This is a genomic window from Tannerella sp. (genome assembly GCF_052170195.1).
Classification (GTDB): Bacteria; Bacteroidota; Bacteroidia; order Bacteroidales; family Tannerellaceae; genus Tannerella.
In genome coordinates this window covers 1-57671 of the sequence record NZ_JBQNAZ010000012.1, presented here as the reverse complement: position 1 = coordinate 57671, position 57671 = coordinate 1, and the positions used below count along the sequence as shown (strand labels likewise).

General features: G+C 46.6%; 49 protein-coding genes and 2 tRNA genes (1 of these 51 running past the window's edge). 17 read left to right on the top strand and 34 right to left on the bottom strand.

The window, feature by feature from the left end:
- From ACTTKA_RS05210 to ACTTKA_RS05195, 4 genes are all read right to left on the bottom strand, one after another.
- Positions 1–60 carry the 5' portion of a SusD/RagB family nutrient-binding outer membrane lipoprotein gene (locus ACTTKA_RS05210; protein ID WP_442724233.1) on the bottom strand. 1902 nt of this gene lie to the left of the window's left edge, so only the first 60 of its 1962 coding nucleotides appear in the window; the start codon lies at positions 58–60; the stop codon falls past the left edge of the window.
- An 11-nt stretch (positions 61–71) separates the two neighbouring features.
- Positions 72–3206 carry a SusC/RagA family TonB-linked outer membrane protein gene (locus tag ACTTKA_RS05205; RefSeq protein ID WP_442724232.1) on the bottom strand — a complete coding sequence of 1045 codons (3135 nt, stop codon included), beginning with the start codon at positions 3204–3206 and terminating at the stop codon, positions 72–74.
- Between the two features lie 441 nt (positions 3207–3647).
- A complete protein-coding gene (locus ACTTKA_RS05200) occupies positions 3648–11804 on the bottom strand; it encodes an InlB B-repeat-containing protein (RefSeq protein ID WP_442724231.1) in 8157 nt (2718 codons plus the stop codon).
- A 41-nt stretch (positions 11805–11845) separates the two neighbouring features.
- The gene (locus tag ACTTKA_RS05195) at positions 11846–12364 is read right to left on the bottom strand and encodes a hypothetical protein (protein WP_442724230.1); all 519 of its coding nucleotides are present in this window, start codon (positions 12362–12364) and stop codon (positions 11846–11848) included.
- A gap of 268 nt (positions 12365–12632) precedes the next feature.
- Here ACTTKA_RS05195 and ACTTKA_RS05190 point away from each other — a divergent pair, with 268 nt between their 5' ends.
- Positions 12633–13748 (top strand): acyltransferase family protein, encoded by a 1116-nt coding sequence (locus tag ACTTKA_RS05190; RefSeq protein ID WP_442713906.1) that lies wholly within the window; start codon positions 12633–12635, stop codon positions 13746–13748.
- Between the two features lie 59 nt (positions 13749–13807).
- Here ACTTKA_RS05190 and ACTTKA_RS05185 read toward each other — a convergent pair.
- Positions 13808–13878, bottom strand: a tRNA-Gln gene (locus tag ACTTKA_RS05185).
- Between the two features lie 110 nt (positions 13879–13988).
- On the opposite strand from ACTTKA_RS05185, the gene rsfS reads away from it, so the two are divergent.
- From rsfS to ACTTKA_RS05170, 3 genes are read left to right on the top strand one after another with little or no spacing between them, the layout of a single operon-like run.
- Complete coding sequence (rsfS, locus tag ACTTKA_RS05180; RefSeq protein ID WP_442713907.1) at positions 13989–14348, top strand: ribosome silencing factor; 360 nt, start codon at positions 13989–13991, stop codon at positions 14346–14348.
- A gap of 26 nt (positions 14349–14374) precedes the next feature.
- A complete protein-coding gene (ftsH, locus tag ACTTKA_RS05175; RefSeq protein ID WP_442724229.1) occupies positions 14375–16375 on the top strand; it encodes an ATP-dependent zinc metalloprotease FtsH in 2001 nt (666 codons plus the stop codon).
- A 12-nt stretch (positions 16376–16387) separates the two neighbouring features.
- Positions 16388–17239, top strand: a complete 852-nt coding sequence (locus ACTTKA_RS05170) for a phosphatidate cytidylyltransferase (protein WP_442724228.1) — start codon at positions 16388–16390, stop codon at positions 17237–17239.
- Here the strand turns inward: ACTTKA_RS05170 and porT are convergent.
- Entirely contained in the window at positions 17226–17942 is a 717-nt protein-coding gene (gene porT, locus ACTTKA_RS05165) for a type IX secretion/gliding motility protein PorT/SprT (protein WP_442724227.1), read from the bottom strand. The two genes, ACTTKA_RS05170 and porT, sit on opposite strands and share 14 nt — an antisense overlap.
- Positions 17943–18081: 139 nt before the next feature.
- Between porT and ACTTKA_RS05160 the strand changes: the two genes are divergently transcribed.
- The 3 genes from ACTTKA_RS05160 (at position 18082) to ACTTKA_RS05150 (ending at position 23918) form a co-directional block, all read left to right on the top strand.
- On the top strand, positions 18082–18252 hold the full coding sequence (locus ACTTKA_RS05160) for a DUF362 domain-containing protein (RefSeq protein ID WP_014225652.1): 171 nt from the start codon (positions 18082–18084) through the stop codon (positions 18250–18252).
- Positions 18253–18675: 423 nt separating this feature from the next.
- A complete protein-coding gene (locus tag ACTTKA_RS05155) occupies positions 18676–21213 on the top strand; it encodes an adenosylcobalamin-dependent ribonucleoside-diphosphate reductase (RefSeq protein ID WP_442724226.1) in 2538 nt (845 codons plus the stop codon).
- Positions 21214–21224: 11 nt separating this feature from the next.
- Positions 21225–23918, top strand: a complete 2694-nt coding sequence (locus ACTTKA_RS05150; RefSeq protein WP_442724225.1) for a 4-alpha-glucanotransferase — start codon at positions 21225–21227, stop codon at positions 23916–23918.
- On the opposite strand, the gene ACTTKA_RS05145 is transcribed toward ACTTKA_RS05150, so the two are convergent.
- On the bottom strand, positions 23911–24330 hold the full coding sequence (locus tag ACTTKA_RS05145; protein WP_442724224.1) for a bactofilin family protein: 420 nt from the start codon (positions 24328–24330) through the stop codon (positions 23911–23913). The two genes, ACTTKA_RS05150 and ACTTKA_RS05145, sit on opposite strands and share 8 nt — an antisense overlap.
- A gap of 90 nt (positions 24331–24420) precedes the next feature.
- On the opposite strand from ACTTKA_RS05145, the gene folB reads away from it, so the two are divergent.
- Positions 24421–24774 carry a dihydroneopterin aldolase gene (gene folB / locus ACTTKA_RS05140; RefSeq protein ID WP_442713915.1) on the top strand — a complete coding sequence of 118 codons (354 nt, stop codon included), beginning with the start codon at positions 24421–24423 and terminating at the stop codon, positions 24772–24774.
- Between the two features lie 155 nt (positions 24775–24929).
- Here folB and ACTTKA_RS05135 read toward each other — a convergent pair whose 3' ends face one another.
- Positions 24930–25205, bottom strand: a complete 276-nt coding sequence (locus tag ACTTKA_RS05135; protein WP_442713923.1) for an HU family DNA-binding protein — start codon at positions 25203–25205, stop codon at positions 24930–24932.
- Positions 25206–25408: 203 nt separating this feature from the next.
- Between ACTTKA_RS05135 and ACTTKA_RS05130 the strand changes: the two genes are divergently transcribed.
- The 3 genes from ACTTKA_RS05130 to ACTTKA_RS05120 are packed head-to-tail and all read left to right on the top strand — an operon-like array spanning position 25409 to position 28084.
- Entirely contained in the window at positions 25409–26119 is a 711-nt protein-coding gene (locus ACTTKA_RS05130) for a rhomboid family intramembrane serine protease (RefSeq protein WP_442713916.1), read from the top strand.
- Positions 26100–26987 carry a rhomboid family intramembrane serine protease gene (locus tag ACTTKA_RS05125; RefSeq protein WP_442713917.1) on the top strand — a complete coding sequence of 296 codons (888 nt, stop codon included), beginning with the start codon at positions 26100–26102 and terminating at the stop codon, positions 26985–26987. Before ACTTKA_RS05130 ends, ACTTKA_RS05125 begins: the two co-directional genes overlap by 20 nt.
- A 2-nt stretch (positions 26988–26989) precedes the next feature.
- The gene (locus ACTTKA_RS05120; RefSeq protein ID WP_442724223.1) at positions 26990–28084 is read left to right on the top strand and encodes an endonuclease/exonuclease/phosphatase family protein; all 1095 of its coding nucleotides are present in this window, start codon (positions 26990–26992) and stop codon (positions 28082–28084) included.
- 17 nt (positions 28085–28101) lie between these two features.
- Here the strand turns inward: ACTTKA_RS05120 and ACTTKA_RS05115 are convergent, their stop codons facing one another.
- From ACTTKA_RS05115 to ACTTKA_RS05100, 4 genes are read right to left on the bottom strand one after another with little or no spacing between them, the layout of a single operon-like run.
- Positions 28102–29391: an NCS2 family permease gene (locus tag ACTTKA_RS05115; protein ID WP_442724222.1), complete on the bottom strand. Its 1290-nt coding sequence runs from the start codon at positions 29389–29391 to the stop codon at positions 28102–28104.
- Between the two features lie 26 nt (positions 29392–29417).
- A complete protein-coding gene (locus tag ACTTKA_RS05110; protein ID WP_442713920.1) occupies positions 29418–30110 on the bottom strand; it encodes a nucleoside-specific channel-forming Tsx family protein in 693 nt (230 codons plus the stop codon).
- Between the two features lie 3 nt (positions 30111–30113).
- Positions 30114–30911, bottom strand: a complete 798-nt coding sequence (locus ACTTKA_RS05105; RefSeq protein WP_442724221.1) for a glycoside hydrolase family 16 protein — start codon at positions 30909–30911, stop codon at positions 30114–30116.
- A 12-nt stretch (positions 30912–30923) separates the two neighbouring features.
- Positions 30924–31151 (bottom strand): hypothetical protein, encoded by a 228-nt coding sequence (locus ACTTKA_RS05100; protein WP_442724220.1) that lies wholly within the window; start codon positions 31149–31151, stop codon positions 30924–30926.
- Between the two features lie 175 nt (positions 31152–31326).
- Here ACTTKA_RS05100 and ACTTKA_RS05095 point away from each other — a divergent pair, with 175 nt between their 5' ends.
- Together ACTTKA_RS05095 and ACTTKA_RS05090 are read left to right on the top strand one after the other, a co-directional pair.
- On the top strand, positions 31327–31572 hold the full coding sequence (locus ACTTKA_RS05095; RefSeq protein WP_442724219.1) for a hypothetical protein: 246 nt from the start codon (positions 31327–31329) through the stop codon (positions 31570–31572).
- 42 nt (positions 31573–31614) lie between these two features.
- Positions 31615–32436, top strand: coding sequence for a DUF6261 family protein (locus ACTTKA_RS05090; protein ID WP_442724218.1), 822 nt, complete (start codon positions 31615–31617; stop codon positions 32434–32436).
- A gap of 340 nt (positions 32437–32776) precedes the next feature.
- Here the strand turns inward: ACTTKA_RS05090 and rlmB are convergent, their stop codons facing one another.
- From rlmB to dnaN, 6 genes are read right to left on the bottom strand one after another with little or no spacing between them, the layout of a single operon-like run.
- Complete coding sequence (gene rlmB / locus ACTTKA_RS05085; RefSeq protein ID WP_442724217.1) at positions 32777–33520, bottom strand: 23S rRNA (guanosine(2251)-2'-O)-methyltransferase RlmB; 744 nt, start codon at positions 33518–33520, stop codon at positions 32777–32779.
- A gap of 12 nt (positions 33521–33532) precedes the next feature.
- Positions 33533–35197: a DNA repair protein RecN gene (gene recN / locus ACTTKA_RS05080; protein WP_442724216.1), complete on the bottom strand. Its 1665-nt coding sequence runs from the start codon at positions 35195–35197 to the stop codon at positions 33533–33535.
- 3 nt (positions 35198–35200) lie between these two features.
- Positions 35201–36106, bottom strand: coding sequence for a DUF4835 family protein (locus ACTTKA_RS05075; protein ID WP_385977624.1), 906 nt, complete (start codon positions 36104–36106; stop codon positions 35201–35203).
- Entirely contained in the window at positions 36103–37308 is a 1206-nt protein-coding gene (coaBC, locus tag ACTTKA_RS05070) for a bifunctional phosphopantothenoylcysteine decarboxylase/phosphopantothenate--cysteine ligase CoaBC (RefSeq protein ID WP_442724215.1), read from the bottom strand. Before coaBC ends, ACTTKA_RS05075 begins: the two co-directional genes overlap by 4 nt.
- Positions 37309–37360: 52 nt before the next feature.
- Positions 37361–38122, bottom strand: coding sequence for a 3'-5' exonuclease (locus ACTTKA_RS05065; RefSeq protein ID WP_075588901.1), 762 nt, complete (start codon positions 38120–38122; stop codon positions 37361–37363).
- 11 nt (positions 38123–38133) lie between these two features.
- On the bottom strand, positions 38134–39258 hold the full coding sequence (gene dnaN / locus ACTTKA_RS05060) for a DNA polymerase III subunit beta (RefSeq protein ID WP_314790659.1): 1125 nt from the start codon (positions 39256–39258) through the stop codon (positions 38134–38136).
- 249 nt (positions 39259–39507) lie between these two features.
- Here dnaN and ACTTKA_RS05055 point away from each other — a divergent pair.
- Positions 39508–39594 (top strand) — tRNA-Ser (locus ACTTKA_RS05055).
- Positions 39595–39744: 150 nt separating this feature from the next.
- Here ACTTKA_RS05055 and ACTTKA_RS05050 read toward each other — a convergent pair.
- From ACTTKA_RS05050 to ACTTKA_RS05015, 8 genes are read right to left on the bottom strand one after another with little or no spacing between them, the layout of a single operon-like run.
- The gene (locus ACTTKA_RS05050; protein ID WP_442724214.1) at positions 39745–41358 is read right to left on the bottom strand and encodes a carboxylesterase/lipase family protein; all 1614 of its coding nucleotides are present in this window, start codon (positions 41356–41358) and stop codon (positions 39745–39747) included.
- A gap of 17 nt (positions 41359–41375) precedes the next feature.
- The gene (locus ACTTKA_RS05045) at positions 41376–41942 is read right to left on the bottom strand and encodes a flavodoxin (RefSeq protein WP_442724213.1); all 567 of its coding nucleotides are present in this window, start codon (positions 41940–41942) and stop codon (positions 41376–41378) included.
- Positions 41943–41983: 41 nt separating this feature from the next.
- On the bottom strand, positions 41984–43120 hold the full coding sequence (locus ACTTKA_RS05040) for an aldo/keto reductase (RefSeq protein ID WP_442724212.1): 1137 nt from the start codon (positions 43118–43120) through the stop codon (positions 41984–41986).
- 21 nt (positions 43121–43141) lie between these two features.
- Entirely contained in the window at positions 43142–44170 is a 1029-nt protein-coding gene (locus ACTTKA_RS05035) for an alpha/beta hydrolase (RefSeq protein WP_442724211.1), read from the bottom strand.
- 32 nt (positions 44171–44202) lie between these two features.
- Positions 44203–45216 (bottom strand): alpha/beta hydrolase, encoded by a 1014-nt coding sequence (locus ACTTKA_RS05030; RefSeq protein ID WP_442724210.1) that lies wholly within the window; start codon positions 45214–45216, stop codon positions 44203–44205.
- 36 nt (positions 45217–45252) lie between these two features.
- On the bottom strand, positions 45253–46320 hold the full coding sequence (locus ACTTKA_RS05025) for an alpha/beta hydrolase (RefSeq protein ID WP_442724244.1): 1068 nt from the start codon (positions 46318–46320) through the stop codon (positions 45253–45255).
- A gap of 42 nt (positions 46321–46362) precedes the next feature.
- Positions 46363–47424 (bottom strand): carboxymuconolactone decarboxylase family protein, encoded by a 1062-nt coding sequence (locus ACTTKA_RS05020; protein WP_442724209.1) that lies wholly within the window; start codon positions 47422–47424, stop codon positions 46363–46365.
- A gap of 27 nt (positions 47425–47451) precedes the next feature.
- Positions 47452–47925, bottom strand: a complete 474-nt coding sequence (locus ACTTKA_RS05015) for a nuclear transport factor 2 family protein (protein ID WP_442724208.1) — start codon at positions 47923–47925, stop codon at positions 47452–47454.
- 179 nt (positions 47926–48104) lie between these two features.
- Here ACTTKA_RS05015 and ACTTKA_RS05010 point away from each other — a divergent pair, with 179 nt between their 5' ends.
- From ACTTKA_RS05010 to ACTTKA_RS05000, 3 genes are all read left to right on the top strand, one after another.
- Positions 48105–49004 carry a helix-turn-helix domain-containing protein gene (locus tag ACTTKA_RS05010; RefSeq protein ID WP_442724207.1) on the top strand — a complete coding sequence of 300 codons (900 nt, stop codon included), beginning with the start codon at positions 48105–48107 and terminating at the stop codon, positions 49002–49004.
- Between the two features lie 255 nt (positions 49005–49259).
- On the top strand, positions 49260–49574 hold the full coding sequence (locus ACTTKA_RS05005) for a TRL-like family protein (protein WP_442714362.1): 315 nt from the start codon (positions 49260–49262) through the stop codon (positions 49572–49574).
- Between the two features lie 189 nt (positions 49575–49763).
- Entirely contained in the window at positions 49764–50288 is a 525-nt protein-coding gene (locus tag ACTTKA_RS05000; RefSeq protein WP_442724206.1) for a hypothetical protein, read from the top strand.
- Positions 50289–50318: 30 nt separating this feature from the next.
- Here ACTTKA_RS05000 and rsxA read toward each other — a convergent pair whose 3' ends face one another.
- The 8 genes from rsxA to ACTTKA_RS04960 all read right to left on the bottom strand — a co-directional run bounded on the left by rsxA (position 50319) and on the right by ACTTKA_RS04960 (position 57548).
- Entirely contained in the window at positions 50319–50891 is a 573-nt protein-coding gene (gene rsxA / locus ACTTKA_RS04995; protein ID WP_442714364.1) for an electron transport complex subunit RsxA, read from the bottom strand.
- 17 nt (positions 50892–50908) lie between these two features.
- Positions 50909–51490 carry an RnfABCDGE type electron transport complex subunit E gene (locus tag ACTTKA_RS04990; protein WP_060831526.1) on the bottom strand — a complete coding sequence of 194 codons (582 nt, stop codon included), beginning with the start codon at positions 51488–51490 and terminating at the stop codon, positions 50909–50911.
- A gap of 32 nt (positions 51491–51522) precedes the next feature.
- Entirely contained in the window at positions 51523–52146 is a 624-nt protein-coding gene (locus ACTTKA_RS04985; protein WP_014225885.1) for an RnfABCDGE type electron transport complex subunit G, read from the bottom strand.
- Positions 52147–52148: 2 nt separating this feature from the next.
- Positions 52149–53105, bottom strand: coding sequence for an RnfABCDGE type electron transport complex subunit D (locus ACTTKA_RS04980; RefSeq protein WP_442724205.1), 957 nt, complete (start codon positions 53103–53105; stop codon positions 52149–52151).
- Between the two features lie 42 nt (positions 53106–53147).
- Complete coding sequence (gene rsxC / locus ACTTKA_RS04975; RefSeq protein WP_014225883.1) at positions 53148–54476, bottom strand: electron transport complex subunit RsxC; 1329 nt, start codon at positions 54474–54476, stop codon at positions 53148–53150.
- A gap of 9 nt (positions 54477–54485) precedes the next feature.
- The gene (locus ACTTKA_RS04970) at positions 54486–55394 is read right to left on the bottom strand and encodes a Fe-S cluster domain-containing protein (protein ID WP_041590897.1); all 909 of its coding nucleotides are present in this window, start codon (positions 55392–55394) and stop codon (positions 54486–54488) included.
- Positions 55391–55837, bottom strand: a complete 447-nt coding sequence (locus tag ACTTKA_RS04965; protein WP_442724204.1) for a SoxR reducing system RseC family protein — start codon at positions 55835–55837, stop codon at positions 55391–55393. The genes ACTTKA_RS04970 and ACTTKA_RS04965 overlap by 4 nt, the downstream gene beginning before the upstream one ends.
- A 166-nt stretch (positions 55838–56003) precedes the next feature.
- Entirely contained in the window at positions 56004–57548 is a 1545-nt protein-coding gene (locus ACTTKA_RS04960; RefSeq protein ID WP_442714369.1) for a DUF3078 domain-containing protein, read from the bottom strand.
- Between the last annotated feature and the right edge of the window lie 123 nt (positions 57549–57671).

Below are 57671 nucleotides of genomic sequence, written 5' to 3'. Positions count from 1 at the left end.
ACAAGCGTTGGCAAGCACCAACAGTCCCGTCATAAAAATATAATTAATTATCTTTTTCATTGTTTATTCTTTTAGAAACCGAGTGTAACATTAAATAAATAAGTACGAGATGTAGGAGGAGCATATGCCTCAAAACCGACAGCATTGGTACTGGTTGCAAACACAGACTCCGGGTCTACCCCATTCAGATGGCTCGATATCATCCACACGTTATTGCACGATACGCCTAATTTAAGTTGCTTAAAAGGTGTACTGTGCAACATGCTCTTTGCAAATTCATAGTTCAACTGTACATTACGTAAACGAACGTTGGTCGCACTGTAAATATTGGCTTCGGAGATTCCGAGGTTTCCTGTCTGACCGGTTACTCTGCCCCAATATTCCTGCGGTGTCGTTTCTTTCTCATTCACTTTATATCCACCTTTACCGTCGGCTACGACTCCATCGACAATAAATTTCTGGCGTTCTCCGTTCGGAGCAGTGATGGCAGCCGATCCTGAAGCTTGCAGTGTATGGTTAGTCGCCGAAAAAATGTCTCCCCCTATACGGGAATCAATAAGAAAACTCAACGAAAAGCCTTTATAACGGAATGAATTGGTCAAACCGAATAACATATCCGCCTGCTGATCTCCCACTTTTTTTATTTTATTATCTCCGACGGGAAGACCGTTTTCATCGACAATGATTTTTCCGTAATATGGACTTTTTTCATCCTCGACACGTTGATAAGTTGTTCCGTATATTTCACCGTAATTACCTCCCACCGTAGCATACACACGCAAGTTATCGTATCCGCCCAGCTGATAAAGTTTCACCCCGTCTGTCAAATCCTTAATCGTGTTACTGTTTTTCGAGAAGTTGGCCTGAATATTCCATGCGTAATCTTTTGTCTGTACGGGATATCCGTTAATCATTAACTCAAAACCCTGATTTTGAATATTTCCAGAATTGATTTTCTTCGAAGTATATCCGCTCATCGGGTCGGTAGGCAGATTCAACAGCTGATGGGTTGCGTTTGACTTATACCATGCAAAGTCTACAGCCAGACGGCTGTCAAAGAAACGCATTTCGGTACCGATTTCCCATGAGGTAATCAACTCATTTTTCACCGTAGGATCATATAAAGTTCCATTTGTTCCGGCCGTTGCATGATTTTCGGGGTCTTTACCAATCCAATACGTATTGTACAGTTGATACGGATCAAGGTCGTTACCGACTTGTGCCCACGAAGCACGAACTTTCGCATAATTGAACCAGTTCGGCATACCATCTCCTTCTTCTCTCAGCATATCGCTGATGACCCATGAAGTACTTAACGAAGGATAGAAGAACGAGCGGTTCTCGGGAGACAGAGTGGAAGTCCAGTCGTTTCTGAATGTCGCATCCAAAAACAAATACCCGCCGTAATTTACCTGAGCCGTTCCATAGAGCGAATTAATTTTCTTTTCCGAGTATTTACGGCTCGCTTCAATTTTGTTCTTTGCATTGCCGAAAGTAAACAGATCCGGCACCAATAATTCATCAGGATTGGCATGAACACCGGTATGTTTGCGATGCATCAGATTGCCGCCAAATGTAGCCGCTCCACCCCATTTACCCAAAAGATTATCCTTCTGTGCACTGATAAGAAAACTGAAGTTGTTCTCATAGAATTTTTCTTCACCAAAACTGTAACGTCCTGTTTCCGTCAACGGACTTTTTCCATAGGTCTTGTTTTCATACTCGGTGAAATAAATATCTGTTCCGCCTCTTATCTCGGCATTCAACCAATCTGTAAATTCATACTTCAACGAACCGAACAAAACGAATCGCTCGCGCTGATCATGACTCAGTTTATAGTCTCTCAGCCAATATGGGTTGATTGCGGAACTTTTTCCCCACCAAATCATTTTTCCATTTTCATCAACGGCAGAACTGAAATCACGAATATCCATCGAACGAGGTAGACTGTACATAGTCAAGAATGGATTGGATGAGTTTTTTCCACTCACCGGACGGTTTTTGGCATCTGTCTTGATATACTGAACCTTTGTATCGAGTGTCCACTTATTATCCTTTCCGAACTTGCTCACTGCACGTCCCGTCATATTCGTACGACTGAGGTTTGCACCCGGAATCTTACTTTTATCGTCCATACGACTCACAGACGTATAAACAGATACATTATTGTATTGCTGCGAAAAAGCGATATTCTCCGTTAAGTTCGTACCCGATTTGTCAAAGTAATTATTGATGTTATCGTAAGCCTGCATCTGAGCTTTTTCCTTGTTCCATTTATCATATTCCTGACCGGTAATTTTCGGGCCCCAGCTCGATCCAGATTCAGCATTGTAAACGCCGTTTTCTCCTTGTCCAAACGTATTCTGCAATTCAGGATGCACAAAAATGTTTTCAAAAGCAACGGACGATGAAATCGTAATTCCCAGACCTTCCGTCTTACGCCCACTCTTTGTCGTTATGAGGATGACACCGTTACCCGCACGAGAACCATAAAGAGCCGCAGCCGAAGCACCTTTCAAAACTGACATGCTTTGGATATCTTCCGGATTAATATCGGAAAGACCGTTTCCCATATCGGCAGAGGGATTCCAATAGTCATTATTATCAGCCCCAGTGAAGTTATCCATCGGTACACCATCCACTACAATAAGGGGTTGATTCAGGTTGGTCACCGAGTTATTACCGCGGATGACAATTTTAGACGAAGCACCCGGCCCATTGCTCGATTTGATGACTTGCAACCCGGAAATCTTTCCAGAAAGGGCGTTGGCAATATTATTTTCACGAGCTGACACAATATCATCTCCTTTTACTTCCTGAATCGCATAACCCAGAGCTTTTTTATCACGCTTAATACCCAACGCGGTCACCACCACTTCGCCCAGCACTTCGCTGTCTTCTTCGAGTGTTACGTTAATTGTCGTTTGGCCGTTGATCGCAATTTTCTGAACTTTCATACCTACGTAGCTGAATTCGAGACTCGCTTTACTGCTAACACCCGCCAGCGTGTAGTTTCCGTCAATATCCGTCACCGTACCCTGACTCGTACTCCCTTCCACCATGACGGTAGCTCCGGTCAAAGGTTCATTGTTTCGATCCGTCACGGTTCCCCGCACGGTAATCGTCTGCGCCGATAGCGAAAGGGTCGAGATACACAGCAACAGTGCAAGCAGACCTCTCGCTCCAAAAAGTTTTTTTACTTTCATGCTTTTTTGTTTTTAATTATACTAAGTATACTCATGTTAAAAATATCCAATCACTCTCGTACAAAGCAGAAACATGCGGATATGTCATATCCTGAATGATTATCTTCAAAAAATGCGGCATAAAATGAAGTTTGTTCTCTTTGTTTGCAATGTATATCTTTTAAATTGTGTTGACGGGACAAAGGTAGGCCTATATTTTTTAACAACACAGCAAGCGTTTTATGTTTTACAACATAAAAAACATATTAGGGGATTCGTTTCAAAAATTGTCTCCAAACTTCTGAGATTGACAATATTTTATCTCTAAACACGCCCTAAGCAACGTGGCAGTAACGTAGCCCCACATGATATAGCTTACGATATACAAAAAAAGCTGCCCACATAAAAATTTACGGGGCAGCCTCTGATCATATCAATTTGGAAAACCGGAGGAAAAACGATTTACTCAACCATCACTTTGTAAACCCGACCATCCATGACTACAGTATAGAATCCTGCGGCTAACGGAAGACTCGTATTACCTTGTGGAATCATCTGCTGAGTATGGAGCTTCCCATCAAGCGTATAAAGCTGCATGATGGTGGCATATTGAGCTTCGATATAGAGATGTTGTCTGTTCGCCCATACCTTATGCTGAGGCATCAAGGTGTTGGAAACAGGGCTGACCCCATTGATCGACACATTCAATGACTCCCAGACTTTCAAGATGGTTACGGTTACACTGCCATCACTGTTTTTATTCATAATGATACCGTGTTTGTCACGAACGGGAATACCGGTTGTTACAGTCAGATATTCGAGACTGTATCCTACTTTCGGCCGTACGGTAAAGACAAAATTATCTTGTCCCTTCACCATATGTATACCAGGTCCCGGCTCGGTGATCAGTCCCGGCACTTCGGGCAGAGTGACTGAACGCGAGAGCGGTCTGAAAACGAGGTCTCCCGCATTGAACTCATAGGCCCCGATATCCACACGGCTCTCGCTGATACGTTCCTTATGATTCAAATCGAAACGTAAGCCCGAATGGTACGATGACTTCGGATGCTGCAAAAGTATATCCCAAGGCGTTTTGATCAGCAAGACAGCTCCATTATAGCCTCCTTCTATGGCAGGACTTGAATGCGAAAACTTGTAATCTCCGCGACGCATCGTCACGCCATCATCTTCAAATCCCTTACGCAAAAACAGTGGATTCCGATCCATATTACCCTGGCTGTCTCGTCCGAGAGCAGCATTCCATTTGCCCGAAGCCATCGAACCGCCGATAATGCTGAATGCGTAAAGGGGAGAACCGCCGTCGTTAACCACCTCATTCGTCTCCGGCGTACCTTCGGTAGACACATTGCCCCAGATAATCGTATTCGTGATTACGGGACTGCTTGCCTTGTTATACAATCCACCGCCACGCTTAGCCTTGTTGCCACTAATGGTCACATTCACTATACTCAGGTCACCACCATCATTGTAGATACCGGCGCCTTCGGATGACTGGTTTCCGCTGATTTCAGTATTGACAATCAGCGATGCCGGATAACCATGTAACGGTGCAGGCTGATAGATTCCTCCCCCCTGCTTGGTGGCTACATTATCACGGATAATAGAGTTCGCTACCGTACCCGAAGCACTTTCGTAAAGCACACCGGCACCTCGCTCGGCACGTCCGTCTTCAACCACAAACCCGTCGATACGGCTTCCCGTCGAATTCATGATTTTCCACACCGATGCGCCGTTTCCTTTTACAACCGTCGCATGCTGAGAAATGTTACGTTGATACAGATATTCTTCCGTTCCTTCGAAACCGCCATAAATCTCGATACTGTCTTGCAAAATCTCAAAGGCTCGTCCGGACACTGGCCGATACGTTCCTTTAGCCACCCAGATACGATCGCCCACTGTAGCATGTGCAAGCGCGTCAGTGATGGTCAGGAAAGCATCTTGCCATGATGAACCATCCTGCTGTCCGCCTGTCGCCCGATGATTGACGAAGAATCCAAGCGAACGCTGACCGATCTGAATATTCGTAGATAAGCGCTTGCTGCATTGGATTCCGGCATACGTGAATGTCACGTCGACGGTAACAGACTTCTCACCCATCATTCCCCAAGTAACCATTAGCGAATCAGCTGAAGATTTTCGAATGACCCCTCCTCCGGAAACACTCCAGTTCGAAGTGACATGCGGCCACATCTCGCGCGGAATATCGAGCACAAATTCCTGCGCACGGTTCAATTTGGCCCCTGTCGTCGTAATATAACGGATTGAAGAGCGATTGTTTTCCATCAAGAAGTAGACATGCAATGTGTCATTGATGATCTTTGTTCCATAGTTTGTGCTGCACACATAACGTCCGGATTTCATTGCATCAATGTTCTTCGTCGTCAGTGTCCGTCCGTCGGGTAATATCCATTGCCAGGATTTTCCCTGCGGATCGCCATACAGGATACGCGGTCCCTCACACACAAACAATGTGTCATTGATATTGCCCGGATGGTTATTGTTCAGACTGTGCAGGCTCTTGGTCCAATGTGCATCGAAGTTCAGTTCGCCAGTCGTTTGATCCGGAATCGTAAATGTCAGCGTCATCGGAACCGTTGGCATTTCACGACACGTCCATCCGATAAAGACTGTATTCGGGTCGAGATGCGTCGGTTCGGTTGCGACATTAACCGGCAACTGTGTCACGTTATAACTAGATGGATTTCCCGGTACATGAATACCTCCGTCCAAATGATAATGCAAGGTATAGTTATTCAACTCCCACGTAGCCGTAAAAGTCAGGTTACCCGGTACGCCCGGCATCGTATTCTCAATCCGGAACGGATCCGTTGTTCCCGGCAATCCGTGCCCCGTCCAGCCCTTGAAGGTATATCCTAAACGGGTCGGGTTCAAGTCTACGTCAAGTGGCAAATCCGTCATATTATATCCTGCCAGATTAGATGGAATCGTCGGATTTACCCCATTATTCGCATCAAATGTAATCGTGTAAGCATTGGCACTCCAGTTGGCCGTGTAGTTCAATTCGCCCGTCGTACCCTGAGGAACCGTAACGGTAGTTTGCGGCACGGAACCGTTACTACCGGTCCAACCTACAAACGTCCAGCCGCTCCGTGTCGGAGGCACCAAATTAAATGTAGGAGATTCAACCGTGTAGGACGTAATATGACCGGCCCCAGCCGTTCCATTGTCGAGCGTATAATGAATCGCATACGTAATCGGATTCCAATGTGCCGTATAGGTCAGGTTCTCAGGCGTACCCGGCGTAGAGAACGTACTTGCCTGAACGTTGATGGTCTTATCCGCAACGGTTAAGTCGTGTCCCGTCCAACCCGTAAAATCATATCCTGTACGGGTCGGTTGATTGGCTGAAGCGGTCGTATTTATTGTAAACGGCACATCCGTAATCTTGAATGTCGACTTGTTTGGCGTAACCGGTGCCGTCCCATTATTCAGGTTATACGTAATAGTATATCCATTTTCCGACCATGTAGCCGTATAATTCCGCTGTCCGATAGAACCGGTGGGAATTGTCACCGATGCAGACGGAGCAGTCAGGTCGGTACCTGTCCAACCAGCAAATGTATATCCCGTGCGAGTCGGATTGTTCAACGTAATGGCAGGAGTTGTTACCTGATACGACGTAGGATTAGTTGGATTGACTGTCCCTCCATCAAGTGTATATATTATATTATAAGTAATGATGTTCCATCCGGCCACGTAGACAAGATTACCCGGCACGGTGGGGGTAGCATCCGTAATGCTGAAAGGCGCTGTCTGATTAGTCTGTCCGGGGCCCGTCCAACCGGTAAAGTCATATCCCGAACGGGTAGGTGTCACGCTGATATTATTCAAAGGCAAGTCGGTCATATTATATCCTAACCATCTCGTCGGTATATTAGCCGGATTCACGCCCTGATTCGGATCAAATGTAATCGTATAGGCATTAGCCGTCCACGTAGCCTTATAACTTCTGTTTCCCGTCGAACCTTGCGGGATCGTTACAGACTGGCTGGCAGACGCTAACTCTGTGCCCGTCCAGCCGACAAACGTCCAACCCGACTTCGTGGGATTGATCAGTGTAATATCATTATCGGTAACCTGATACGTTGCAGGATTACCTGCCACCATTCCTCCGTCGAGGTCGTAACTGATATTATAGGTAATGATATTCCAGCCGGCATTATAAACCAGATTACCGGGAACACCGGCTGTCGTCGAAGTAATCGTAAACGGTGCCGTCTGATTCGTCTGTCCGTGTCCTGTCCAACCGGCAAACGTATAGCCTGTACGAGTAGGTACTACGTTCGCAGTAAGCGGCAAAGTCGTCATTTTGTAACCGGCCAGATTAACAGGAATCGTAGGATTCGTCCCTCCATTTGCATTGAACGTAATCGTGTAATCATCAGCTGTCCAGATTGCCCGATAAGTCTGATTGGTATGTGAAGCCGACTCTTTTGCGATTGTAATAGACTGGCTTCCGCTTGCTCCGGCTCCTCCAGTCCAGCCGACAAAGGTCCAGCCGGGTTTTGTAGCTGTTACGCTAAATGTTTTCGGAAGCTGGGTATCGTCAAACTGCACAGGCGCACCAGGGGATACCGTCGTAAGCGGTGTTGTACCGTTATCGTCAACATACTTTATCGTATAGGTAATAGGTGTCCACGTAGCGGTATACGATCGCGCACCGGTAGAACCGGTCGGAATCGTCACGTTCAGTGTCGGTGTAGTGAGCCCTGTACCTGTCCAGCCGGCAAATGTATAACCAGATTTGGTAGGAGGAGTCAACGTGATTGGAGCAGACGTCACCTGATAGGTTGACGGATTAGCAGGAGCTCCCACAGTTCCACCATCGAGCGAATACGTAATATTGTAATTAATTACCGTCCATTTCGCTTTATACGTCTGATGGGCATGAGAAGCCGCAGCTTTCGGAATCGTAACATCAGGTGTTCCCCCGGCTCCGGCTCCTTGCTCCCATCCTTCGAATGTCCAACCGGCTTTAGTCGCCGTTACGGTAAAAGCCTTCGGTAACTCTGTGTCATTAAACTGTGTCGGAGCTCCCGCCGATAATGCTCCGGCAGGCAACTCTGTCGTTCCGTTATCATCTACATATTTAATTGTATACGTAATCGGAGTCCATGTAGCCGTATAGGTCCGGTCTCCGGTAGAGCCTAACGGAATCTGTACCGACGTAGACGAACCGGCAATACCCGTTCCGGTCCAGCCGGCAAACGTATAACCCGAACGACTCGGATTATTGAGCGTAATCGTAGGGGTTGTGACATAATATTCATCCGGGTTCGGCGTAGTTATCATCCCTTCAGCCAGATCGTAAGTGATCGTGTATCTGTCAGCCGTCCATGTAGCCGTATACGAACGATGCCCTACCGAGCCCTGCGGAATCTGTACAGACATGCTTGTTCCCGTAATATCTGTTCCCGTCCAGCCGGCAAACGTATAGCCTGTACGCGTAGGGTTGTTGAGCGTAATCGTGGAAGTTGTATAGGTATATGTCGCTGGATTTGCGGTTGCAACCGTTCCGCCGCCCAAATCATAATTTAAGTTATACGTATCCAGGGTCCATTGTGCCGTATAGGTCAGGTCGCCGGGTACTCCGTTTGTCGTAGAGATAATCGAGAACGGAGCCTTATGATTCGTCAGGCCGTGTCCTGTCCATCCGTTAAAGGTATATCCTGTACGCGTAGGTGTCACACTGACGCCACTTAACGGTAACTTGGACATATCGTAACTTGTCCATTCCGTCTGAATAGCAGGATTCACCCCATTATTCGGATTGAATGTAATCGTATAGGTTATCGGCGTCCATGCAGCAGTATAGATCTGATTTGCATGCGTGTTGTTTGGAATAGTAATCACTTTTCCACCATCAGATCCGACACCGCCCGTCCAGCCGGTAAAAGTCCAACCCGGTTTGGTCGGTTCATTATTAATGGTAAGCGGCAACTGCGGATCATTGAATTGCGTCGGTGCTCCCGGAACGGTAATGTTAGTTGAACCATCCCGATACGTAATGGTATAATTAATCGGCGTCCAGTTAGCCGTATATTCGCGATTTCCGGTCGATCCTCGCGGAATCTTAACGTCCATCACCTGACCGCTTAACCCCGTTCCGGTCCAGCCGGTAAACGTATATCCCGAGCGGGTAGGCTTGTTTATGCTCAACTCGGCCGATTCGATGGTATAGTTCGCCGGATTCGAAGCCGTTCCTCCGTTCAGATGATAAATCAATGTATAATTGATCGGCACCCAATTAGCCATATACGACAAGGCTTGCGGATCTCCCGAAGGAAGAAATACGGCATTCGTTACATGTACGTTCTTTATGGCCGAAGTTGCATTAGGACCTGTCCAACCGGTAAAATCATAACCGACACGGGTGGGTTGGTTAGCCACTGCCGTAGAGTTAATATCAAAAGGTACCTCCGTAATCTTATAATTGGCTTTATTCGGTGAAGCCGGAGCATTACCAGAATTGTAATTATATGAAATGGGATACGTATTTTCGGTCCAGTTAGCAGTATAATTTCTATTTCCGGTAGATCCCTGAGGAATCGAAACCGAAGTGTTAGGAGCTGTTCCGTTGCTGCCAGTCCAGCCCGTAAAAGTAAAGCCGGGTTTTCTGGGAGCTTTCAGCGAGAAGCTCGGCGTATTCACGTCGTATAACGTCGGATTTGTACCGCCCTCCTCTACTCCACCATTGAGTGTATACACAATCGTATAGTTGTCAAGTCCCCAGTCGGCACGGAGTGTAAGGTTCTTATCCGTATGTAGAGGAATAACAAATGGTTTGGCCGGAGTTGTAATATTTAACTCCTGACATGTCCATCCCTTAAAAGTGTATCCTTTACGTACCGGTTCATTAGCAATCGTCACCAACTGATCATATAAGAAAGTGGTCGGATTGGCCGTAGTCGGTGCTGTTCCTCCATTATATTCGTATGTAATCTTAAGCTTGGGATGCACCTTGATTGTAAATGTCTTGGGCGTTCCGGGACAAGCACCTTGGGGAGTAGCAGTAATCGTAGCCGTAATCGTAGCCGTACTCTCGTTTTTTGCAGTAAACGAAGGCAAGTTCCCATTTCCGGAAGAAGCATTCAGACCAATGCTCGTATTCGAATTCGTCCAATTCACAGTCGCATTGGTTGGATTCGTTGCAAACGTTATGGCTGGCACAGTCTGTCCGTAATGGTATTCCAGATTCGGCAAATTCGTCGTAATCGTAGGACGAACCTCATCATCCTGAATGGTAATCGTTGCCCGATTGTTTGTCGGACTTTTTTGTATCAAATCATTACATTGACCGGGGTCATCAATCGATATTTGGAAAGTACGGTCAGTATTACATTCCGTATTACCTTTGATTGTGATATTATTCAGTGTTATTTCTTTCGCTGTGCTATAATCTCCGGCAGGAATAGTAACCCCTTTCACATAAGTAAAATGAGAACCTTGCTGGGCAGTACCGTTATGTAAGGTAAAATTACATACCTGATCCTGAGTTAACCGTCCTCCAGTGACACGAATTTTAACGGTATTGGTTGTATGATCACTGTTTCCTTCAGATTCGGAATAAGCATTAGAGGTAAGCTCAATCATTACTGCAGAAGAGGATAATCCGGAAACCGAAGGATCATTCACCGGTGTATTATCAAATTCTCCTCTATTATTTCCGTAACCATGCAACACCTGCTTGGCAAATACTTGTCCGGCAGAAGTAAAAGGCCCCATCGTAAATTCTACAGCAACCCCATCATCCACACACGTTGTGTTGACTGTATTCGACAATTTATTTTCAGAAACCAAATTATTACGAGAACCGTAATATCCAGTATAATAACTTCGGAAGCCGTTCTTTGTTTTGAAACCGTGAGTGGAAGGATATGTCGGATTATTTTCTCCACCACCACAGCTACCTCTGTCTGTTGTTAACCGGTAGTTTCCTATAAGCTCACCTGTGTTGTTTATAGATCGATAGCCTCGTGAACCGTCTTTTCCCAAAATATAAGCATCATGAGATAAATAAAGATGTAGAAGTTGATTCTCTCCGGAAGCAGACAGATTAGATGCAGCTCTTACAAAATAATCTACATAGAAATAGTTATTGGGATGCGTATAAGTCACATTGATTGTCACATAGAACAAATCCGATGAGATAGTAGACCGTACCCATCCGGTAATACTGGTCGTATACGTATTGCCATTCTGTTGTACAGGGGTCGTAGAGCAAGCGGTCAAAGTTGCCGTTGAAGCATTATATGAATTCCCCTTACTGAAACGGAATGTCAGAGGCACTCCCCCCGTAGCACCATTTGGCCAGACATTCGCACAGCAATACTGAGCCATTTTATTTCGATAAACCGCTAACGCTCCATTGGTATTTACCTGAATTTTCAGCCCATCATTTAATCCGGCTCCTCCGGATGGATTGATAACCTGAGCACTCTGCGCCCATATTCCGACATTAGAACATAATATCAAACACGCCATCAGCCAGAAACGCAGCATATTTTTATACACATTTTCTGTTATGGTAATAGTGAAGGTGTTCCACCTTCGTCGAACAACGTAAATTCCTTTCATTACTATTTTTATTGATTTTTTGTTATTATATATACAATAGATTAATATCCCCAAAAAAAGAACAACACACACCCTATCCATTCGGGTGGGAAACTTGCATCTATACGAAAAACAGGCTGCTCATCCAACGTGTATACCTGCCCCTCGTACAATAAAGCCACATGATCGACTTTACCGCTTCGAACTTCTACACGATAAAATCGATTTTCGGAAGGAACATAGTAACCCACTAATTGGCTTTCCTTATTAATGTATTCTATCCGGTTGCCCTCCGTTTGACGGATATAATTAATTCCTAAATCTTCGCGACGCACTCCGTCCAGCACTTCGATCATTCGCCCTTCTTCAATCAGAAAGGTTGATCCGGTAACATTGATTTGTTCGTTGTTTATTTTTGTTGCTATTACCCGTCTTTGCTTGTCATACAGCGATTGTGCATAACTCTTTCCTGCAAAACAAGGCAATAAAAGCAATAAAAATAATGCATAATGTTTCATTTCTATCGCCTGATTACTAAATATCATAAATTTCAGGCCACAAAGATAAATAAATATATTCATTATATGATTATCCCTTTATGTGTTATTTAAAGGCAAGAAGTTCATAGCATTTAATTCTTCAACAATAGTAATAAATATTCCCGTATTGTTCTCACTTACTTCATTCCCACATTAAAAAAACAAAATACTGATTATAAGAATCATAACACACAATCAAGAAAGTCATTTATATTTAAAAGACAAAAACTATTTTCGGCCCCAAAAAGTATTGAAGAAAAAAAAATTACTTTTGCACTTCTAAAATTAACGTTGAATCATATCAAAGAACATGACAACAGAAATAAATAAAAAAGAACGTTTGCTCTCACTCGATGCGCTACGAGGCTTCGATATGCTTTTTATCATGGGACTGGCTGACCTTATTCAGGCCATCTCTCGACTGTGGCCTGATGCTGAAACTGCCAAATGGATGACCCGACAGATGGAACATGTAGAATGGAACGGCTGGGTGCACCACGATACGATTTTCCCCTTATTCCTTTTTATTGCCGGCATCTCCTTTCCGTTCTCACTTGCCAAACAACGCGCGAGTAAACACACTGAAAAGCAGATCGCCTTAAGAGTCGTAAAACGCGGCCTCATACTCGTGCTGCTGGGTATGATTTATAACGGGCTTTTCGATTGGAACTTTTATGACCTGCGTTGCGCAAGTGTACTTGGACGGATTGGATTGGCATGGATGTTTGCCGCACTGCTCTTCATGAAACTCAGACCCAAAACACTGACTGTCATTTCAACAATCATTCTGATTGGTTATTGGTTGCTGCTATGGCTTGTCCCGGAAGGAGATGATCCGTTCTCGTTCGAACACAATTTGGTCGGAACGATAGATCGTATAATGCTTCCGGGTAAATTAATATACGGCGATAATTACTTTGATCCCGAAGGAATATTAAGTACCTTTCCTGCCATTGTGACAGCTCTGCTCGGAATGTTGACCGGAAGTTTTGTAAAAGGTCCGGAAGAGAAAGTGTCTGGCTATAAGAAGTCGCTCTACATGCTTGCGGCTGCCATCGTACTGATTTCTATCGGTTATCTTTGGGATACAGTCTTTCCCATCAACAAGAAACTCTGGACAAGCAGTTTTGTTTGTGTGCTGGCCGGCTATTCGCTGATAATGTTCGCGCTGTTTTATTATATCATCGATGTAAAAAACTATCGCCGCTGGACGTTGTTTTTCCGGGTGATTGGAATGAACTCAATCTCCATTTACCTCGCGCAACGTATCATCGACTTTCAACACATATCCGACTTTTTCATTGCAGGACTTGCCGCCAAATTTCCTGATGTATGGGAAAATATTCTCAACGGCTGCGGATACATCGCTGTCTGCTGGCTATTTCTTTACTTTCTGTACCGGAAGCAAGTCTTTCTGAAAGTCTAGCATTATATTTCGAAAAGGGAAGGAAGAATGAAAACAATGAGAAATATGATGTTTCATTGTTGTTCTACTAGGATTCGAACCTAGACAAACAGGACCAGAATCTGTTGTGCTACCATTACACCATAGAACAATGGAGAAGGAAAGAGTTTCTCTTCTTTCCGGGTGCAAAATTACATATATTTTTTTTTCCGCCAAAAAATAATGACTTATATTTGTCCCGCAGAATTGAAAAAAGCAAGAATGAATCAAACAAAAACACTTGTAAATGCGGTCGTTAAAGGCTTGCAAGAAAAAAAAGGAAAACGAATCGTTACAGTAGATATGAGTCAATTATCGGGAGCGATTTGCGAATATATGGTCATTTGTGAGGGAAACAGCCCGACACAAGTCTCGTCACTCTCCGATTCGGTTTGGGATATCGTCCATACGGATGCCGGCGAGAAACCGCTCTCAATGGATGGTAATCGAAATGCACAATGGATTGGCATGGATTATGGCACAGTTCTTGTTCATATCTTTATGCCCGAACAACGCACGTTCTATAATCTGGAAAATCTCTGGGCCGATTCGAAGATTAAAGCCATTCCCGATTTAGACTGATTTTTTCGGCTTAATAATAAGAATGTATGGAAGAAAAAAATAATCTGCCGAAAAGCGATAACGGCAACAAATCTAAATTCCGTTTCAGCCTGTATTGGATGTACGGAATTGTTTTTGTCGCGTTGATGGGACTATATCTGATGAATGATTTCTCAACTTCGAAAGAGTTGGGGTGGACGGAATTTCAGCAGTTGGCTGCCGACGATGTATTCGATAAAATAATTGTCCACAATCGCAAAAATCTCTTGGAAGCCACCGTCAAGGCCGACTACCGGAAACGGATATTCGCTCGCGAAGAAGAGCCGTTCGACACGGAAGCAAAGGTGTATGTCAAAATTCCTTCGGCTGATAAATTTTCGGATTTTTACGACAAAATGGTGGCCGAAAAACAAATCTCAGCGCAGGTAAGCTTCAAAGAAGGAGACGATACGCTGTGGAATCTGCTCGTATCTATCGGCCCGTTCGTTATCATTATTTTGCTGTGGCTGTTCTTTATGCGCCGCATGGCCGGCGGGGCTACAGGCGGACCGGGAGGCGTATTCAACGTAGGAAAATCAAAAGCACAACTCTTCGATAAAAACTCGCACGTCAAAGTGACATTTAAAGACGTGGCCGGACTTGTCGAAGCCAAACAAGAAGTGGAAGAAATCGTCTCATTCCTCAAAAATCCGGGAAAATATACCGAATTAGGCGGAAAAATTCCCAAAGGCGCTTTGCTGGTAGGCCCTCCGGGAACGGGAAAAACACTTTTAGCCAAGGCCGTAGCCGGCGAAGCGCATGTGCCATTCTTTTCCCTCTCCGGTTCGGACTTTGTAGAGATGTTTGTCGGTGTCGGCGCCTCGCGGGTGCGTGACTTATTCCGTCAAGCAAAGGAAAAAGCGCCATGTATCGTATTTATCGACGAGATCGATGCAGTGGGACGAGCACGCGGTAAAAACGCCAATATGACAAGCAATGATGAACGCGAAAGCACATTGAACCAGTTGCTGACAGAAATGGACGGTTTCGGGTCGAACAGCGGCGTCATCATCCTCGCCGCCACAAACCGTGCTGATGTACTCGACAAAGCACTATTACGTGCGGGGCGCTTCGACCGTCAGATCCATGTCGAATTGCCTGACCTGAACGAACGGAAAGAAATCTTCGGCGTACATCTTCGCCCGATTAAAATCGATTCATCGGTCGATACCGATTTTCTGGCACGCCAAACACCGGGTTTCTCGGGAGCGGATATTGCAAACGTATGCAACGAAGCCGCCCTGATAGCTGCCCGAAACGGAAAAAATTTCGTACAGAAAGAAGATTTTATGAATGCCGTTGACCGGATCGTAGGCGGTTTGGAAAAACGGACAAGAATCACGACGGCGAAGGAGCGTAAAAGCATAGCCTATCACGAGGCCGGCCATGCTTCCATCAGTTGGTTGCTGGAACACGCCAATCCTCTCGTTAAAGTGACTATCGTCCCGAGAGGAAAAGCACTTGGAGCGGCATGGTATCTACCGGAAGAGCGACAAATTACCACACGTGACCAACTATTAGACGAGATGTGCGCGACGCTTGGCGGACGCGCGGCAGAAGAAGTTTTCCTCGGCGAAATCTCTACCGGAGCTTCGAACGATTTGGAGCGTGTCACCAAACAAGCATACGCCATGGTCACGTATTTCGGGATGAGTGAGCGACTGCCCAACTTGAATTATTACGATTCCACAGGGCAGGAATGGGGCTTTACCAAACCTTACAGCGAAGAAACAGCACAACTGATCGACAAGGAAGTACAAGATATGATTCATTCGCAGTTTGAACGCGCCAAACGGATCCTGATCGAGCACGCGGCTCAACACAATCAATTGGCTGAAAAACTGCTGATAGCCGAAGTCATTTATTCGGAAGACTTGGAAGCGATTTTCGGCAAACGCCCATGGATTTCGCGCTCACAGGAAATCATGGAACAGCAGGATGGTTCAACACACCAGCCCCCCCCTATTCCGCAATCGGCCGGACATACGGAAACGGAAGTGGGCTTTTAAAAACGCTGTGCTTTGAAAAAATTATTTGTCAGAACAGCAACCGGAATTGTGTATGTAGCCGTCATCGTACTTGCTATGACGCTACATCCGTATGCTTTCCTCGCCCTGTTTATGCTTGTTGCAGGTCTTTCTCTACACGAGTTTCACACACTCATCCGGCATAATAACGGCACGGAAGCCTCCGCCCGGCATCCTGAAAAGTCTTTCTCCCGATGGTTGGAAATCGCCGGGGGAATTTATCTTTTTGCAGCCTCTTTTTTCTATGCAAGCGGAAAAATATCAGAAATAATCTATGCGCCATATTTGCTTTTTCTGATCTTCATTTTAATTGCAGGCTTATATCATAAAAAAGAAAATCCGGTAAACCGTTGGGCGATGACATTCTTTTCGCAGTTTTATTGTGCCGGGCTGTTTTCCATGCTGAATTTTGTTGTGTTCGATCCGACAAATAAAACATACCACCCTTATTACGGGTTATTTATCTTTATTTTTATCTGGCTCAATGATACCGGAGCTTATCTGGTAGGCACCACATTCGGCAAACGACGTATGTTTCCACGTGTTTCTCCGTTGAAGTCATGGGAAGGGTTTGCCGGCGGGCTTGTCATTGCGTGGATGGCGGCGTTGACATTGGCTTATTTTTATCCTGTGGTGAGCTGGTACCATTGGATAGCTTTTGCAACAATCATCGTTTTATTCGGCACATGGGGAGATTTGGTTGAGTCGCTGATTAAACGAACCTATGGCGTGAAAGATTCCGGGACACTCCTTCCGGGACATGGCGGCATATTAGACCGCTTCGACAGCATGATGCTGGCTACTCCGGTTATTTGGCTCTATCTGAGATTTTTCATTCAAAATTAAATGTCAGCACGATCAAACGTGAAGTAGCTTTCGACAGTGCTGCAGTATATACTCGATCAGGCTCACTGATCAAATCGCTACGGTCTTTTTCCAGCACATCGGCCAGTCCGAAACAAAACTTTAACTCGGGACAAAGCTTAAAATAAGGCAGATAAATATCACATCCGAAGCCAATCTCTACTCCATAATCCAATGGCTTTAACAAGACCGGGGTCTCTTTTTTACGCCCCATGTCAAAACTGGTGAAGACACCACCAAGCAAGTAAGGACGGTAGTTATTAAGTCGCATTGCCGTATATTTCAGATCTAACGGCAAAGTAAGATAATTCGATCGGATCGAAGTGGTAAACGTAGCTTGAGAATCGGAAGCCCGCGCGTCAATAAAAGTAAACTTCTTATCACCAAAGTGAACAGTCGGCGTAAAACGCAGATTCAAATATTGATTGATATATAAATTGCCAATCACCCCGACGCTGAATCCCGGTGAATAAGACGGTATTTCGGCAAACCACGTTTTCCCGTCAGACGTTGTCACACCCGAATGCGTTAAAATCAAATCTTGCGTATGCATCCCGACATGAAACCCGAAATGATACCGCTTCATATCGGCATACGGCTGGTTCTTTGGCCTTTGCCGTTGAGCATAAAGACTCGAAACAGCCAAAAACCACCCCCATAAGATAATCAATGTACTTCGTCTCAATTTGCTTTTAATTTATATGAATAACGGAAGAAGAAAAAAGTTATTGCAGCAAAGGAAATAATAAAAAAAGGACAAACATTTTTTTTTATCGGAAGAATCGTTTACTTTTGCATTGTTCTAACTTTAAAAATAAAAGAAAATGGCTTACGTAATTAGTGAAGATTGTATTGCATGTGGTACATGTATTGATGAATGTCCGGTGGAAGCAATCTCTGAGGGAGATATCTACCGCATTGATCCGGAAGTATGCACCGATTGTGGAACATGTGCAGAAGCATGCCCGACGGGGGCAATCAGCCCGGGGGCTTAATCAAAGAAGAAAAGCTAAAAAACCAAAGCGTAGAGTATACGATTTATTCCTTACTCTACGTTTTTTTCTTGTAAATTGCGACCAACCTCGAACAACCCCTCTCACCGAAACAAATTCATCATCTCCCTCACCTTTCTACAAGCGACATCTCGTTTTTATAACGGAGATACCTGTTGCCAAAAAGGCAATAAACACATAAACAAAGTTAGATCATTCAGAGCACTACATCCATCACCATCTTTTCCTTTTTGGAAAACTTTTTACGCACTACAAAAACATAAATCACTAACAAAAAACAGTTTAAAACATAAAATCAGAAAACCTTTCAATAACTACATCTTTTTTCATAGAATAATTTAGCAAAGAAAATAAAGAATAACTACTTTTGCCCCCAAAAAAACACAACAAATAAAGAAAGAAAATATGGGCTTGAAAACGTACACCTTCGACGATGCTTATCAAGCATCGTTAGATTATTTTACGGGTGATGAACTGGCAGCAAAAGTCTGGGTAAATAAATATGCGTTGAAAGACGCATTCGGAAACATCTACGAACAAACTCCCACAGACATGCATCGTCGTCTGGCTAGAGAAATAGCCCGTATAGAAGCTAAATATCCCAACCCATTGTCGGAGCAGGAGCTGTTCGAACTTTTCGATCATTTTCGATACATTGTACCGCAGGGAAGTCCGATGACAGGTATCGGCAATGATTTTCAGATCGCCTCGCTGTCAAACTGTTTTGTGGTCGGTGTAGAAGGTAATGCCGATTCGTATGGAGCTGTGATTCGCATCGATGAAGAACAGGTACAACTGATGAAACGTCGAGGAGGCGTGGGACACGATTTATCACATATTCGCCCGAAAGGTTCACCGGTAAAAAACTCGGCGCTCACCTCTACCGGGCTCGTGCCTTTTATGGAGCGGTATTCGAATTCGACACGCGAAGTGGCTCAGGATGGGCGTCGCGGAGCATTGATGTTGAGTGTCTCCATCAAGCACCCCGATGCCGAATCGTTTATCGATGCAAAAATGACAGAAGGAAAGGTGACGGGAGCGAACGTATCGGTCAAAATCGACGACGAATTTATGGAAGCGGTAGTGAGCGGTGCGATGTATCATCAGCAATATCCGATTGCCGGAGACGACCCGATGGTTACGAAGCTCATCGACGCGAGATCGCTATGGAAAAAAATCATTCATAATGCATGGAAATCCGCCGAACCGGGCGTATTATTCTGGGACACGATTCTTAGAGAATCAGTACCGGACTCGTATGCCGACTTAGGCTTCCGCACGGTTTCAACCAATCCGTGCGGCGAAATACCGCTTTGTCCGTATGACAGCTGTCGACTGCTGGCGATCAACCTGTACTCCTATGTTGTGAACCCGTTCAGTAAGGATGCCTATTTCGACTTCGACTTGTTTAAAAAACATGTTGGGCTGGCACAACGCATCATGGACGACATTATCGATCTGGAATCGGAGAAGATTGAAAAGATTCTGGAGAAGATTGCCTCCGACCCGGAAGGAGAGGATATCAAGCGCACCGAGCGTGAACTGTGGGAGAAAATTCAGCGAAAGACACTGGCCGGAAGGCGTACAGGGGTCGGAATCACGGCCGAAGGCGATATGTTGGCGGCTTTATACCTGCGCTACGGAACGGAAGAAGCAACCAACTTTGCAGAAAAAATTCAAAAAACGCTGGCGTTGGCAGCCTATGGCTCGTCGGTCGAGATGGCCAAAGAACGCGGAGCATTCAAGATTTACGATGCCAAACGCGAAGAGCGTAATCCGTTTATCCTGCGATTGAAGAAAGAGTCCCCGGCCTTGTATGAAGATATGGTAAAATACGGACGTCGTAACATCGCGTGTCTGACGATTGCACCGACCGGCACAACCAGCCTGATGACCCAGACTACCTCGGGTATTGAACCCGTATTTTTACCGGTTTACAAACGTCGGCGCAAAGTGAATCCGAACGACGCCGATGTACATATAGATTACGTAGACGAAACGGGCGATGCCTTTGAGGAATATGTGGTATTCCATCATAAATTCGTCACGTGGATGCTGGCTAACGGCTATCCGGTGACAAAAAAATATACGGCGGAGGAAATCGATCATTTGGTTGCGCATTCCCCTTACTACAAGGCAACGTCAAACGACGTGGACTGGATACAGAAAGTACGGATGCAGGGACGTATCCAAAAATGGGTCGATCATTCGATTAGCGTGACAATCAATCTGCCGAATGACGTATCGGAAGAAATGGTCGATAAATTATATGTAGAAGCATGGCGTTCGGGCTGCAAAGGTTGTACGGTTTATCGAGACGGATCACGCTCGGGCGTATTGCTGTCGACAGAAAAGAAGAAAAAGAAACATGAAGACTGCATGGAGCCTCCGGTCATTGTCTCGACACGTCCGCGAGAGTTGGAGGCCGATGTGGTGAAGTTCCAGAACAATCGTGAAAAATGGATCGCTTTTGTCGGATTGATGAACGGACGGCCTTACGAGATTTTTACCGGTCTGGCCGATGACGAAGAAGGTATTATGCTCCCGAAAACGGTAGAAAAAGGGAGCATCATCAAAAGCTACGACGCTGACGGACGCAAGCATTACGACTTTCAGTTCAAGAACAAACGTGGCTTTAAAATGACGCTCGAAGGACTGGACAGCAAATTTGAACCCGAATATTGGAATTACGCTAAACTGATTTCGGGCGTGTTACGTTATGGCATGCCCATCAGCCAAGTCATCAAGCTGGTACAGGAAATGGAACTGAATAACGAGTCTATCAATACATGGAAGAATGGGGTGGCGCGTGCATTGAAAAAATACCTTCCCAACGGAACGGAACTTAAAGGACAGAAATGTCCGAACTGCGACTACGAGACACTCGTTTATCAGGAAGGCTGCCTGATCTGCAAAAACTGCGGAGCTTCACGTTGCGGATAAACATCTGATCTATGAACATATCATTTCATATCGGTTTCCGAGCTTCCCGGCAACAGAAGATGCGCGTGTGCGGATCCATTCCCGAGTTGGGCTGTGGCGAACCGGTCATGGCGAAAGAGATGGATTGTACAGACGGCGAACATTGGTCGTTGCGGCTTGAGCTGCCCGACGAGATAACCGAAATCGAGTATCACTATATACTGACAGATGCAGACAACAAAGTGACCACCGAGCCGTGGCGCCGAAAACATCGCATCGTTTTCGACTGCACGGCATCCGGTTACTGTCTGTATGACTATTGGCGTGAAGAACCGAAGAATATCGCACTGTACACTTCGGCATTTACGAAGAATTTATTTGCTCACAACGTATCTGAACCCGTTCACGAGCAGCTCGATCGCAGTCTGATCATCCGGCTTCCGAATCCCCGGGTGCAAAAAAATCAGCGGGTAGCTCTTACCGGCAATCAATCATGTCTGGGGCATTGGGACACCACGCAAGCAAAACTTCTACGCCCGTCCGGTGCTGCAGAATGGGAAGTTTGCCTCAATGCCGATGAGATCCGTTTTCCGTTTGAGTACAAATTTTTCGTCTGTGATGAAACAAAACACGTCTGTCATTGGGAGAAAGGCGACAACCGCGTGCTCACAGAGGCTCCCTCAGAAACATGCGAGGTCACGGTGATTTCAGAATATCCGTATCGTGAAGATTTGCCCGAATGGAAAGGAGCAGGGACCGTCATCCCTGTTTTTTCGTTACGTTCCGAACAAAGTTTCGGAGTAGGTGACCTGCATGATCTCAGATTATTGATCGACTGGGCCGAGCAGACACAGCAATGTGTTATCCAAGTGCTCCCAATGAATGACACGACTTGTACGCATACGTGGAAAGACTCTTATCCTTACAGTGCCATCTCGATGTATGCCTTGCATCCGATGTATATCTCGCTATACGGCATGGGGACTCTCGACGATCCGGACCGGATGGCTTATTTCCGAAAGAAACAGATTGCTCTGAATGAAAAGGAAGAAGTCGATTACGAAGCGGTCGAACGTTATAAAACGGCATATTGCCGCGCTTTCTTTGAACAGGAAGGTGCAGCTGTTTTGTCGAGCAACGATTTCAACCGTTTCCGGGAAGATAACCGGAAGTGGCTGATTCCATACGCTGCATTTTGTTATTTACGTGACCAATATCATACGGCCGATTTCTCACAATGGGGGAAAGACGCGATATACAGTCCGTTCCGGATTGAAAAACTATGTGCGGAAAACAGCCCGGCGTACCCGGAAATTTCGTATGTCTATTTCCTGCAATACGTTTTACATAGTCAGTTTCAAGCTGTATCGAACCATGCCCGCCGGAAAGGAATCATCCTGAAAGGTGATCTGCCCATCGGTATTCACCGAACAAGTGTGGAGGCGTGGACGGATACTCGTTACTTTAATATGAACGGTCAAGCAGGCGCTCCGCCCGATGATTTCTCCGCCATGGGGCAAAACTGGTCTTTCCCGACCTATAATTGGGAGGTCATGGAAGAAGACGGGTTCACGTGGTGGAAGAAACGCTTCGGTAAGATGAGCGATTATTTCGACAGTTTTCGTATCGACCATATTCTCGGATTCTTTCGTATCTGGGAAATTCCGCTCGATTACGTACAAGGATTATGCGGACACTTCCGACCGGCATTGCCGTTGACCGTCGGCGAAATAGAATCGTACGGTCTGGCGTTCAAAAAGGAATATACGTCAGCGGTAATTCACCGGAAATACCTGTCGGAGTTATTCGGGGAGCAAACGGAAGTTGTTATCGACCATTACCTCTCCCCCATGGATGCGGATCATATCATGCTAAATCCGTTTTGCGATACCCAACGAAAGATACGGGAACTCTTCGAAGGACATGAAGATGAAGTATCCCAATTGATTCAATCCGGTCTCTATGCGCTGGCCAATGAGGTGCTTTTTCTGGAAGACCCATACGGGCCGGGAAAATATCATCCGCGCATTTCGGCCTCTCAATCATACCGGTATCAAGAATTGACGAAAACAGAGCAAACTGCTTTCGACAAGCTCTATACTTACTTTTTTTACGAGCGGCATCATGACTTCTGGAAAGCGACGGCGTTAAACAGACTCCGTCCCTTGGTTGCGACAACAGAAATGCTCGTGTGCGGAGAAGATTTGGGAATGATTCCCGATTCCGTACACGAAGTGATGGAAGAACTGCACATCCTGAGCCTCGAATTAGGGCGCATATCCAAAGCCTTCGGGCAAGAATTTTCCGACTTGAAAACGGTACCTTACTACTCTGTCTGCACGACTTCAACACACGATATGAGCCCTTTGCGTACATGGTGGGAAGAAAAACCGGAACGTACGCAACGATATGCGGGGTTTATCTTAAAAGAAACCGAAGCGATACCGGAGGAATGCACACCCGAAATAGCCGAGCAAATAATCACGGAACACTTGCATGCACATTCCATACTGACCATCCTTCCTTTGCAAGATTGGCTGGCCGTAGATCATGAATTGAAGCGAAAAGACGCCTTGCAGGAGCGTATCAATATCCCGGCAGACCCGAATCATTATTGGCGCTACCGCATACATATCCCGCTCGAACGGCTTTTACAAGCCTCCGAATTCAATCAAAAAATCCGTGCGATGCTCTCAAAGAGTCATCGCACAAATATAATCACTTGATTGGAGTGACGTTTGCTTTTTTATTTCCGGGAGCCTGCATTCCGTCCATTTGACTCTTACCGGACATCGTACACGTTCCGTTGAAATGAGCACCCGGTTCGATTTCGAGCGTCTGTGTAAAAATATCCCCTTTGATAATGGCGGTAGATTTAAAGACAAGTTTCTCCTTGATACGGATCGAACCTTCTACATCTCCCAATATCTCCGCATTATCCGAAATGATATTTCCTGCGATACTGCCTTTAGGGCCGATGACAATTTTTCCTTTACAATTGATATCGCCTTCGATCCGTCCGTCCAAACGGAAGTCGGAATCCGAAGCGATGCTTCCTGTCACAATTGTCCCGGCAGCTAATACGTTATGTACTCCTCCACTGCTAATAGGTATTTCTTCATTTTTTGTGCGTACCATGTGTTTTTAAAATTTGGTTCGTCGCAAATATAGATATTATTCTTTTCAAAGAAAGTTTTTTTGCTTATTTTTACAGACAAATTAACATGTATGAAGGGAAAAATTGAATTACAAGGCATGAAATTTCATGCTTATCACGGGGTTTTACCGCAGGAAACACGTGTAGGAGGAGAATTTGTCGTTGATCTGTCTTTTTCGATGTCGCATCTCCGGTCTTTACAAACCGATAACCTGACCGACACGATCAGCTACGCAGAAGTATATGAACTTATAAAAACAGAAATGGCAGTGCCGTCACAATTGTTAGAGCATGTAGCCGGACGGATTTCGGTAGCGCTGAAGACACATTTTCCGGAACTGTCCGGACTTAAGTTGAAGATTTCAAAACTATGTCCGCCATTGAGAGGTGAAGTGCAAAGTGCATCGGTAATACTGGAGGATTAACAATCACTGTAAATAAAGAGAACCATCCCAAGCTGTCGCTCGAAGGAAAATTACGATCATTCGCTTCTCAACCGTTTCTTACTGAAAAAAGAAAGCTACCCTATAAATTTATCAGATAGCTTTCTCTTTTTCAAAAAAATAAACGTTTTCTTACCTTACTTTGCCGATTTTGCCAATTCTGCACCGGGTTTAAATTTAACGACTTTACGAGCCGGGATGTTAATCGCTTTCTTTGTCTGCGGATTCACACCTTTGCGAGCTGCTTTTTTTACGACAGAAAAAGAGCCAAATCCTAAGATAGACACTTTTTCGCCTTTCTTCATCTCGCTTTGAATCGTTTTAATCATGGCTTCAACAGCCTTTTTTCCATCAACCTTGCTTAATCCGGCTTTTTCAGCAACGGCATTAATAAATTCTGTTTTGTTCATAATGTTGTAATTAAAAAGTAATAAAATGTATTAATCAATAATCTACCTGTTCCAGCTTTCTATTTTATTTCAGGCCTCAAATATAGTTTGAAAATTCGACTATCAATAATTATAAGACGTTTTTTTTCGAGAAAGTACAATTTTCCAGTAAAATCGGATGCAAAAGCCAAAAATATGCACTATTTTTGCCTCAAAACAAGAAACAGATGACAATGCAAAACAGATTTGGACTGGCTCAAAGTATCCCACCGGTCACTCAGAATTTAATTATAATTAACGCTCTGTGCTGGCTGGCCGCCTTGGTATTACCCAAATTCGGGATAGACCTGATCGAATGGATGGGACTCCATTTCCCCGGAACAAAAGGATTCAAGCTCTATCAGTTGATCACATACATGTTCATGCATGATACCCGTTCGCTCGGGCATATTTTCTTCAACATGTTTGCCGTTTTCATGTTCGGACGGATTCTGGAAGTCACCTGGGGGCCGAAACGCTTTCTGACTTTCTATTTAGTGACAGGTATCGGTGCTGCTCTTGTACAGGAGTTAACCTGGCTCTATCAGATTCACTCCCTCGCCGCTTTAAACGGTATCAGCATCTCGCAACAAATTGCGATGGATCCGGGGGTAAACGCGCTCGTAACGATCGGAGCCTCGGGAGCCGTGTTCGGTATTCTGCTGGCTTTCGGCATGCTTTTTCCCAATGCCCCCTTGTATCTCATGTTCATACCGATTCCCATCAAGGCCAAATATTTTGTGATCGGATATGGGTTGATCGAGTTGTTTATGGGAGTCTCTAATTTCAGCAACGACAACGTGGCTCACTTTGCCCACTTGGGAGGGATGCTATTCGGATTTTTCCTGATTCTGTATTGGAAAAAGAAAAATAGAGACCATGGACAATTTTTTTATTAGAATAAAACAGTCGTTTACGGAAGGAAATATTCTTACAAAACTTATATACATCAATGTCGGAATATTTCTGTTTGTCCGGTTAGCGATTGTTTGCCTGCAACTCTTCGAGATCGACTCCACTGTCTTTCTCTCCTATCTGCAGGTGCCTTCTGTATTCGCACTGTTTTTTTACAGGCCATGGACATTACTGACCTACATGTTTCTGCATACCGATTTCCTTCATCTGCTGTTCAACATGCTCTGGTTATACTGGTTTGGACGCATTGCGATGGAGTTTTTCAACGGACGCCGGTTAGCGGGCATCTATATTTCGGGAGGGATAGCCGGAGCTCTGACGTATATGCTGGCGTATAATCTTTTCCCGTATTTTCGCAATCGCGAGACGGTCGCTTTTCTGATGGGGGCTTCGGCTTCGGTCATGGCTATTGTCTTCGCCGTTTCGTTTTACCGGAAAGATTACGAACTTCAGCTCATGTTTATCGGACGGATACGGCTGCTGTATCTTGCCTTCTTCGCTTTTATCATCGATTTTCTGTCGATCACTTCCGACAATGCCGGCGGGCATATCGCCCATATCGGAGGAGCGTTGTGGGGGATGCTGTTCGCTTTCCGAATCAGGCAAGGAAAAGATTTGACGGTTTATCTGAATCGTTTGATCGACCGGATAGTCGATATAAGAAAGAGACGGCGGCCGCGGATGAAAGTAACCCGGGGGGGACGGCGGCCGGAAACGGATCAGGAATACCGTGCACGCAAACAGGCCGAATCGCAGGCGTTGGATGCGATCTTAGACAAACTGAAACGTTCCGGCTACGAAAGTCTTTCGTCCGAAGAGAAAAAAACATTGTTCGACGCCAGCAAGAAGTAGAAATGAAAGCACTCCGATGGATACATAGCATTCTTGCCGTCCTCAACGGCTTCGTCGTTCTCCTGTTTCTCTTATCGGCTTTCTCCGACATGGTATCGCCCGCCGATCATTTGCTGTTCGCTTATCTGGGACTGGCTTTCCCTCTTTTTCTGCTCCTCAACATCGGTTTTCTGGTTTTCTGGATCATCATGCGCAAATGGAATCACGCCTTCGTAGTCCTATGCTCCTTTCTGATCTGCTGGAAACCGATCAAGCAATACATACCGTTTCATTTACGGGTGAAGCAGCCTCCTCGCGAAGAACTGATCAAGGTATTAACATATAATGTCATGTGTTTCGGATATAAAGATCATACCACCGATCAGCCCAACCCGATCATTCGGTATATTGCCGAATCGGGCGCGGATATTGTCTGCATGCAGGAATATTTGGAAGGACACACGGACATTCTGACAGAGAACAAAATTGCCCGGGCGCTGAGCATGTATCCTTATCATTTCCATGTACCGCTCGTGCATTATCCGCGTTACACGACCGGACTGGCCATTTATTCGAAATATCCGATACGCAGCTCCCGAAAGATACGTTACGACAGTTCGTTCAACGGATCGGCCGTGCATGAGCTCAACGTGAAGGGCAAGAAAGTGATTGTGGTGAACAATCATTTAGAGTCGTTCAAGTTTACGGTCGAAGACCGTTCGAAATATTCCGAATTTATCCGCAACGCCAATACGGGTACATTCGACAATATCCGGGGGGCATTGGAACAGAAGATGGGAGAAGCTTTTCGGATTCGGGCGGAACAGGCCGATATCATTGCCGACGAAATCGAAACGTTGCAGGGAGATTACCTGATTGTGTGCGGCGACTTTAACGACACGCCGATCTCGTATGCCCGCAGGAGGATACAAGGCTCGCTGCGGGACGCATACGTCGAATCGGGGCGGGGTGTGGGCGTAAGCTATAACGAAAACATGTTTTGGTTCCGCATCGATCATATCTTACATTCGCCCAATATGACGGCCTGCCGGGCGACCGTCGATCGGGTCAAGCTCTCAGACCATTACCCGGTATGGTGTTATCTGAGGCCGGATTAGCTTCTCAAGCGAGCGACTCAAATAAAAATATACTTCAGCACAAACAGCACAGCCAGCACGTACATGGCCGGGGTCAGCTTCCGGTATTTCCGGCTGAGCAGGTTCAGCAGCACATAGCTGATGATACCGATCAGGATTCCGTCCGAGATGCTATACGTGAGCGGCATGATGATAAGACATATAAACGCGGGAATAGATTCGGAATAATCGTCGAAATCGATATCTTTGATGGGGCTGAGCATAAACAGTCCGACGATGACGAGCACGGGGCAAGTCGCCGCTCCGGGAATAGCCAGAAAAATCGGTGCGAAGAGCAAGGCCACGGCAAAGCAGACGGCCGTGGTGAAGGCCGTTAGTCCGGAGCGTCCGCCCTGCGCCACGCCCGAAGCGCTTTCGACGTAGGTCGTTACCGTACTTGAGCCGAGGAGGGCGCCAAAGGTCGTGCCGAGAGCATCGGCCATAAAAGCTTTCCGGAGACGGGGCACTTTACCGTCTTTAATCATACCGGCCTTCGTCGATACGCCCACCAGTGTACCGATCGTATCGAACATGTCGATAAAGAGGAACGTAAAGATGACGATCAGCATATCGATCGTAAAGAGCTGAGAAAAGTCGAACTGAAAGGCGATCGGAGCGATGGAGGGCGGAATGCTGGTCAAGCCGCCGTACGTAGTCAGTCCCATGGGGATGCCGATCAGGGCGGTACCGAGGATGCCGAGCAGCAAGGCGCCGCGCACATTGAGAATAAGCAGCACGCTGGTCAGCACGATCCCGATGACCGACAGGAGACCGGATCCGTGGGTGATGGTGCCCAACGTCACGAACGTGGCGTCGCTATGCACAATCACGCCGCCGTTTTTCAATCCGATGAAAGCGATATACAGTCCGATTCCCGGTCCGATGGCATTACGGAGCGAGGCGGGGATGGCATTGACGATGATATCGCGCAGGTTCGTTACCGTCAGAAGAATAAAAATCAATCCCTCGATAAAGACGGCCGCGAGGGCGAACTGCCAGCTGTAGCCCATGGTCATGCAGACCGTGTAAGCGAAGAAAGCGTTCAGTCCCATGCCGGGCGCCAGCGCAAACGGCATTTTGGCATAAAGCGCCATGACGAGCGTAGCCAGCACGGACACGATGGCGGTTGTGGTAAAAACAGCACCTTTGTCCATCCCTACCGATCCGAGGATATTCGGATTCACGGCCAGAATATAGGCCATAGTCAGGAACGTAGTGATTCCCGCGAGTATCTCTGTTTTGACATTCATGGTTCGATGATCGAACCCGAAGAGTTTCGATAAATTCATAGCTGTAAAAAATTATTTCGTTACGGTCAGAAGCTCCATTTCATAGCCAGTGTCGGGATCACGTAGAGGCCGTCGCGCCCTGCGAAATCATAGTTGACTTTCACCTCGCTGCCAAAGCTGAGGTTAAACTTGTCGTCCACTCCTTTAAACCGGTTCAGGTTGACCCAGAACTGCGGCTCGCTCAGGAACACGAAGTCGCCCACCGCACTCGGTTCGCGCCACCAGTCGGCAAACCCCGTAAAACTGCATTTCCCGTCGGCAAAATGGAGATACCACGTGGCTGTCAGCTGAAAGTTATTCGGCTCGTTGGCTTTCTGGATGTATTTATACAGCGCCGAGAGCGTAAAGCCGCGTGTGAACTGAGCGTTATTGTAGCTGTACGTCGGGCCGGCCAGATAAGCGTTTTTGACGAACGGCAGTCCGCCGTTATATTCGAGATGGGCCGAGATCGGGCCTTCCCAGAATTTGAGTTCGCGGCTGATTTCCCAATAAGCCGAAGCCACGCCGTCCGATTTATAGTCCATATCGACAAAGAAAAACGTACTGCCCCATTTATCGGGTTTAAACATCTCGACGGTCGTAGTCCAGAGCGGCCGACCGCCTAACTTGTCGTAGGCCGCGCGGCCGAAATCGTAATGAACCTGCACGTTTTGTGCCTGTAAGGCTCCGCAAAGCAAAAGGGCTGCGCCCAGCAGCCCGTGTCTGATAATCGTTTTCATTGTTTATTTTTGTTTTTGTTTTTGATAAAAGCGCACCCAATCGATTTGCATCTCGACCGGCAGATGAGCCGGTTCGACACGCCCCACCCATTGTCCGCCCAGCTGCATATCGAGCAGCAAATAAAACTCGCGGTCGAACGGAAACTGTCCCTGTTTATCTGTTTCGATGCGGGGATAGGTAAACGTATGACGATTATTAATATAGAACGAAATGCTGTCGGGATACAGTTCGACGGCGTACGTATTGTAATCGTCCGCCCGAATGGCGCCGGTAGCCCCTTTAGGCGGATACGTTTCCTTCAGCACGTGCGTGTAATGTGAATGGACAGTCTGGTAGGCGATGCTATCGTCGTTGAGTCGCTCCATGATATCGATCTCGCCGCCGTCGGGCCATTGTGCCCCGTCGAACGGGAGAAGCCAGAAAGCCGGCCACGCACCCGTGGCGCTCCCCAGCTTGGCATGGATTTCGAGGCGTCCGTGAGAGAAGCCGACCTTATCTTTCGTATACAGTCCGCCGGTGAGGAATCGAGCCGTATCTTCGGGCAGGCCGTAATTGTTCAGTCCCCGCAGTGTAAGCAGTCCGCCGCCCATGTGATAGCACGAGTCGAAGTCGCTCATGTAGTTATTCCAGTCCGATTTTCCGCGCGGAATTTTACTCCAGCGTGACGAGTCGAATGTATCGCCGTCAAAATTTTCTTCCCATACCAACTGCCACGCATCTTGTTTCTGATCAGAGCAGGATGTGCAGCAAAGCGTCGCCACACAAACAAACGCCAAAGCGCAAATTACACGTTTCGTCATATCAAGCATTTTTTATTTCCGGATATTTTTAGCGGCGAAAATCATCATCAGAATCAGATTGACGATCAAGACTCCGCCGCAGCAGACCACATAAAACGCCATCCATTCCTTCTCCGGGCGCAACACAAAGTAAGCGACCGCGCTCGCCACGCCAATCAGTACGATCAACACCGACAATATCCGTAAGATGATTTTTCTTTTTCCCATTCCGAGTGCGAAGATATTATATTTTATTGACATTTCCCCGCCCGATAAACAAAAAACGCCTCCGTCGTGTTATTTTTTTTCCTACATTATATAATATATCCGCCGAAATATATATCTTTATCCCCGCGATCGGGAAGAAGAAAGGAGGAAAAACACAAAAACCGGTCGCAGCAGGTTTCGCCAAACGGGAGAAACAGTCAAAAAAAGGATGGAAAAAATGATCGGAACTTTCCGAAAGTATGCCGAAGTACTCGGACAAGGTGTCGGAACTTTCCGAAAGCATGCCGAAGTACTCGGACAAGGTGTCGGAACTTTCCGAAAGTATGCCGAAGTACTCGGACAAGGTGTCGGAACTTTCCGAAAGCATGCCGAAGTACTCGGACAAGGTATCGGAACTTTCCGAAAGCACGCCGAAGTACTCGGACAAGGTGTCGGAACTTTCCGAATGAATTAGAAAAAACTTAGCCGTATTAATTTCAACAATTATCGATTAGCTATGAAAACATTTATCAAAATAAACATTCATCATGCTCGCAACGGAGAGCATTATCAGTATCATAACGATGTATTGGCGACAATTAACGAAGAATTTGCAATACAGTATCAGCTCTTGCCGCTTCGCACGACATACACCGCGCTGTTTACCGAAGAAGACAACGCATACAAACAAAATCAGGCGTATGCCAAGACGAAGGAAATCGAGGAGTGCGACCGCAAACGCGACGATCTGTTCGTCTTCGTACGACAAACGATCGACAGCGGGCTGTATCACCCCGTACCCGAGAAACGCGCCGCGGCCGAACGATTGTTGTTCGCCCTTAAACCTTACCGGATGGCTAACCAGCAACCGTTTGCCGAAAATACGGCTCTGGTGACGAATATGACGCAGGATATGCTGGGCAAGGATTATATCGACGACGTGCGGTTGCTCGATCTCGAAGGGCCGATCAAGCTGCTCGACGAGGCCAACAACGAATTTAACACGCTATACGGCAAACGCTCGGACGAGAAGTTGGAACGTTACGAGCGCGACAACATGAAGGCGATCCGTCCGAAGGTGGACGAGGCGTTTCGCGCCCTGACCGGCGGCATCGGCGCGCTGTATCAGGTGAATGAGCTGATTACGCACGATCCGGTGAAGGCCGAAGAACTGGGCGGCGTCATCGACCGTGTGAATGCGCTGAGCCGTCAGTTGCAGGAAACCATCGCCCGACGGCGACCGAAAAAAGGATCGCCCGAGCCGGAACCGCCGGCGCCCGAGCCGGAAAATCCTCTGGCCGAAAACGGTGGCGACACTGAAACGCCGCAGGCGACATAAAACGAAGTTTCATGTAGAACGTTTTTAATAGTTTTTTAATGGAAGGGGGCTGTCGGGATGACATCCCCCTTTTGCTTTTTTCAGCCGTCAGCGGTCAGCGGTCAGAGAATTACGAATTACGAGAAAGGGTAGTTAATGTAGGGGCGAACCTCTGTGTTCGCCCATTTTTTGTGTGGTGTTGGGTTTGTCCGAACGCAAATTTCGCAAATGGGAGCAAATAACCGCGTTTGTCATTCCGAACGCAGTGAGGAATCCCGCCCCTGAAAGGAAAGAGATTCTTCGCTTCGCTCTGAATGACAAAGGCAGCGTTCGTCATTCGTAATTCGTAATTCGTCATTGATTATTTCCGTTCGGAGCGTTGTCGGAGGGCTTCGAAAAGCATCACCCCGGTAGCGACCGACACATTGAGCGAAGCAATGGATCCGACCTGCGGGATCCGGATCATCTCGTCACAAACGCGCAGGTTCGCCGCCGAAACACCCGTATCTTCCGCGCCCATCACAAGGGCTACCGGTCCGTCGTACGACACTTCGGTATAACTTGCCGAGGCCTTTTCGGTAGCGGCAAACACCTTCACCCCGCTGTCTTTCAAAAAACGGATGGCCTGATGAATGGTGCGCTCCTTGCATACGGGCAACACGTTGAGCGCCCCGGCCGAAGTCTTCATCGCATCGGCCGTGACCGAAACGCTCCCTTCCGAGGGGATGACCAGTGCATCGACCCCGGCACACTCGCATGTGCGGGCTATCGCCCCGAAATTGCGCACGTCGGTCACTCCGTCGAGCAACACGATGAACGGGTCTCGCCCCTGCTCAAACACAAAAGGGATAAGGTCTTCGAGCCGGTGATACGTCACGGCCGAGACAAACGCGATTACCCCCTGATGGTTCTTCCGCGTGATGCGGTTCAACCGCTCCACCGGCACACGTTGCACCGGCACCATCCGCCCTTTGAGCAGCTCGCCCAACTCGCGGATCAGGTCGCCCTGCAAGTCTTTTTTCACCATAATCTTGTCTACCTCGCGGCCGGCCTGTATCGCCTCCATCACGGCACGAATGCCGAATATCATGTCTTTATCGCTCATCTCTCTTTCGGTTTATTTTTCTTTTTGCAACAACGCCCTCGCGTTCGCCACGGCGGCTTCGGTCAGCGACGATCCGCTGAGCATCCGCGCCACTTCATTGATGCGCTCTTCGGTCGTCAGCCGACGGATACGTGTCAATGTCCGTTCGGCCGTATCTTCCTTATAGACGAAATAATGCGCCCGTCCTTTGGCCGCGATCTGCGGCAGGTGCGTAATCGTAATCACCTGCATCTTTTGCCCGAGGTCTTGCATGATATCAGCCATTTTGTCGGCGATTTCGCCCGATACGCCCGTATCGATCTCGTCGAAGATGATGGCCGGCAACGCGGCAAAACCGGCAATCATGGCTTTGATGCACAACATCAGGCGGGAGATTTCACCCCCCGAAGCCGTCTGCGCCACCGGTTTGAGCGCCTCGTTCTTATTGGCCGAAAAGAGGAAGCGAACCTCGTTCATCCCGTCGGCCGACGGTTTTTCTTTCGGCGAAAGCTCGATCTCGAAACGGGTGTTGGGAATGCCCAGCAACACCATCCGGTCGACAAGCTGCCACTCAATCTTGGCGACCGCCTCGCAGCGGCGATCGGTCAGTTGGCCAGCCAGTATCATCAACACCTCGTAAATCGATTTACGATGCTTCGTGAACACCTCCATCTGCTCATCGAACGAATCGATGGCCGAGAGTTGCGTCGTAAACTGCTGCTGTAACGCCAGCAGCTCCTCGACCGACGACACACGGTGTTTCTGCTGCAACGAATAAATCGTGTTAAGCCGCTCGTTGACCCACTCCAAACGGCTCGGATCGAACTCCACGTCTTCCTTCAGCACATCCGTCTCCGACGCCAGATCGGCCATATCCGTCCATGCCGAACGCAAACGCCCGGCAAAATCTTTCGCCTTCGGGAAATACGCCTCTAACGCCTCGACGTCATGAAGCGCCTCTTTCAGCTGCTGCACCACGCCCCTCTCCTCTCCGATCAGGCTGTCGGTGACCTTGTACAATGCCGACTTGATCTCTTCCGTATGCGAGAGCGTTTCCAGCTCAGCCTCCAACTCTTCCTGCTCGCCGGCCGTCAACTGCGCCGTCCGTAATTCTTCGACCTGAAAACGCAGATAATCCTCGTCCTGCCGGCTTTTGGACGCCAACGCTTCCAGCTCCTCCAACTGCCGCACGGCGTCTTGATAACGCTCATACTCGCGCCGGTAAGCCACCAGCAAAGACTCCGTTTTGGCCATGATATCGACGACGTTCATCTGAAACTGCGTATCGGCCAGCAAAAGGTTCTGATGCTGCGAATGCACATCGATCAGCCGGTCGCCCAAAGCCTTGACCACCGAGAGCGGAGCCGGCGTATCGTTGATAAACGCGCGCGACTTGCCGCTGCTCATCAGCTCGCGGCGCAAAATGCAACTCTCCGCGTCATACTCCAGATCATGCGACCGGAAAAAATCTTCGAGCCGATAGGCCGAGACGTTGAACACGGCCTCGACCACACATTTATCGGCGCCGGACTGAATGCTTTTCGAATCGGCGCGCTGTCCGAGCACGAGCGCCAACGCTCCGAGAATAATCGATTTTCCGGCTCCCGTTTCACCGGTCACGACCGAAAAGCCCTCGTCAAAGCGGATATGGAGTTCGTCTATCAAGACGAAGTTTCGTATAAAAAGCGATTGAAGCATACCTTAATTTTTAAGTGATCCGAGCCGGTTCGTCTGGCCCGGATAAAGATTCGACAATGTTTTATAGCCGGCTTGCTTCTCCTGCGTCGTAGCTTTAGAGTAGATGGCTACCAGCTCATCCAACTTCGTATCGGAGAAAACTTGCAACAGGATCGAAGTAGGCCGCGCACTTTTGTACGCCGTCAAAGCGGGCAACGCCTCAAGGATATTCGTCCGTCCGCGATCGGCATTCGCCGCCATCTCGTCAAGCCCCTTACGATGATAATCGTACCAGAACTGACGGTATCCCTCGCTCTGATTCTCGGTCAGCGCCGTAATCAGCGCGTGACGGTTGCGATCATTCTCAAATGCCTTCCAGCCGTTCCACGACGGTTCGGACTGCGCCAACGTCAGAATCTGCTGCGCCTGCTGGAAAAAGACACTCCCGCCCTTGGGCGAAAAACCGTCGAAATCGATTCCCAAAATCACATAAATATAAAACACGATAGTTGCCGTCAGATTGCTCTGCAAGGTTGTTTCGGAATATTCCAACGGTTCCATTTCGGTGTATTGGAAATCGAGCTGCGTATCGCGGAAGTTAAAAATCGTAGTCGTGTAAGACGAATTATAAACCGGACGACGCGCCTGCACCTGCAACTCGCAACTGAAACGATTATCTTCCTGCGTATTGACAATCATCGTAAACGTACAGTCGATCCGTTCATTGGGCGAAAATTTGGCGTTCGTCCATTTCTTGTTATTGATAAACTCGTTCAACGCTCTCTGCAAAGTGTTGAAAACTTCCTTGTTCGTGCCCTGCACCTTACTGCTGTTGATCGATAGCTTCGCATTCAGTTCGGATACCTGCGACCAAGCGCTTAACGCCATCGTTGCCAACAGACAGACAAGCCACTTCTTTCTTTTGTTCATCCTTTTGTTATTAACGTTTTCAGACAATCTAAGATATCGTCGGCCACGGCCTTTTTATCTTTCAACGGAAAGCCGGTCATCTGCCCCTCACGGTCGATCACGGTAATTTTGTTCGTATCGCACGCGAAGCCCGCTCCTTCTTCCTCAAGCGAGTTCAGCACAATCATGTCGAGATTTTTTCGCGCCAGCTTCTCCTTCGCATGTGCCACGCCGTCGTTCGTTTCCAAAGCGAAGCCCACCAAATACTGCCCGGCACGCTTCCTCTCTCCCAGCGCGGCCGCAATATCCCTGTTGCGCACCAACGATAACGAGAGCGACTCCCGTCCCTCGCGCTTGATCTTCTGCGTCGCTGCCGCCGCCGGACGATAATCGGCCACCGCCGCCGAAAGAATCGCGATCTCCACATCGGGAAAAGCCGACACCGCCGCTTCATACATCTCATCGGCCGACTCGACATCTGTCCGCAGGATATTGGGATGGTCTGCCTTCAACGAGACAGGCCCGGCAATCAATCGCACCTTCGCACCTCTTCGAGCGCACGCCTCGGCCAACGCAAAGCCCATCTTTCCCGAAGAGTAGTTGCCGATAAAACGTACGGGATCGATTTTTTCGTACGTGGGGCCGGCCGTGATCAGGATCGTTTTCCCCTGCAAATCGTTCGAGGCAGCAAAGAAAGCAGACAGCACACGGACAATCTCGTCGGGCTCCCGCATCCGTCCCTTGCCGACCAACCGGCTGGCCAACTCGCCCTCGCCCGGCTCGATGATATGGTTACCGTAGGAACGCAGGCGGGCCAGATTTTGCCGTGTCGACGGATGAGCAAACATATCCAAGTCCATCGCCGGAGCGATAAAAACAGGCGCCTTGCACGAGAGGTACGTCGTCACCAGCATATTATCCGCTACGCCGTTTGCCATCTTTCCGATCGTCGAAGCCGTCGCCGGAGCGACAAGCATCGCATCGGCCCACAGTCCCAAATCGACATGGCTGTTCCACGAGCCGTCGCGGTTGGAGAAAAACTCACTGATCACCGGCTTACGGCTCAAGGTAGCCAAAGTCAGAGGCGTGATAAACTCTTTCGCGGCCGGTGTCATCACCACCTGCACCTCCGCCCCTTCTTTCACCAAGGCACGGATCAGATAAGCTGACTTATAGGCAGCAATACCGCCCGTGATGCCTAATATGATTTTTTTCCCTCGCATAGGTTTACAACGTACAGCTTCGCTTCTTATTATCTTTGTCTGTGATTTGCCGCTATTTCATCCTCATCCGGATTTCGGTCAGTTTCTGCTTCGTGTTGAGCGGAAAATCTCCTCCGATGATCCATGCATAATACCCCGGATCGGTTTGCAACACCTCCGTCACCAAACGTCCTTTATACTTCCCGAAGTTGATCACTTCTTCGCCTTTGTCGTTATAAATCATCCGTCCGGCAAAATCGACATTGTTCGTAAAACTCGAATACTCGGAAAGAAATTTCACATCGTTCTTCAAATCGGGATAGCGGTCTAACTGCGCTTTCAAGACCTCATACGTCGCTTTCGTGTCGGCCTCGGCGCTATGCGCATCGGCCAATTCTTTGTCGCAGTAGAATTTGTAGGCAGCCTGCAACGTGCGCTGTTCCATCTTGTGAAAGATCGTCTGTACATCGACAAACTTGCGTTTGGACAAATCGATATTCACATTCGCACGCAAAAATTCTTCGGCCAACAGCGGAATATCGAAACGGTTTGAATTAAATCCGGCCAAGTCGCACCCTTCGATCTGCGACGCCAGTGATTTGGCAATCTCTTTAAACGTCGGACAATCCTTCACATCCTCGTCTGTGATGCCATGTATGGCCGTTGCCTCCGGAGGGATCGGCATCTCCGGATTGATACGCCGGGTCTTCCCTTCTTCTTTTCCGTTCGGCGAAATTTTCAAATACGAGATTTCGACGATCCGGTCTTTACAGATATTCACACCGGTAGTTTCCAAATCGAAAAACACCAGCGGATTGGCTAAATTGAGCTGCATATAATCGTTATTTAATCGTTCAGAACCATCGGCATGAGCAACATCAGCAACTCTTCATCCGATTCGTTCTCCAGCGGTACAATCACACCGGCGCGAGAGGGATCGGCCAATTCCAGCACAATCTCGCCCGAGTTAATGTTGCTTAATATCTCAATCAAAAAAGTTCCTTTGAATCCGATGCTCAAATCCATTCCTTCATATTGACACGTCACTCGTTCTTCGGCCGAAGTGGAAAAGTCAATGTCCTGTGCCGAGATCATCATGCCGTCTCTTGAAAGTTGTAACTTAACCAGACCACTGGCCGGGTTCGAAGAAACGGATACGCGCTTCAAAGCCGTCAGCAGCGATACGCGATCGACTGTTACTTTGTTGGGATTATCTTGCGGGATGACACTGTTGTAGTTCGGGTAACGTCCTTCTATCAAACGGCAAACCATCTCGAAATTAGCCGTCTTCACGTAAGCATTGTTCTCATCGAACGTTATCTTGACCGGATCGGTATTCTTAGGCAATAAAGCCTTCAATAAATTCGCCGGCTTCTTCGGCAAAATAAACGAAGCACGCCCCTCCGACCTTACGGCCAGATTGCGCAAACGCACCAGTTTATGACCATCCGAAGCGACAAACGTCAGATTATCGGTTTGAATATCGAAGTAGATTCCGTTCATCACCGGACGAAGTTCATCGTCGGCCGTGGCAAAAAACGCCCGCCCGATACCATTTAACAATACCTGCGATTCCATGGTGAGGTCTACCGCATTTTCACCCAATGGTTTTTGTTGAGGATATGTATCACCACGCTGGCCGATAAATTCATACTTCCCGTTCTCGTAACGCACAACGGTCGACAAATTATCATCGTTGATCTCAAACACAAGCGGTTGTTCCGGCAATTCTTTCAATGGTTCTAAGAGAATCTTGGCAGAAACAGCAAACAGACCGCTTCCGCTGGCATTCATCACATCGACGGTTGTCACCAGACGAGTTTCCACATCCGAAGCCGTAATCGTCAACTTATTCTCTTCTAACTGGAACAGGAAACTGTCTAAGATAGGCAGCGTATTTTTCGAAGCAATCACTTTACTGATCGACTGCAAGCGTGTCAATAACGCGGAACTTGATACATCAAATTTCATAACGGTTTATATTTTCTTATAATTAATATTGTTTTGCCTGTTTGATAAGTCGAGCAAAAATAGTAAAACTTTTATATTATCTGCTCTAAAAATCGCAAAATAAAGAAAAGTGTTTCAGGAACAGCAAAGAAGCCGTAAAAAAAGACCCAATTTCAAGAAGACCCAAAAACGAATTCGATAAGTAAATTTATTTCGTTTTTTTGTATTTTCTGAAAAACATATTACCTTTGCGCGTCCTTTGAAAAGGGAGGAAAGCTGCCAGAGTGGTCGAATGGGCCGCACTCGAAATGCGGTGTACGGGTAACTGTACCGGGGGTTCGAATCCCTCGCTTTCCGCTGGAAGACTTAGAGATGATAAAGCCGGTGGAAGAAAAAAGTCCTGCAAACATAAGTCTGCAGGACTTTTTGCATGTAAAGGCGTTTTAGAATGTTTATTGCCGACATCAAGTCATCATCACTGTACTTTTTCGCACAGAAGATTCACTTCTAAATGCCACCGCGGGTTTGTAACCGTTCCCTATGATTGAAAGCTTTCTCGATGACATCCAATCTGGCTTTTCTTGGATCGGATTTTTTAACAAAACGCCCATCTAACTGTATGTCGAGCATGGTGTCATTCTCAATATCGTAAACAGGCCATTGAGGAAGGCCGTTTCCATTAGGATTTCCTGTTTTAGCAAAGTTAACCCAATACGTATTCATAATCGTGGCAACTTCTTCACTCTTTAAGTCTACGGGAGAACCTTCTCTGTTCATCAGTCTGCAAAATATATAACCGATTTCCGCTCCATGTCCAGCTCCATACTTCATACGCTCCTTCATAGCCGGAGATACATAGCCAAAGTGATAGAGATAAACCGGCGTTCCACTTTCTATAAAATTCCTTGCGGTAAATCGGGCAGGCTCAGCCCACACCCAATCAGTATTAAACAATGCTATTATTTCGGAAAATTCTCTTTCGTCTTTGGGATCGTAAGCTTCGATTGCTTCATTTTGTAATTCTCCGAAAAGTGCAAACAGCTCGTTTTTAGAACTGCTGGAATTGACAAATTCCCCTCCTATCTCCGCACTGTTTGATCCAATGATCAACGGTATCTTTGCAAACCGCCCGGCCTTGTACGCACTTTCAGCTGTTTCGACAACCAGTTTCCCATCAAGAATAGGGCCGGAATAGGTACGTACACCTTGCTGTTCGTCTATTTCCTGTCCTCCATCCACAATCTCCTCAACACTCAACGTGCGCAGCCGGGCAAGAGCGGCAGCATCAAGACCTTGAATTCCATGCTTACGCGCAAAATTTATCCCTATTGTTTCTGCCGAAACAGGATACATCGAATCTGCCTTTTCTTGACGAATGGGGCGACCGGTCAGCACACCGTCGCGCCCCCCGCCCGACTGACTGATCGCTTTATGGAAAAGGCCTCTGGCTGCCGGAATAGTCATAAGAGCATGAACGGACACACCACCGGCAGATTGACCGAAGATCGTCACGTTATCGGGATTTCCTCCAAATGCCACAATGTTTTTCTGTATCCATTCAAGTGCCGCAATTTGATCCATAAAGGCATAACTTCCTTTTGGCTCATTAGGATACTCTTCACTTAATGCGGGAAAAGCAAAATGCCCGAGTCGTCCCAGTCGATAGTTGATTGTTATGAGAATAATCCCCTGCTTGGCGAATTGACTGCCTAAAGAACCTGCCCCACTGCCTCCCACGAAGCCTCCTCCGTGTATCCAGACCATGACAGGCAATCTTGCTCCCAGTTTAGTACCCGAGGGTAGCCACAAGTTTAAATAAAGACAATCTTCAGACGAACCATCGGCAATACCACTCGAGCCTCGCGGCCATCCCGCTTGCGCACAACTTGGGCCATATTGGGTTGCATCACGTATGCCATCCCACGATTTTACGGGCTGAGGCGGGCGCCAACGAAATTCGCCAATCGGCGGCGCTGCGTATGGAATGCCTTTGTAGCAGTCGATACCGTCTTCCGATGCTCCACGCACAAAGCCTGAAGCTGTACGAACGATTGGGGACGTTTGCTGAGCTTGCACCCCGAAACTAATCAGAGCAATGAAAGTTATCAGAATTTTTTTCATCGATTGCTATCATTATATCATTTTTTCAGCTCTTTTTCTATCCATTCACGGATCGTCTGTTCCGTTGCACCGTTTAACAATCGGCCGTCCCGCCACTGAATTTCGGGATAATCTTTTTTCAATTGAGCCACACTGTTTTCTATGCCGCTACTTCCCGACGTAGCGAAAGGTATCACCGTTTTCCCTTTCAGAGGATGACTTTCGATAAATGTGCGGACAATCGTTGGCGCCACATTCCACCAGATCGGATAGCCGATAAAAATCACGTCATAATCCGAAAGATGCTCTTTTTTCCCTTTGATGGCCGGGCGGGACTTCGGATTTCCCATTTCGAGCGAACTGCGCGACTGTTTGTTTCGCCAATCGAGGTCGTCGCTCGTATAAGGTGTTTGAGGGACGATCTCGTAGAGTTCTCCTCCGGACACTTGCGCGATCTTCTTAGCGACTCCCGCCGTAGTTCCCGTTGCGGAGAAATAAACCACCAAAGCCTTATTAAACAAAGCTTCTTGTTTACGTGTCTCTTGCGTGTAAGCGTTGCTGCCGAATAAAACGATACTCAAAGCAGCGATAATCATTCGTTTCATGTTTCTGTTACGTTACATTAAAAATTTTTATAAAAAAAGATTTATTTACTTGCCTGCTGTGCAGATATGCCTGTATATCGCTCGCCTACGATTTGTAGCTGATTGATTTTATCGGTAAGTAGCCGTAATTCGTCCGGCGTAAATTCAAATTCGGCAGAAAGCATATTTTCGTGCAAATGAGCCAGCTTTGTTGTTCCCGGAATCGGTACGATCCAAGGTTTTTGAGCCAATAACCAAGCCAAAGCCACTTGTGCTACGGTCAGTCCCCGATGATCGCCGAACTCTTTGAGAATATCGATCACCCCCCAATTCTCGATAATGTTTTTCGGTTGATAACGAGGTAACGCAGGACGGTTATCGTTGTCGAGGTTAAATTTCGTTCGTTCGTTGATATACCCTGTAAGCAACGCACGACTTAACGGGCTATACGGAACGAAACCGATACCCAGTTCTTCACAAGTATTCAAGACTCCATTCGTTTCTACAATGCGTGTCATCAACGAATATTCGCTCTGAATGGCTGTAACAGCCTGTATCGAATGAGCTTTGCGTAAGGTTTCGGCATCGGCCTCGCTCATACCGAAATGAAGCACTTTGCCTTCACCGATCAACGCTTTTACCGTTGCGGCCACCTCCTCAATGGGGACATTGGGGTCAACCCGATGCTGATAAAGCAAATCGATATAATCCGTTTGCAGGTTTTTAAGCGATTGTTCTACTACTTCACGGATACGCTTGGGACTGGAGTCTGTTCCTTCCGAAGGCCTTCCGTTTACAAATCCGAATTTCGTGGCGATCACAACATCTTTGCGGACTGTTTTCAGTGCTTTCCCCACCAAAAGCTCGTTCGTTTGCGGACCGTATGCTTCGGCCGTATCGAAGAAATTCTGTCCCCTGTCAACCGCCTGACGAAGCAATGTTTCCATCTTTTTCGGGTCCGGAATAAAACTGCGATGATAACTCATTCCCATACACCCCAAGCCAACGGCAGAAACTTCCAGCGCATGTTTGCCGGTTCCCAAAGTCCGTTTCCGGACGTTTTCACGAAGGTTCTCTTTGACCGAAGATGGGGACTCGGCTTTTAAAGAACAGCTTGTCAAAGGAGCAGCGAATAACCCACCGGTCGCGAGCGTTCCGAGCGCAATAAATTCACGTCTGTTTAAATCTTTTGTTCTCATTTCCTTCCTATTTAATTTGTTTTACTTAAAATGTTTTCCATAAAAATCCGATAATTTTTCTACAATCTGCGCCACATATTCCGGTTTCCAATACGTTTCGATATGCGTTGCTCCTTTTACGATAAACAGTTCTTTTTGTTGCGTACCGGTAGCATTCCTGAAGACGGCTTCGGTCATATAATGCGTATCAGATTTTTCGCCCGAAATCATCAACAACGGCTGGGTAATAAGCTCTACCTGCGTATTGGCATCGAAATTTATCAGATAAAGCAGACTTTCTGTCGTATATTGAAAAGTGGAATTGGGATGAGCATGCGTATCGCCATAGTATTCCATCCCTTGACGGTATAAATCGGTCGAGATTTTAGCCAATTCTTCGCTTGTGAGCTTGGTTGCCTTGCTTCCCGTGTACTCTATTTGGCCCGTGGCGATTCGTTTGGCTCTGGCATCGGAGGCTTGTTGCAATCGCTGGTTGATCGTAGCAAGTTGCGAATCCTGAAACCCGTTCCGCCGAACCAGCCCCGAATTAAACATGCTGATGGTTGCCACAGCCCGAAAACGTTTGTCGGTCTGCACGGCTTTAATCGTATATCCTCCACCTCCGCAAATACCGAGTATTCCGATGCGGTCGACATCAACACCGGGATAAGAAGTAATAAAATCCGCCATGCCGTAAATATCCTCTATCCGGTTAGCCGGTATGTCCGTATTGCGGGGTGTTCCTCCACTTGCTCCCTGATAGGCCGCATCGGCAGTAATGGTAAGAAATCCCTGTTCGGCTAATCGCTGCGCATAAAGTCCCGCAACCTGCTCTTTTACTCCCCCGTTGGGATGAGCTACCACAATGGCAGGATATCGCTTATTTCCGTCATAGCCGGCCGGGGTATAGAGATTAGCCGATATATCTATCCCATGCTTGTTCTTATAACTGACCGGATGAATATGCACCCTTCCTTCTTCGTTTTTAGTAATTGCCCCTTGATACACCAATCCGTAAGGATTTACAGAAGCGTTTTGCGCGAATAATGTTGCACCCGTAGTTATCATCATAATGACTTGAATTATTTTATTGATTTTCATAGTTATTTATTTGATCGATGTTGTAAATGTTTTTCCCAGAATCTTAAAGCAAAATCTATCCAGCCTTGAGCGGTCGTGCCGTAGCCCATTCCGAATCCATGTCCGAGATCGGGATAAAGATGAAATTCGGTATCAATACCCAAGCTTTTAAGGGTATCCATACGCTCTCTCATCACGGCAGGGCTCGCTATGGCATCGTTCTCTCCTATTACGGCAAAAGTTGGCGGATCATTGCGGGTATAATCCGAATGTGCCGTGTATTGCATCACCACTACCGACGGACGAGGCAGATCGTCGCCCCCGTAAGCTGCCGCCCCATAGGAGCCGAGATAAGCAGCCATTCTCGCTCCGGCCGATCCTCCCCAAAGAGAATAACCATCCGTACTTATTTTTAATGTTTGTGCATGGCGAAAAATAAACGAAAGAGCCGCGGCAAGATCTTCACAGGCTACTTGTGCTCCTCCGGTACGATACTGAATGGCAAAAACATTGTAGCCTTTTCCGCTCAAATAGTCGGCATGAGGTAAGCTTTCGTGAATGGAGCCTACGTAGGAAAAACCTCCTCCCGGACAAACCACCGCAAAAGGAGCATCAGGTTTCCCTCGAAAGAAGAATATTCCTGTTTCTTTCTTAGTAGAGTCGGCTTGCTTTTGAGTATCGGTGTAAATATCGTAAAACAAATGTTCTCCCGCTTCGACTCGCAGTAGCATCCGGTTAAGAAGCGCTGCTGCACTATCGGGAACAATATTTTCGTGATAAGGCAAAAGCTTTCCAACTTGCGAAAGCGGCATATCACGGTCGTAAGTCTCGCCCTGAAGCGGAAACAGAAACCGGCCAAACGCCTTGAACGCGGAATGGTTGACTATCTCGCCAATCGTCGAACGAGAAGTAAAAGGAGCTGTCATCTTTCGATCACCTGAGTCCGACGCCTTTTTTTCGACCTTTCTGTTGTATGCCGTAAGCATTAGAGGCAAAACAAGAATCACTGTTAGCATCATCCATTTTAGTCGTCTCATATATTTCATTTTTTAGAGTTTACAATGCATTTCCTTTCAATTCAATCTGTTTTCTTCGAACCATCGGACAAGCAGGTCTACAAGATCGTTGTTATTGAGGTCGCTCATCAAGAAATGGGTGTTGCCTTTGATCCCTATTTGGGGCAATTCTACCAAGGTTGCCTTTCCGCCGTGGCGATTGACAGCTTCCACGAATTTGCGTCCCATTTGCAAGCGTACTCGCCAATTCTCACCTCCCAATTGATGGGTTACTTCTTCGGGAATATAGTCGCCAAAGTAGATAACGATAGGCTTTTTTACCAGTTTTTTGAAGTCGTCTACAGAAACAGGAATGCCTCTCGTTCCACCCGTAAGCCCTTCGATTGGTTCAGGGATTTCACCTTCCGGAAACAGATATGCGCCGGGTTCGTATGCCACAACAGCTTTTATTTGATCGCTATTTGCCGCAGCCAACCAGCCCGGAAGGCTACCGGCAGAATGAGTGACAAGAATATTCGCACCAATGCGTTCGGCCAGCAGGCCGATAGTCGCCACATCGTTTGCCGGATTTCCGGTACCGATATTGGGTGTCATGGCACGAAAGAATTGAGAGAAGGCAGCAGAATCCGTCGGGAACTGTACCCCTTCATTATAATTCGGCCATTCGCCGATGCGCCAGATATCAAACCAGAACTGCTCATTGGCTTGAGGCTTAACGGTCGTTTCGGCCGAAGTTTTTCCGGCTCGTCCACGCCCCGGCAGATCCATTACATACGACGGATATCCTTTGCGCAGCATGAGGGTGGCAAATCCCTCACGTCCATCCGGTGTAGATGTCCAAGTCATTCCCGATCCTCCGTAGCCGTGTACATAAATAATAGAATGGCTTCGAGCGTTTGCCGGTATTTGATAATCAACGTAAGCATGATCGACGTGCATGGTTTGCCCTGCTTCGTTCGGCGTAAAAAATCCGGTAAAAGTCTTTCCGTCGTAAATGCCTTCGCGCTTGATGTGCTGTCCGCCGACGGTAAAACTCCCCTGCCTTTCAATTACCAAATGATGCTCATCGGAGATTGTATGCTTGTTCGTACAGCTTATAAGCGTCGCTCCGGCGAATATTGTCATGATGATTTTCGATTTCATGTTATTCTTGTATGATAAGGATGATTACCTTTTTCCTTCGGAATTGGCTTTGTCGAACTGCTCATCTGTTACGGCTTCGTACCAGTCCACACCTTTCTCGCCGACATAATTGGTGATGCCGATATGCGTCATCGGGCTGTGTGCCGACGCCCCGTGCCAATGTCTTACGCGAGCAGGAATATTCACGATTTCTCCTTTACGGATACGTTGTGCGGGCTTGCCTTCTTCTTGATATAATCCTTCTCCGGCGGTTACGATAAGCACCTGTCCACGAGGATGAGTATGCCAATGCGTTCGGGCATTTCGCTCGAAATAGACGCTTCCCATGGCAAAATTGTTGGTTGTATCGCGCGCCAGCAACGGTGTGAGATAGGCATCGCCCGTAAACCGCGTATCAGGCAACTTTTGTTCACCTTTGGAGTGAATCGGATCAATTCCTTTTATTGCGGACGCCATCTCGATGATCTCAGCAAGTTGGCGATCTGTCCAACCGGTATTTTTGCCTAACTTCAAATGTCCCTTTAGCTGAGCTTCCGTTCCGTTGAGAGTTGCCAGCGCAGATAGGGTTACCAGTTCGCGGGTCTTGTAGTCAAGCACATCGCTGTCGAACACATCGGCAAAAAGATGCTCTTTTAAAAACCGATCGATACGCGGAGCAAACTCACCATACCCTTTAGCCGGTTTGGGCTGAGGTACACCCGACAATTTTTCGAGTGTTTTTCGCCCACGTTCGTACGTGTCGCCAGTATCGACAATGGGACTCGCTTCACGTCCTTCTACATCCTTCTTCCCTTGTGTCTTCCGTTCTTCGAGTACGTTCATCAGGGTCATCAGCCCATTGAGACTGCGAGGAAAGCCGGTGTAAGCGTAAAGATGTACAAGAATCTCACGTGCTTCGCTAACGGTAAGCCCGACATCGAGGCCACGATTGAGTGCCTCTTTCAGTTCGGCAAGTTCGCCACGCGCGGTATATGCCGAAATGGTCACAATAATTTTGTCTTTATCGGTAAGCATTTCATTGTTCTGAGCATAGAGACCAAGGCCTACCATCATCCACGCCGTTCCCATAATAATTTTCCTTATCATCTTATTCCTGTTTTATATCTTACTTTTTTATTCTCCCAGCAATCTGGTGAACGACAAAGAGGCCAGTTTCCATCGGTTATCTGTGAACACATAAACTTCGGTAACCATAAAGGGATTTACCACCTCATTTCCACCAACAACGGCAGTCAGACGGATTTTGTCGAGTATAACGGCCGTCTGACCCACAAAACGAACAGTCGTTTCCTGTATTTCGGCGTGTTTATACTCTATCCTTCCGGATTTTATTACACCGATCTCCTGCTCTTTATTCATTGTTCCTCCCATGTGTACAAATACCGCATTGGCATGAAACAAATCATCCAGCGATGCGACATCTTTTTCTGCCATCCATTTCCATTTCATCTTCGAAAGAGCGATAAGTGATTCTTCCGGTTTGGATTCTTCCGGTTTCTGCTGAGCGTAAAGAGTTTGCAGCCCCATCATGATTCCCCAAATAAAGATCATAAACATTCTTGCATTTGGACTCGTCTGTGTTTTCATCTTTTTATCTCCTTTTTTAAATTATATAATTTCACGATACAAATATAGCCCGAATCATTCGTCACGTAAATAGACAAATTACGGATTCTTATACCATAATTACGGATAAAAACAATTTCTGTCGGAGTTCGAAACAAAACAACTATTTTTGTAGAGATATTTATTTAACAGAAAAATATATGCGTACGATTCTGAATTTCGACACAATCCATGAGTACAATACATTTTTGGGTATTGAGACATTTCACCCTTTAATCAGTTCGATTGACTTTTCCAAAGTCGGGAAAGAGTTTAAACATATACGTAAAAGATACGGTTTCTATTTCATCTTCCTGAAACAGATTCAATGTGGAAATCTGATATACGGACGCCATCGTTACGACTATCAGGAAGGAACGCTTGTGTTTATCGGTCCGGGGCAAGTTGCAGGGAAAGACGATACCGGCGAAGTTTTTCGGATGCAAGGCTGGGGACTGTGTTTCCATCCGGATTTGTTACGCGGAACAGCTCTGGGACAAAAGATGAAAAACTATTCTTTCTTTTCCTATCAGTCAAACGAATCGCTGCACATGTCAGAACGGGAAAAACAAACCATCATCAACTGTTTTCAGGAAATTGAAGGAGAGTTGAACCATTCGATTGATAAGCATAGCAAATCGATTATTGTGGCACATCTTGAAGTGGTGCTCAATCATTGCTTACGCTTTTATGACCGTCAATTCATTACTCGTGAAGAAGTAAATAAAGGGATATTATTCCGTTTCGAAGAAGAGATCAACCTGTATTTCGATTCGAATAAAGCACAAACGATCGGCTTACCTTCCGTCCAATATTTTGCAGACAGAGTGCATCTATCTGCCAATTATTTTGGCGATTTAATCAAGAAAGAAACAGGAAAGACGGCACAAGAATATGTCCAGTTAAAGCTCATTAACAGGGCAAAGGATTTATTGCATCATCCCGACAAGTCGATTAACGAGATTGCATACGAATTGGGATTTAAATACCCCCATCATTTCAGCCGTATGTTTAAAAAGATAGCCGGTTTATCACCAACCGATTACAGGGGTGCAAATTAATATCGAAATGCATGTATAAAGTATTCAGTTAACCATCTTAACATATAGTATGACAGAATACCCAATTCCTCTTTTCCATGTAAAAAAATCAGATATTTTTTTTAAAACATCTATAACGTTATTACAAATATTATTTGTACTTTTACCGTCTCAAAAGACTACTCCCATAAGTCTTTTATTTATTTAACAAACAAATTATTAACATTTTATCTGATGGGAGACGGGTAAAATTGTAACATTAAAAACTTATTTACAATGAAAAAAGTGTTTATGTTAGTAGCAGCAGTAGGCTGTTTAGGATTAAGCAGTTGCGGTATTACGCGCGCACCGGTGATGGGTGGAATTTACACCGATGTAACAAGCGGTACAGCTGTAACAAGTAATTCATTAGCTACCAAAGTAGGAAAAGCATCGGCAAGCAGTATCCTGAATATTTTCGCTACTGGTGATGCCAGCTTCCAAACTGCAGCTAAGAACGGTGGAATCAAAAAAATTACCCACGTAGACGAGCACAACAAGACAATTCTGGGTATCATCACCACTCACGAAATCATTGTTTACGGCGAATAATTTTCGTCTGAACGAGAAAGAACAAGGATGTGTCAGGACTTTTGTTCTGACACATCTTTTTGGAATATATAAGAAGGGGCAACAACAGAAGAAATTGTTTGAAAAACACAACTTTGAATTCTGATAACATTGTATGCCCGTCAGAGATATATCTTCCTGTTTTTTTACAAATAAATTTATTTATACACAATGAAATTTGTAATGTTATCGATTCTACTGATGGGAGCCGTCAGTCTATCTGCACAAAAATTACATACACATTATTCTTTCCTGCCTCAGGAAGGTGGCAATCTGTATTTTATTATGCCTCAAAAAGGCTTTCAGACGCAAGACAAAAAAGCGAAGAAAAGCTTCGTATATGACATTGCTTATCTTTATTCGCAGGATTCAGCTACCATCAATTACACCTACTTTCATCTCAACACTTTTGTAACAGATTCATTTTATGTATCGGACGAATCAGGAAAAGCTCTGTATGCTTCCCATAGTGATTTGTTATACACGCACCCGAAAGGAAAATACTGGATTCATCGCGGAACGGTCAAAGTTCCGTATCAGGTGTTGAAGAGTTTCTACCAATCTCCGTCACCGATACGGATCACGATCATTGCACAGGATGGCCAACGCGTCACCTATACGATGCCTTCCTCGAAATGGGCCAAACATTGCGTGCTAATGCAAAACATCTTTACGATAGCAGACTTAAACCGATAAAATTACAAACCTTTGGTTTGGCTTTGGGAATTACGCAATTCCGGAGAAGCCCATAAAAGCCATAGCCAACAGACCTGCGGTAATCAGTGCAATGGGAACGCCTTTCATGGCAGCCGGCACATTCGTACGGTCGAGCTGCTCGCGTATACCGGCAAAAATAACGAGAGCAAGCGCAAAGCCGATAGCCGTAGCAACGGCATATACGATAGACTGAGCGAGGTTATATTCTTTCTGTATGACGAGGATCGCCACACCAAGAATAGCACAGTTCGTGGTGATCAGTGGCAGAAATACCCCCAATGCCTGATAGAGCGAAGGAGATACCTTTTTTAGAATGATCTCAACCATCTGCACCAACGAGGCGATAATCAGAATAAAAACAATTGTTTGCAGATAGGCAAGGCCGAATGCATCCAATATATATTTCTGAATCAAAAAAGTCACGATCGTCGCGATCGTCATGACAAACGTGACAGCCATGCCCATGCCCAAAGCCGTATCGACTTTTTTAGATACCCCTAAAAACGGACAGATTCCGAGGAACTGTGACAACACGACGTTGTTCACGAAAATCGCTGCAATAAAAATAAGAATATATTCCATAATATCGTTTTGATGCGTTATTTTTTGAACCGATTGACTAATGCGATCAGATATCCCAAAGCAATAAATGCGCCGGGTGCAAGCACAAAGAGCAACGCTCCGTATTGCTCAGGAAAGACAGACAAGGCAAACATCTTGCCCGTACCGAGTAACTCGCGGCAAATCCCAAGCAATGTCAAGGCAATCGTAAATCCCAATCCGATCCCGATCCCGTCAAAACCGGAAGAGAGGATTCCGTTCTTCGAGGCGAAGGATTCGGCACGACCAAGCACAATGCAATTCACTACAATAAGCGGGATAAATAATCCGAGACTCTTATACAAATCAGGCAAAAAAGCCTGCATGCACATCTGCAAAATCGTCACGAACGATGCGATGACCACAATATAAGCAGGTATACGTACCTCATCGGGGATTAACTTTTTGATTGCCGAGATAACGATATTCGAGCAGATCAGCACAAAGGTTGTTGCCAAGCCCATACTCATGCCGTTGACGGCCGATGAGGTGGTCGCCAATGTTGGACACATTCCCAACAACAGAACGAATGTCGGATTTTCCGCGATGATACCATTCTTTATGATTTTCAAATATTTCATTGTTCGTTATATTTGATATTTAACATACTGCATTATTCTTCCGACTCTTTCGATGTAGCTCCGCTCGTTCCGTCTGCTTCATGACCGTTATATGCAGCATATGCACGAGCTACGGCTTCGAGAAAAGCGCGTGACGAAATCGTTGCCGCCGTAATCGCGTCTACATCGCCTCCATCTTTTGATACGGTGAGGGCAGCCCCCTTCATGTCACGTCCGATAATGTTCTGTTTGTTCTTTTCTACACGGAACCATTCCTCCATTTTCGAACCCAGTCCCGGGGTTTCGTTATGTTCGAGGATCGAATAATTGACAAGCTTATGCTCGGCATCAAACCCGACCATGATGCGAATCATCCCGCCAAAACCGTTCTTGGTATAACTCTCAATGGCCGCACCGACCGACTCTCCGCCTTTCTTAGCAGGATAAACAACAAGCGAATCGCCTTCGGCCAGTCCGACTTTGAATTGTTCTTCCGCCGGATGATTATCGAATTCCGGCGCTACTTTTTTAATCGCCGCCTGCAATGCCGCAGCATTCGATTCGGCAATCTTCTCTTTCGTAAATGTATTGGCTGCCGACAAAGCGAGGCCTGCCACAAGACAGATACACGTCAGTGACAACACAATCGTAAGGAATGTTGATTTCAGTTTTTCCATGCTTATTTACCTCCGAAATGTTTGGGTTTGAAGTATGTATTAATCAGTGGTGTTAACCCATTCATAATCAGAATGGAGAAAGACATCCCCTCGGGATAGGCGCCGAAGATGCGGATCAGAACAGTCAACACGCCGATACCGATACCGTAAACAACCGTTCCTTTTTTTGCCATCGGTGAAGTGACATAATCGGTAGCCATAAACACAGACCCGAGCATCAATCCCCCTGAAGTAAGATGAATCAGTGGATTGTTCACCGGTGTAGGGTTAAAAATATACAAGATTCCGGTGAAAACGGCTACTGTTACAAGAATCGTCACCGGAATATGCCATGTGATGATCTTTCGAAACAGCATATAAGCGAACCCAATAAGCAATGCAATTTCACTCATCTCACCAAGGCTTCCGCCGGTCAGTCCGATGGCAGCCATCCCCGCATCGGCAAAATCTTTACTGTAATGAATCAGTGACAAGGTCGTAGCGCCTGTTTGAGCATCCGTATACGTCATCGGCAATATATCGGCAACAGGCCATGTGGTCATTTGCGCCGGAAACGAGATCAGAAGAAACACACGGCCTACCAATGCAGGATTGAAGATATTGTTACCCAATCCTCCGAACGACATTTTACCGACGCCGATTGCGAACAACGCCCCCAGAATAACGATCCATACAGGCAAGTTCGACGGCAGGTTGAACGCCAGCAATACACCTGTCAGAATGGCTGAGCCATCACCGACTGTCGGTTCTTTTTTATACAAGTATTTCTGAATAAGATACTCGGCAAGCACACACGACACGACAGACACGAGCGTTACAATCAAGGCTCCCAAACCAAAGCAATAGAGCGAGACGAGAAAAGCCGGCACAAGAGCAATCAGTACGCCGTACATATTCTTGCCTATCGAATCGCCGCTGTGAACATGAGGCGACGGAGAAACGATCAATGTTGAGTTCATTTATATTTATCTTATTAATTTATACAATATTCGATCGAAAGGCTATTTCTTTCTCGACCGCATGATTCCCATCACGGTCGTCTTACCCATACGGATATAATCGAGCAGCGGACGATAAGCCGGACAGGTATAACTGCATGATCCACATTCGATACAGTCGACCACATAGTTTTCTTCCGCCTCGTCCCACGCCTTGTGAAGGGTTAGATTCATCAGCAGGTTAGGAGCCAATCCCATCGGGCAAACATTGATACACTTGGCACAACGTATGCAGTCTCGCATCGGCTTTCGTACCGACTCGGCTTTCGTCATCAAAAGCACGCCGGAACTCCCTTTCATCACAGGAGTATCAGCACTGATCATCGTACGTCCCATCATCGGACCGCCGCCGATAATCTTGCCGGTATCTTCGGGCATGCCGCCGGCCGCTTCAATCAGCGTACTGATCGGCGTACCGATACGCGCGAGGAAATTGGATGGTCGGGCAACGCTCTTTCCCGTAACCGTGATAACCCTTTCGATCAGCGGTTTATTCTTTTGAACGGCTTCGTACACGGCATAAACCGTTCCTACGTTCTGTACCACAGCACCTACGGAAATCGGTAATGCTCCGCTCTTAACCTGACGGCGTATCACCGCATCGATAAGCTGTTTCTCTCCCCCTTGCGGATATTTCATTTTCAACGGCATTATCTCAATTCCGTTTTGTGATTCAGCCAGTTGTTTCAGTAAACGAATAGCATCGGGCTTATTACTTTCGATGCCGATTACCGCACGGCGAACTTCAATGGCTTTCATCAGAATGCTCGTCCCAATGATAATCTGTTCGCCTTTTTCGAGCATCAGGGCATGGTCGGAGGTCAAATACGGCTCACACTCCACCGCATTGATGATCAGCAACTCGGCCTTACTTCCCGGAGGTGGCGAGAGCTTGATCTGCGTGGGGAATGTAGCCCCGCCCATACCGACAATGCCGGCCTCGGCAATCTTGCCGACAATCTCTTTGGCCGAGAGTGTACACTCTCTAACAATCGTCTCATCGCAATCGATACCCTGCTCCCACTCGTCGCCTTCGACATTGATATAAACGGCAGGCTTAGGCAAACCTGCTCCATCGATCATCGTATCGACTTTCGTCACCGTCCCCGAAACGGATGAATGAACGTTGGCCGAGACAAAACCCGATGCTTTTCCGATCAATGTGCCGACCTTCACTTTGTCGCCTTTGGCAACAACGGCTTCTGCCGGAGCGCCGATATGCTGCCCCAACGGTATAACCACCGTGGCCGTCGGTGCAATCGTTTCTATCGGACGTCCTGCCGACAGTTTGTTTCCTGATGGGTGAATCCCTCCAATTCGAAAGGTGTACATATAGAATCGTTAATTGTTAGTTGTCAATGATGTTTCCGGAACGATCACCTCGGGTTGAGGAACCGGTTTAGGCTCCGGAGCGGCCGTTTCTTTCTCTTTTTCCTTACGCGGCGGGAAATTGAGCTCATGAATCGCACCTGTCGGACAGACAGCCACACATTTGCGACACAAGCGGCATTTCGTGTCGTCGATATAAGCTAAGTTATTCGTAACCGTAATCGCCTCGAACGGACACTCTTTTTTACATTTTGAACAGCCGATGCAAGCATTCGTACAAGCTTTCCGTGCCACCCCACCTTTGTCTTTATTCATACAAGACACGAAGATACGCCGTGATTTCGGACCTTTCTTGCGCAATTCGATGATATGCTTCGGACATGCTTTCACACAAGCTCCACATGCCACACATTTATCTTCGACGACTTCGGGAAGAAGGGTCTCCGGATTGATGTGGATAGCATCGAAATCGCAAGCATCAACACAATCACCCAATCCTAAACATCCGAAAGAACATCCTGTTTCACCACTGTATAGCGCGGCAGCGATCGCACAGCTCCGGGCACCGTCGTATGTATTTGTACGCGGACGGGCTTCGCACGTACCGTTGCATCGCACGACAGCTATTTGAGGCACGCTTTCACCCGCTTCCTTCCCCATAATGGCAGCCACCTGCTTCATTACATCCGCTCCTCCGACCGGGCAAAACAGCCCCTCGAGCGACTCGGCCTTAAAGCAGGCATTGGCAAACCCACCACATCCCGGGAAACCGCATCCGCCACAGTTGGCTCCCGGTAATGCATTTTGTATCTGTCCGATGCGCGGATCTTCGTGCACCTCGAACTTTTTTGATACCGCGAATAAAATGAGGGCTGCAACAGCACCTACTACTCCTAATAGAATAATTGCTATATACATTATATATAATTGATTACAGGATCACCAACGGAAGCGGCTTTCGAAACCGTAAATAAAAATCGCTTATTTATCTTATTACGAAACAAATAAATCAAAATATAGTAAGGAAAAAGAAAAGCCAGCCCGGCCAATCCGCCAATGCCTTCATCACCCGTCAATCTGATACCGGCAAATACAACCGTAACAACGAGGAAAAACGGAAGCACAAAAGCCAATACGACAGCTTGCATACCCATGGACGACTGCACCGATACCACGACTTCCTCGCCCGGTTCGAACAGACTTCCGTCACCCGTCGCCTCGATAATCTTTTCGGCCTTATCCGAAGCCAGACAAGCTGACCGTGCATGACATGCGCTACATGCGCTCTGCTGCTCTATACGTACGAATACCGTATTGTTTTCGATATTCTTCACGATACCACGATGTTGAATAAATTTCACCATAAAGTCATCAGATTGCAATGTCGAGTTTGCAAATCGCGGCAAAAGTAATCAAAAAAAGATAAACATAACGCACCGAAGTGATATTTTTTGTTAAACATTACAGACGAATGGTTCGGAACCAAAACAATGCCTTTTTTACCCCAACGAGGTGAAAGATTCGTAAGATTTACCAGATATATCGCAAGCCGAAACTCAGCGTTTCGTTCGTTTGAAGATATGAATCATACCCCTTCGTTTTCGTCACGCTGTCATCGAAACGCAAATGAACATTGATCATCGTCGAAAAATAACGGCTGATAGCCATATCCAACATATTTTCAAATTCGGCTAAAACATTCTTATACGTCGTATTGTAATAAAACCGTGACTTCCAAGTAACGTTCCGATTCGGTTTCAACACCATATCCATACGCACGGTCGAACCGAATCTGTTCAACGATTTCCGATATTCCCCATCGCTATCTTTTTGAAAACCATGTATACCACGGTTGATACCGTCATCTACACTTGCCATATACGTATACGATATAGGAGCGACATTGACTGCCAACTTCAGCGAACGGCCTTTTTTCGCGTATTTCTTGTTCAGATCATACTTCATACCCAGCCCCGTATTAACAATGTAAGGCGAGAGAAATGCCACTTGCTTTTTCATCGTATTCTTCTTGTAGTTGGTAAATAATGGAGCCTTAAATTCAAAGTCGATCGTATAATACCACTTGCTCCATGCCTGATAACCGAAGTTACTGTAGAATCGGAGCAGGTTGTCGCCAAACTTATGGTTTCGAAGCGTATCGTCCGATGCTGTATATACACTCATATCCACTTGCAACAGGTTCTTGAGTTGGAACCGGTTTCGAGCATAGTTGTATTGAAACAGATTTTTGCTCAGAATATTCAAATTGCTCGTACCGTCTTTATACCAGTTGGGAGAAATGTAGTTTTGAGAAAACTTGAGAGATGATTCAAATGATGAAGTCCAATACCGCCGGTCGGGAATAAACTTAGTGGGAGCCGTATAGTCGTCCGGACTCGTTTCTACCTTATGAACAGGAACCTGCACATCTTCTTTCTGCCAAATATGCCTTGTCTTTTCTTTCGGCAGATGTTCGGCACTGTAACGGAAATAATCGGGGTGATGACGCCGCACATAACGATAGGCATAATCTTCGATGATCCCTTTCCGCCGAAATGCTTCAAACATCCTGACAGGAACATACGGAGGTTGTGTCCATGATATCTCATTGAAATCTTTCGGTTCATAAAAACGAATTTCTTCAGGTTGAACCAGATTTTCTTTTTTAAAGAGGACAGGCATAAATAATCGGTTCACGATAATCGTATCGCGAAACGTATACCATTCCGGTATGGCATTGTGCGAGTTATCCCAATGCCTCGACCAATAGATCGCCTCGTCCGACATGAGGAGAGTACGCTTGCGAATCGCACGATGAGGAACAGTTGTCGTATCTTTTTCTGCCGTGTGCGGATTGGCAACAGTCTCCGTCACTACCGAATCGACCGGAAACTCTTTGGGCACCAGACGAGGTTTCGGTATAGGTATGGGAATCGTATCCGGTTGATTGCTTTTTTCAATCAGCCGACGAATCTTTTCATTGAAATTGAGATCTTGTGCTCTTACCGGAAGTCCCGCATATAGACACGCTGTGATGGAAATATAAAAAAACGTCCGTTTTATTGTTGTCTTCATTATGATGTATCAATTAAGCGTACAAAATTAGACAAAAAGCCGGATATCCTATGCCGGAAATATAAAAACCCAGGGCAACCGCATCAAAATAAGCTTATCTTTGGGTTATGGATATACAAGATT

Excerpts from the sequence above, each read along its gene's own strand:
- ACTTKA_RS05065 (WP_075588901.1), bottom strand. The coding sequence starts at position 38,122 with ATGCAGCTCAATTTAGCCAATCCGCTGGTGTTTTTCGATTTGGAAACT.
- ftsH (WP_442724229.1), top strand. The coding sequence starts at position 14,375 with ATGGAAGAAAAAAATAATCTGCCGAAAAGCGATAACGGCAACAAATCT.
- ACTTKA_RS05150 (WP_442724225.1), top strand. The coding sequence starts at position 21,225 with ATGAACATATCATTTCATATCGGTTTCCGAGCTTCCCGGCAACAGAAG.
- ACTTKA_RS05005 (WP_442714362.1), top strand. The coding sequence starts at position 49,260 with ATGAAAAAAGTGTTTATGTTAGTAGCAGCAGTAGGCTGTTTAGGATTA.
- ACTTKA_RS04960 (WP_442714369.1), bottom strand. The coding sequence starts at position 57,548 with ATGAAGACAACAATAAAACGGACGTTTTTTTATATTTCCATCACAGCG.
- ACTTKA_RS05035 (WP_442724211.1), bottom strand. The coding sequence starts at position 44,170 with ATGATGATAACTACGGGTGCAACATTATTCGCGCAAAACGCTTCTGTA.
- ACTTKA_RS05200 (WP_442724231.1), bottom strand. The coding sequence starts at position 11,804 with ATGAAAGGAATTTACGTTGTTCGACGAAGGTGGAACACCTTCACTATT.
- ACTTKA_RS05030 (WP_442724210.1), bottom strand. The coding sequence starts at position 45,216 with ATGAGACGACTAAAATGGATGATGCTAACAGTGATTCTTGTTTTGCCT.
- ACTTKA_RS05040 (WP_442724212.1), bottom strand. The coding sequence starts at position 43,120 with ATGAGAACAAAAGATTTAAACAGACGTGAATTTATTGCGCTCGGAACG.
- ACTTKA_RS05050 (WP_442724214.1), bottom strand. The coding sequence starts at position 41,358 with ATGAAAAAAATTCTGATAACTTTCATTGCTCTGATTAGTTTCGGGGTG.
- ACTTKA_RS05045 (WP_442724213.1), bottom strand. The coding sequence starts at position 41,942 with ATGAAACGAATGATTATCGCTGCTTTGAGTATCGTTTTATTCGGCAGC.
- ACTTKA_RS05130 (WP_442713916.1), top strand. The coding sequence starts at position 25,409 with ATGACAATGCAAAACAGATTTGGACTGGCTCAAAGTATCCCACCGGTC.
- ACTTKA_RS05190 (WP_442713906.1), top strand. The coding sequence starts at position 12,633 with ATGACAACAGAAATAAATAAAAAAGAACGTTTGCTCTCACTCGATGCG.
- ACTTKA_RS05145 (WP_442724224.1), bottom strand. The coding sequence starts at position 24,330 with ATGGTACGCACAAAAAATGAAGAAATACCTATTAGCAGTGGAGGAGTA.
- ACTTKA_RS05115 (WP_442724222.1), bottom strand. The coding sequence starts at position 29,391 with ATGAATTTATCGAAACTCTTCGGGTTCGATCATCGAACCATGAATGTC.
- ACTTKA_RS04980 (WP_442724205.1), bottom strand. The coding sequence starts at position 53,105 with ATGAACTCAACATTGATCGTTTCTCCGTCGCCTCATGTTCACAGCGGC.
- ACTTKA_RS04985 (WP_014225885.1), bottom strand. The coding sequence starts at position 52,146 with ATGGAAAAACTGAAATCAACATTCCTTACGATTGTGTTGTCACTGACG.
- ACTTKA_RS05125 (WP_442713917.1), top strand. The coding sequence starts at position 26,100 with ATGGACAATTTTTTTATTAGAATAAAACAGTCGTTTACGGAAGGAAAT.
- ACTTKA_RS05075 (WP_385977624.1), bottom strand. The coding sequence starts at position 36,106 with ATGAACAAAAGAAAGAAGTGGCTTGTCTGTCTGTTGGCAACGATGGCG.
- ACTTKA_RS05015 (WP_442724208.1), bottom strand. The coding sequence starts at position 47,925 with ATGAAAACACAGACGAGTCCAAATGCAAGAATGTTTATGATCTTTATT.
- ACTTKA_RS05025 (WP_442724244.1), bottom strand. The coding sequence starts at position 46,320 with ATGACAATATTCGCCGGAGCGACGCTTATAAGCTGTACGAACAAGCAT.
- ACTTKA_RS05205 (WP_442724232.1), bottom strand. The coding sequence starts at position 3,206 with ATGAAAGTAAAAAAACTTTTTGGAGCGAGAGGTCTGCTTGCACTGTTG.
- ACTTKA_RS05160 (WP_014225652.1), top strand. The coding sequence starts at position 18,082 with ATGGCTTACGTAATTAGTGAAGATTGTATTGCATGTGGTACATGTATT.
- rlmB (WP_442724217.1), bottom strand. The coding sequence starts at position 33,520 with ATGAGCGATAAAGACATGATATTCGGCATTCGTGCCGTGATGGAGGCG.
- ACTTKA_RS05155 (WP_442724226.1), top strand. The coding sequence starts at position 18,676 with ATGGGCTTGAAAACGTACACCTTCGACGATGCTTATCAAGCATCGTTA.
- ACTTKA_RS05120 (WP_442724223.1), top strand. The coding sequence starts at position 26,990 with ATGAAAGCACTCCGATGGATACATAGCATTCTTGCCGTCCTCAACGGC.
- rsxA (WP_442714364.1), bottom strand. The coding sequence starts at position 50,891 with ATGGAATATATTCTTATTTTTATTGCAGCGATTTTCGTGAACAACGTC.
- ACTTKA_RS05020 (WP_442724209.1), bottom strand. The coding sequence starts at position 47,424 with ATGATAAGGAAAATTATTATGGGAACGGCGTGGATGATGGTAGGCCTT.
- rsfS (WP_442713907.1), top strand. The coding sequence starts at position 13,989 with ATGAATCAAACAAAAACACTTGTAAATGCGGTCGTTAAAGGCTTGCAA.
- ACTTKA_RS05090 (WP_442724218.1), top strand. The coding sequence starts at position 31,615 with ATGAAAACATTTATCAAAATAAACATTCATCATGCTCGCAACGGAGAG.
- ACTTKA_RS05105 (WP_442724221.1), bottom strand. The coding sequence starts at position 30,911 with ATGACGAAACGTGTAATTTGCGCTTTGGCGTTTGTTTGTGTGGCGACG.
- ACTTKA_RS05095 (WP_442724219.1), top strand. The coding sequence starts at position 31,327 with ATGGAAAAAATGATCGGAACTTTCCGAAAGTATGCCGAAGTACTCGGA.
- ACTTKA_RS05110 (WP_442713920.1), bottom strand. The coding sequence starts at position 30,110 with ATGAAAACGATTATCAGACACGGGCTGCTGGGCGCAGCCCTTTTGCTT.
- ACTTKA_RS04965 (WP_442724204.1), bottom strand. The coding sequence starts at position 55,837 with ATGGTGAAATTTATTCAACATCGTGGTATCGTGAAGAATATCGAAAAC.
- rsxC (WP_014225883.1), bottom strand. The coding sequence starts at position 54,476 with ATGTACACCTTTCGAATTGGAGGGATTCACCCATCAGGAAACAAACTG.
- recN (WP_442724216.1), bottom strand. The coding sequence starts at position 35,197 with ATGCTTCAATCGCTTTTTATACGAAACTTCGTCTTGATAGACGAACTC.
- ACTTKA_RS05000 (WP_442724206.1), top strand. The coding sequence starts at position 49,764 with ATGAAATTTGTAATGTTATCGATTCTACTGATGGGAGCCGTCAGTCTA.
- ACTTKA_RS04990 (WP_060831526.1), bottom strand. The coding sequence starts at position 51,490 with ATGAAATATTTGAAAATCATAAAGAATGGTATCATCGCGGAAAATCCG.
- coaBC (WP_442724215.1), bottom strand. The coding sequence starts at position 37,308 with ATGCGAGGGAAAAAAATCATATTAGGCATCACGGGCGGTATTGCTGCC.
- folB (WP_442713915.1), top strand. The coding sequence starts at position 24,421 with ATGAAGGGAAAAATTGAATTACAAGGCATGAAATTTCATGCTTATCAC.
- dnaN (WP_314790659.1), bottom strand. The coding sequence starts at position 39,258 with ATGAAATTTGATGTATCAAGTTCCGCGTTATTGACACGCTTGCAGTCG.
- ACTTKA_RS05010 (WP_442724207.1), top strand. The coding sequence starts at position 48,105 with ATGCGTACGATTCTGAATTTCGACACAATCCATGAGTACAATACATTT.
- ACTTKA_RS05195 (WP_442724230.1), bottom strand. The coding sequence starts at position 12,364 with ATGAATATATTTATTTATCTTTGTGGCCTGAAATTTATGATATTTAGT.
- ACTTKA_RS05100 (WP_442724220.1), bottom strand. The coding sequence starts at position 31,151 with ATGTCAATAAAATATAATATCTTCGCACTCGGAATGGGAAAAAGAAAA.